The organism is Enterobacter soli ATCC BAA-2102 (assembly GCF_001654845.1).
GTDB lineage: Bacteria > Pseudomonadota > Gammaproteobacteria > Enterobacterales > Enterobacteriaceae > Enterobacter > Enterobacter soli.
Window position 1 is genome coordinate 1 of sequence record NZ_LXES01000007.1, and the last position, 57,671, is coordinate 57,671.

Sequence of the window (57,671 nt, forward strand, 5' to 3'; positions counted from 1 at the left end):
GTCTTTCACCCTCGCCCCTCTGGGGAGAGGGTCGGGGTGAGGGGGAAAATTTACGGTGCCGGATTCACCAGCATCTGCCCCACAGAGCCCCTGTCCATCATCTCCAGCGTCTGGCTGTGGAACAGGAACGGGAAGTGCGGCCAAGAGGGCTGACCGTAATAGACCAGCAGTTCAACCTGGCCATCCACCCAGACGGTATCCTTCCAGCCCCTGTCTTCCGGGAACGGCATCGCGCCATTCACGTTGCGGATCAGGAAATTCACCCCTTCAATATGGAACGACTGTGGCATGTCTGAACGCACGGTCCATCGTTCCCATGTTCCTTGCTGGGCAGTGATATCAATGCGGTTAACATCCCACAGCGCGCCGTTGATGCCCGGATCGCTACCCAGGCTGATATCACGGCTACGAACAGGCGAACCACTCATGATCTCCTGCGGCAGTAAACGCATTGGCAGGGTATCGGTCACCAGCGGCAGCAGGCCGGTAGGACGCAGGGTCAACACCAGGGTCGACACCAGAATGCTGGAAGGTTCAAAGAACCCACGGATACGATCCACAATGCTCGCCGCTTCACCACAGGTGAGCGACACTTCATCCCCGTTAGTCATATCAACGAGGATTTCACGACGTTCGCCAGGCGACAGCGCCAGCTGCTTGACCGCAACCGGCGCAGGTAAAAAGCCCTGATCGCCCGAAATCACATGCAACGCCCGGCCATCGCTCATTTGCAGCTGATAGCGGCGTGAGTTCGAGGCATTCAGCAAACGCAGGCGCACCCAACCGCGAGACACTTCAACAAACGGACTTTGCGCGCCATTCACCAGCAAGGTATCGCCGACAAAGCCACCGCTGCCCGGCTCGCTGTATTCAGGCGTGCCGAAGTTATCCAGGCGTTTATCCTGGATAATGACCGGGAAATCATCCACACCGTAATGATTCGGGATCGGCAGCGATTTGCTGATGTCATCTTCCACCAGCCACATCCCGGCCAGGCCGTTGTAGACCTGTTGCGCGGTGCGGTTAGGGGTGTTGGCGTGATACCACAGCGTTGCCGCGCTTTGACGGATCGGCAGCACCGGTGCCCAGTCAGCGTTTGGCGACATCATGCGCGCCGCGCCGCCAATCAGCGGCCCCGGCACCTGCAACCCGCTGATGGTCATCGCCACCTTTTCAGTCGTGCGGTTGCTGTAGATCAGCTTAACGTCATCACCATTCCACACGCGAATGGTTGGCCCAAGATAGCGCCCGTTGATCCCCCAGACCGGCGCGCGCGTGCCCTGGGTGAAAGACCAGTGGCTACGCTGTAGCGTCAGGAATAGCGGTTGCCCGCGACGGGATTCCAGTAACGGGGGAATGGGCAGCGGTGGTTGCTGCCCGGCGGCGTTGGCTGTCAGCGGAATCGCACCCGCACAAAGGGCGATCCCCGAAGCCTGAATAAACTGACGCCGACTGAGTGACATATAAGCTCCATCTGAAACGACTAACAACGCGGGAATTCGTTTTCCCTTTCACGCCGGATTAAATTTTACCGGCGGCTTCTCTCTCTGCGACTTCTTTGTCGAGCTGCGCAATATGCTGAGCCATCAGTTCACGGCAGTGTGCCGCCAGCTCGCGTACCTGATCTTTACCGTATTTGCTGGTATCGACCGGCGGCAGCATTTCGACAATCACCAGCCCATTATTCAGGCGGTTAAGATTAATCTTATTCGATGTATTGGAAACGCACACAGGAATAATTGGAACGCCTGCCGCAATTGCAGCATGAAACGCACCCGTTTTAAACGGCAGCAGGCCGCGACCACGGCTACGCGTCCCTTCCGGGAACATCCAGATAGAGATTTTGCGTTTTTTAAAGTGGTTTACCACTTCCGCAATAGTGCTGTGCGCTTTCGCACGGTTGTTGCGGTCGATGAGCAGGTTACCGGTCAGCCAGTACAGCTGGCCGAAAAACGGGATCCACAGCAGGCTCTTTTTACCCACTGTCACCGTCGGTGGCAGAACGATGTTAGCAGCCGTCACCATATCGTAGTTGTTCTGATGGTTAGCGATATATATGACGTTACCGAAGTTTTCTGCGCCTTCCGGCAGGCGTTTTTCCACTTTCAGGCCAAACAGCGGCGCAAGGCGACCGAACATGTGACCAAAGGTCGCAACATGCTTCGGGTTACGCGGGCTGAACAGGCAGTAAATAGAGCCGAAGATACAGACCAGGATGCAGTAAATAACGGTAAGAATTAAACGAACAATGAATAGCATAGCGACCTCTGAAGCCCCAACAGCTGACAATTATACTTCACCTGTGGCCAGGTAAGGACTTTATTACGAGCGCGTATTGTTAATCGCAACGCACGAATTAACAACGTTTTTACGGGAAATTTTAATGAAATACCCCCTCCGGAACGGAGGGGGATGAGTACGGGTTACTCTTCGCTGTCGCCCGCGTGGCTTCGCGTCGGAGAGTCAATCTCCACGCGATCGATACGCTGGAGTCCGCGCATCAGTGAGCCGCGGCGACCGCGCTCACCCACCACTTTCTGCAACTCTTCCGGACGGAGCTTAATTTTACGTTTGCCCACATGGATGGTGAGCGTGCTCTGCGGCGGCAGAATGAACAGGTGCGCCAGGCCATCTTCGCCTTTTGCCGCTTCCGCCGACGGAATGTTAATGATCTTATTGCCCTTCCCTTTCGACAACTCCGGCAGGTCGCTGACCGGGAACATCAGCATTCGGCCCGCGGTAGTAATTGCCAGCAGCATGTCGCTTTCGTTTTCAATCACCAGCGGCGGCATAACGTGGGCGTTATCCGGCAAACTGATGAGCGCTTTACCGGCACGGTTGCGCGCCACAAGGTCGTTAAAGGTACAGATAAAACCGTAGCCCGCGTCAGAGGCCATCAGCAATTTCTGCTCGTCGGCTTCCATCAGCATATGGTCAACCGTGGCACCCGGCGGCAGCGTCAGCTTGCCGGTTAACGGTTCGCCCTGCCCGCGCGCAGACGGCAGCGTAATCGGGTCGATAGCGTAGCTGCGGCCCGTGGAGTCGATAAAGGCGACCGGCTGGTTGCTCTTACCTTTCACGGCCGCTTTAAAGCTGTCGCCTGCTTTGTAGCTCAGCCCCGGCGCATCGATATCGTGACCTTTGGCGCTACGCACCCAGCCACTCTGAGAGAGAACAATGGTGACAGGCTCGGACGGCTGCATGTCGTGCTCGTTCATGGCCTTCGCTTCTTCACGCTCGTGCAGCGGAGAACGTCGATCATCGCCAAAAGCCTCGGCATCGGCCTGAAGCTCTTTCTTCAGCAGGTTGTTCATCTTGCGTTCGGACGCCAGGATCGCCTGCAACTGATCGCGCTCTTTTTCCAGCTCGTTCTGCTCGCCGCGAATTTTCATCTCTTCCAGTTTGGCGAGATGACGCAGTTTCAGTTCGAGGATGGCTTCGGCCTGGGTTTCGCTGATCCCAAAGCGCGACATCAGCGCAGGTTTCGGCTCGTCCTCAGTACGAATGATCTCAATCACTTCGTCGATGTTGAGGAACGCCACCAGCAAACCTTCGAGGATGTGCAGGCGCTTGAGCACTTTCTCCAGACGATGATTCAGACGGCGGCGTACCGTATCGCGGCGGAATGTCAGCCATTCGGTGAGGATCTCCAGCAGGTTTTTCACCGCCGGACGCCCGTCCAGGCCAATCATGTTCAGGTTGATGCGATAACTTTTTTCCAGATCGGTGGTAGCGAACAGGTGGTGCATAACCTGCTCCATGTCCACGCGGTTAGAACGCGGTACGATCACCAGACGGGTCGGGTTTTCGTGGTCGGATTCATCACGCAGGTCGTCCACCATCGGCAGCTTTTTATTGCGCATCTGAGCCGCAATCTGCTCCAGCACTTTCGCCCCGGAGACCTGGTGAGGCAGCGCGGTAATCACCACCGCGCCATCTTCTTTCGTCCACACCGCACGCATACGCACGGAGCCGCGGCCGTTCTGATAGATTTTGCGGATTTCCGCACGTGAGGTGATGATTTCGGCTTCGGTCGGGTAGTCCGGCCCCTGCACGATATCCAGCACCTCATCCAGCGTGGTTTTCGGCTGTTCAATCAGGGTGATGGCGGCTTTTGCCACTTCGCGCAGGTTATGCGGCGGGATGTCCGTCGCCATACCCACGGCGATACCGGTGGTGCCGTTCAGCAGGATGTTAGGCAGGCGCGCAGGCAGCATTTTCGGCTCCTGCATCGTACCGTCAAAGTTTGGCACCCAGTCAACGGTTCCCTGACCCAGCTCACCCAACAGCACTTCAGCGTATTTAGACAGGCGGGATTCGGTATAACGCATCGCAGCGAATGACTTCGGATCGTCCGGTGCACCCCAGTTCCCCTGGCCGTCTACCAGCGGGTAGCGGTAAGAGAACGGCTGTGCCATCAGCACCATCGCTTCGTAACAGGCGCTGTCGCCGTGCGGATGGTATTTACCGAGTACGTCACCCACGGTACGGGCGGATTTTTTGAACTTAGCGCTGGCACTCAGGCCCAGTTCAGACATTGCATAGACGATGCGGCGCTGAACGGGTTTCAGGCCATCACCGATAAACGGCAACGCCCTGTCCATGATGACGTACATGGAGTAGTTCAGGTAGGCGTTTTCCGTGAATTCATGTAGCGCGAGGCGCTCTGCCATATCGCTCATTAAATGTGATTCCTCAACTCAGAAACCTGCCGGTTTCAGGCAATATTGCCGCAGATACTACCCTATCTGGCGTGTTGAGTCACAAAGAAAAAGGGCCAGGTATGTGGCCCTTTTTGGGTTATTTATTCAGTCTGGTCACCTGCTTCACGTCGATTTCAAAATCGTTCCACTCTTTATCGACCTTACCCTGGATCTCCACTTTATCCTGCGGGCTGACCGTCACGCCGTTCCAGCGTTTGTGGTCTATTTCCACATTTACGGTGCCGGTTTCATCGCGGAAGGTATAGCGGTCATCCGACAGGCGTTGCGTGATATTGCCGCGCAGTTTCACCCAGCTATCGTCTTTCATCTCTTTGACTTTCAGCGCAGTGGTGAGGTTGGCGTCGTTATCAATAAAACCGCCCTGCTGAGTTTGCGTCTTCGCGGTGGTAGCCGTTGGGCCAGTAAAGCCCCCTTCTGCCGCAAAGAGCGGAGCTGTGGTCATCATCATGATGGCAGCAATAGCAGCGAATTTTTTCATTTTATCTCTCCCTTTAATGTCGGTTCGCAGTCCATTAAACAGGGTAATCCTTAACAACTTCTTAAGGGAAAAATTTATTTATTATTGCTGTACAGCAGGCTTGTCCAGAGGGTTTACTGGCGTTATCAAGGAGGGAATATGCGCATTTTACTGGTAGAAGACGACAGGCTGATTGGCGATGGACTTAAAGCCGGGCTGACGAAAATGGGCTTTAGCGTGGACTGGTTTACCGAGGGTAAAACGGGCAAAGCCGCGCTGTACGCAGCCCCGTACGATGCCGTGGTGCTCGACCTGACGCTGCCGGAAATCGACGGTCTTGATATCCTGCGTGAATGGCGTGAAAACGGCCGCAGCGATCCGGTGCTGATTTTAACGGCGCGGGATGCCCTCAACCAGCGGGTTGAAGGCCTGCGTCTTGGCGCAGATGACTATCTCTGCAAACCCTTCGCCCTGATTGAAGTGGCTGCGCGACTTGAAGCCCTGGTGCGCCGCAGCCACGGCCAGGCGCGCAGTGAACTGCGCCACGGTAGCGTGGTGCTTGACCCCACAAGCCTGATTGCCACACGCAACGGTGAAACCCTGGTGCTCAAACCCAAAGAGTTCGCGCTGCTGGAACTGCTGATGCGCAACGCCGGGCGCGTGCTGCCGCGCAAACTTATCGAAGAGAAGCTCTACAACTGGGACGATGATGTCTCCAGCAATGCCATCGAAGTTCACGTTCATCATCTGCGCCGCAAGCTCGGCACTGATTTTATCCGCACGGTGCACGGCATCGGTTACACCCTGGGTGACGCATGAAACTGACTCAACGCCTGAGCCTGAAACTGCGCCTGACGCTCCTCTTTTTAGTGCTGTCGCTGACGGCATGGTTTGCCGCCAGCGTGGTGGCCTGGCAGCAGACCTCACACAAGCTCGATAAGCTGTTCGATACGCAACAAATGCTGTTTGCCAAACGGCTACTGACCATGGATCTGGACGAGATCCATGCGCCACAACGGATGCGCGAGATCCCGAAAAAGGCCAAACATGGCCGCCTGGACGATGACGCTCTGGCTTTTGCTATCTACTCCCCCGACGGAAAAATGCTGCTGAATGACGGTGAAAACGGTCGTGATATCCCGTATCACTATCGCCGCGAGGGGTTCGACAACGGGCAACTGAAAGACGACAACGACGAGTGGCGTTTTTTATGGCTCACCGCGCCAGACGGTAAATACCGGGTGGTGGTCGGCCAGGAGCGGGAGTACCGTCAGGAGATGGCGCTGGATATTGTCAGCTCGCAACTTATGCCGTGGATGGTGGCGCTCCCCGTCATGCTGCTGTTACTTATTGTGTTGCTGAGCCGGGAACTGAAGCCGCTGAAAAATCTGGCGCAAACCCTGCGCTCGCGCTCACCGGATGCCACCGACAAACTGCCGACTGGCGGCGTGCCGACGGAAGTGCGTCCGCTGCTGGATGCGCTCAATCATCTGTTCACGCGTACCCAGGAGATGATGAGCCGTGAACGCCGTTTTACGTCGGATGCCGCTCACGAGCTGCGTAGCCCGCTCACCGCGCTGAAAGTCCACACCGATGTGGCCCAGCTTTCCCAGGATGACCCGCAGTTGCAGGCCAATGCCCTGGCACAACTGCACGCGGGAATCGACCGGGCATCGCGTCTGGTGGATCAGCTTCTGACGCTGTCGCGTCTGGATTCGCTGGATAACCTGGATGACGTAGAAACCCTGCCGATGGCCGATGTGCTGCAATCCGCCGTGATGGATTGTTATCACCCTGCGCAGCAGGCAGGTATCGATGTGCGGCTTCACATTAATGCCCCGCAAACCACGCACACCGGGCAGCAGCTTCTGCTCAGCCTGCTGGTGCGTAATCTGCTGGACAACGCCGTGCGTTACAGCCCGCGCGGTAGCGTGGTGAACGTTACGCTCGACGCCCGGAGTTTTACCGTCCGTGATAACGGGCCAGGGATTGCCCCCGATGCGCTGGCCCGGCTCGGCGAGCGTTTTTACCGCCCGCCAGGGCAGACTGAAACGGGCAGCGGTCTGGGGTTATCTATCGTGAAGCGCATTGCTGCGCTGCACGGGATGCACGTTACTCTGGGTAATGCACCGGAAGGTGGATGTGAGGTAAAAGTCAGCTGGTAACCTCATTATTGCTTCTCAGGCAAAAGACTTTGCACATTTTGCTCATTTTATCGTTTCGCCCTCGCGCGTAGAATTGTTGCCAAAATCGCATTAACGAGGATACATAATGAGCAACATCCTGATTATCAACGGCGCGAAAGAGTTCGCGCACTCTAAAGGCCAGCTGAATGACACCCTGACCGAGGTCGCGGACGGTTTCCTGCGCGACGCCGGGCATGATGTTAAAGTTGTGCGCGCGGATAGCGACTATGACATCAAAGCAGAAGTACAGAATTTCCTGTGGGCAGATGTGATCGTCTGGCAGATGCCAGGCTGGTGGATGGGCGCGCCGTGGACAGTGAAAAAGTACATGGACGATGTGTTCACCGAAGGACACGGTTCACTGTACGCCAGCGACGGTCGTACCCGTTCAGATGCGTCCAAAAAATACGGTTCCGGCGGCCTGATTCAGGGCAAAAAATACATGCTTTCGCTGACCTGGAATGCGCCAATGGAAGCCTTCACCGAACAAGACCAGTTCTTTGAAGGCGTAGGCGTAGACGGTGCATATCTGCCATTCCACAAAGCCAACCAGTTCCTGGGGATGGAGCCACTGCCGACCTTTATCGTCAATGACGTGATTAAAATGCCGGACGTCCCGCGCTATATCGCAGAATATCGCAAGCATCTCGGCGAGATTTTTGCTTAACTGGTAGCCTGGAATTAGAAGGAGTTAACCATGCTTACCGTTATTGCTGAAATCCGTACTCGTCCAGGTCAACATCACCGCCAGGCGGTGCTGGATCAGTTCGCGAAGATTATCCCGACCGTACTGAAAGAAGAAGGCTGCCACGGCTACGCGCCGATGGTTGATGCCGCGACAAACGCCAGCTTCCAGGCGACTGCGCCCGATTCAATCATTATGGTTGAACTGTGGGAAACCGTAGCGCACCTTGAAGCACACCTGCAAACCGCGCACATGAAAGCGTGGAGCGATGCGGTGAAAGGTGACGTACTGGAAACCCATATCCGTATTCTGGAGCAAGGGGTTTAAGTTCAACTGACCCTGAACCGTAAGCCCGGTAAGCGTTAGCGCCACCGGGCTTTGTTTTATCCGCTACCAGTACAGCTTCCAGCTCTGGGTAAACCGCACCAGCGCCTCAACGTAGAAGTAATCCCCCCAGCTTGCGCACTCATCCACCCCTTTGTTGCTCGCCAGATGATAGACCGAGTGCTTCAGCAGCCCGTTGCCCTTCTCGTCTTTGCCCATCAGGTAGTGCTTCGTCAGCGACGACATGATGCCTTTCGCCCACGCCAGATAATGTTCTCTGTCCGGATCGGTTACCGGCAGATGCTTCACCAGCTCCAGCAACCCGCACACCGCAATGGCCGCCGATGACGAATCGCGCAGCGCATCGGTTCCCACCAGCGCCAGATCCCAGTGGCAGACGTAATCTTCCGGCAGGCGGTTAAGGAAGTAGTTCGCCAGCCGTTTGGACAGGGCGATCATCGTCTCATCGCCGGTATAGATGTAGCTCAGCAGAAAACCGTAAATTCCCCACGCCTGCCCGCGCGACCAGCAAGAGTCATCGGCGTAGCCCTGCTGAGTGTTGCCATAACGCGGCGCGCCGGTGACCACATCCATATAGTAAGTGTGGAACGTCGAGGCATCTTCGCGGATAAGATAGGTTGCCGCCTGCATTACGTGGGCTTTCGCCGCATCGGCAAAACGGGGATCGCCCGTCTGTTCAGTTGCCCAGTAGAGCAGCGGCAGGTTCATGTTGCAGTCGATTATCATCCGCCCGGCCTGTTCCGGATCGGCCAGATCGCCCCACGCCTGGATAATTTTCGCCTTCTCGTGGAAGCGCTCCAGCAGTGCTTCTGCCGCCAGCAGAGAGAAACCACGCGCTTCACGGTTGCCGGTCAGTCGCCAGGCCGCCACGCAGGAAAGCGTATACAAAAAACCTAAATCGTGGGTGTTGGTGTCGTTACGCCCGGCGATACGCAGGCCAAAGGAACGCACATGCTTTTCCGCCATCGCGCGGAATTTCTCGTCCCCGCTCATCTCCCACGCCAGCCAAAGCTGCCCGGTCCAGAAGCTGGTCGTCCACTCCACGTTGTCCGTCAGCGGATAAAACCCCTTCTGGCAGGTTTCCGCCGGGAAGCGTTCACCGAACGCCGTTAAGTGACGGCCAATCAGGTCGAGGATATGGCTGCGCGCCGAACTCAGTTCATCACCAAACGCACGCAGATCAACGGGTGCAGGAATAGCGGGCAGGCGCTCTTCAGTGATACGACTTAACATATTTCGGTTCCTTCTTTGACGGCTTCATTAACGAGATGGATTGTGTTCTGCAATATTCAGCGCTTGTGCGCTGCGCCATTTGCTCTGGCAGGCAGATAACGTAAAAGCAGAAATAAGAGTAAAGGTCAGCGCCGTAGCGCCCATAATGATATAGGTCTGTTCAAAACCGATGCGGTCATACAGTAAGCCTGCCGGTGAAGAGACCACCACGTTGCCGACATACAACATCGCCTGATACCCCAGTAAATACATGGTGGCATTAACGCGTTTATCGAAATGCTCGGCGATATATTTAAATACTGAAACCAGCAACAGACAGATTTCCAGACCGTAGAGCGGCTTCAGGACGGAAATTAATAAATGGGAATCGCACAGGCCGGAAATAATCAGTCGCGCGCCAACAATCAGCCCGACAATTAATAACCCGCGCTTGGCACCGATGAAATTCACAAACAGCGGGATCACCATATACATGATGAACTCCATCCCTGACTGCACCGTCCCCAGATAGCCAAACACCGCGTTACCCTGATGAATATCATCAAAGAAGGTGACGAAATAGCGCGAGAATTGCTGCTCGGCAATAAACATCATCCACGCCACGCCTGCCACATACAGGCAGAAGGCCCAGAATTTACGGTTACGCAGCAAGGCGTAGACATCCGCCGGGGCGATTTTTTCTTTGGTTAACACCTCGCCAGCATGAACGGAGTTAGTGTTCACTTTCAGGCTAAGCAACACCACCAGCATAATGACCGAGGCCACGCTGCCCATGATAAAGTTATAGGCCGGAGAGAGGTTAAACAGCAGGCCAGAGAAGGAAGATGCGACTGCCCAGCCAAGCGACCCCCACATACGAATTTGCCCAAACTCCATACCGTTTAAGCGGCTGAAACGATCAGAATAAGATTCGCACGCCGCCACACCCGCATACCAGGCAAAGCTTAAATAGAGCGCACCGAGGATAATCCCCAGCAGGGTGTTGGACATTAACAGCGGCTGGTAAACATAAATAAAGAACGGCGCCATCAGGGCAGACATCGCCACCACAAAATAGAGCAGGTATTTGCTCATGCCGATCTTATCGAGAATATAACCGTAGATGGGCTTCAGAATAACGGAGAACACACCGTTAACCGCAAATACAGTACCGATAACCGTACCGCTGAGATTGGCTTTTTGTCCGAGCCAGATAGCCAGCAGGCCAATGCTGGCCGACCAGGTAAAGAAGTAAAGAAAAATAAAACTGCTTATTTTGTAATATTCGGTTCTGTTATTCGTAGATGTATTTTTCATATCATCCTCGCCGACATGTAGGGCCAGAGTTTTTATAATGTGAACGACAGCTGACGTTCGCCTCCAGGTTCGCGGATCACGACCTGGTGATGAGTGATATTCAGTTGCGGCACTGCCGCGTAGTGTTGTTGTTTTTCACTGGCGATAACGGCACAGCACAGCCAGCTCTCCCCTTGTGGGATATCGGTTTTCAACAGCGGAACAGACGCACACTCCGGGAACATAATGCTGCTGTTCGGCGGCGTCACGATGCTGTCCGGCTGGCGCATCAGCTCTGGCGACAGGCACACAATGGCGCTGCTGCCGTTTTGCGCGTCCAGGTAACAGCCGTGCTCGCGAAGATGGTGTTCGGCTTTCATCACGGCAAAACCCCCTTCCACTGTTTGCAGGACGCGGGCACTGTTAATACGGTGCAGGCGCAAATGCCATTCCCCGAACGGGACCTGCCAGGTTTCGATATGGACGTCCTGCCACGGCGACCAGCGTGAATAGAGGTAATTTTCATCCACCCGCACCACGTCACACTCGCGACGACCGCGGAAGTGGTTATCCCCATCAGCCAGTAGCAGCATGGAGTCACAGGCGGCGTGTTTCAGGCCATAACGCCCGCGTTCAATGGTGAAACCAAAACGGCTGGAGTAGGCAAATTTGGTGTATTTGGCTTCGGTATTGACGTAGTTATTCAGCTCAAGCTGCCCGGCGGTGAGCAACGTGACATGCTGCGACGCCTCCGCATGCATCAGGATCTGTTGGGCATGGGGGATCACCTGTTTTTCAGCAAGCGCGGGCAACGACTGCTCTTCGGCCTGCCAGAACGGGTGGGTCTCTGGCAGGGCCAGAATCAGGTACGTTTTCAGTGCCCAGTAGGGTGAGCCGGGGGAGTTGTAATCTTCGCACATCGCCAGGTTGGGGTAGGCAAAACCGAGCGTCAGAACGCCGTCACGATCGGTAATGGGCTGCTGTTGCCACCAGCGCAGATGGCGCAGAATAATTCCTTTGACGATACCGGGCGTGAACACCTCCAGCCCGGAAAAAGCTACCGCGCTCCAGAAGGCAACCATCGCAAAGCGGTAGGTCAGGCTGCGGCCAAACGGTACCGATGCGCCATCAGCGGCAGACATATAGATAAAGTCTGCGGCAAACAGACGCGAGCGTTCGCGCAGAATGGTCGCTCTCGGTTCATCACCACTCAGGGTGGCGTAAATCAGACCGTAGAAGTGGAACGCCATCGAAATGTAATAATCTTTCGGGCGGCCCGGGCCGTCGGAATACCAGCCATCGCCCAGGTAGTAGGCTTCCATCATCGCAAAGCGGTCGTCGATGGCGCGCTGGTTGTACGGCAGCCCGGCGCGTTTAAACCCAAGCTGAACCATAATGGCAAAGTAGTTCCAGTTGCTGTCCGGCATCTGCGCGTCTGTTATCTGGTTCAGCCAGGTGTGCAGGTTCATCAGCTCGCGCTCGGTGAACTGCGATGTGAGCGTGTCCTGCAACAGCGACAGCCCCAACCCGTACGCCGCCATCTCGACCAGACGTTGATCGTAAGGCGCAGTTTCCCCCCAGTAACCCTCGCTGTGCGGATCGGTGCCAGCCCTGATAGCCGCAATGTATTTGTCGCCAAACGCGGTGGTTTCACCGGATGCCATCAGCGGAAATAGCCCCCACAACGCACGGGAAAGCCCCTCCATCTGCGCAATATCCGTGGCGTAATGCGCACAGGTATCCCCCAGAGAAAAGCGCGAATGGCCTGCCGGAAACTGCGTATCCAGCGCACCCAGCAGGGTATTTAACGCCGCCACGACATCCTGGCGGGAAGACAATGGATTTGATTTTTCTTTATTTACCGCAGACATAGGCTTGTCCTCGTCATCAACTGCGGCAAAGCATAGTGAATCCTCAGGGGGCAGAAATGTTAGCCATGTCACAGGAGAGCGCGATGAATAAACCCGCAGTTGAGAAAATTTAAAAAGGTGGTTTATAAAGACAATCAGACGGGGAAAAGTTGAGTTTTATTGCACTATGCGCGACACACTAAAATCCGATCATCTGGAGTTAATCACCTTAAATGATGCCATTGCGTCGTTTAGTCGGCTCTTTGCCAATACCGTGCGTTATCACCACTGGCATCAGTGTCTGGAAATTCTGTATGTGGAGGAAGGATTCGGCGTGGCCATTGTTGATAACCGCCACTACACCATGCGGCCCGGGCGACTGTTTTTCTTCCCACCCTTTACTCTGCATAAAGTGATGGTGGATGAGCAGGCAGAGGCCATTTATCGGCGCACCATCATTCATCTCGATCCCCATGCGGTGCTGAAGGTGCTGCGTGATTTCCCGCAGACCCTGCAACGATTACAAAAGCTCTCACGCCGTGGCGGCGAAGCCTGGGTGGCGGATGTTTCTGCCAGTCACACGCATATTGATCACTTGCTGGGATGCTATGCAAAGCGCGCCAGCGTCCAGCCCCTTAACAGCGAAAATATCGCCAGCCTGCTGATTAGCCTGTTTGCCATGTTACCCGGTGACGATGACGGCGCGCCCGGCAGCAGCCACGGGATCGCAAGCCAGGTGATGTTCTGGCTCGATGAACATTATCGGGATAAATTCAGGCTGGATGCGCTGGCTGAAGAGCTGGGGAAATCACGCAGCTATGTGTCACGAAAATTCCATGCCGAAACGGGCGAGAAGATCCACGACTATCTGAACACCATCAGGCTGCGGAAGGCGTGCGAATGCCTGCTGCACACGGATGCCAGCGTGCGTGAAATAGCCGAACAGGTGGGGTTTTCCGACGTGACCTGGTTTATCAGCGCATTCAGAAAAGGGATTGGCGAGACACCGTTGCAGTACCGGAAGAACCATGCTGATCGCTGAGCGGGGTTATTGCCGGGTAGCGGCTTCACCTTACCCGGCCTACAAAACGACAAAACCGTAGGGCGCAGCGCCTATCAACTGCTCTTCTTCCCCGGCTTTAATCCGCGATGAAACTCGTTGATGCGCTTCATCGACTTAATGGTGCGTTGCGGCTCGGTGGATGCCACAGACAAGATAATCATCTCCAGACACAGCAGTACGGTGCCATGCAGCGGAATTTTGCCTTTCTCGCCGCCACGTGGCACATGGATGACCACACTTGCCTCTTTGCTGAAGCGCGACTCCAGCGCGTTTGTCAGCAAGATGGTAGGGATGCCCAGGCGTTTAGCTTCACGAAGCGTGGTTTGTCCTTCCCGATGGGCAGATTTCTGCGCCATCATCACCAGCACGTCACCGCGCTGGAGCGCAATCAGCTGTTCGGCCAGGCCAATGCCGGTGCGGTTAAGCGGCGTGGCAGGTAAACCAATACGACTGAACAGCCGGGCTGTATACTCGGCCAGAATGCCCGATGCACCAATGCCAAAAATAGCGACCTGCCGCGCCTGCGCCAGCAGCGATACTGCCTGCGCCATCGCATAACGGTTACCCGGTTCAGACAACACATCGCAGGTGTGCTGATGCCCTTCCAGTACAAAATCGATGCTCGCGTTAACATCGCTGGTGAGGGTATTCACCGTGGTGGACATCTTTTCGCTGGAGCTCACCACCGGGCCGAACCACTGCTCCAGCGTCTGTTTCAAATCACGCAGCCCGGCAAAGCCCAACGCCTGAATAGCACGAACCACGGTCGCATCGGAGGTTTTTAGCAGCGTGGCGATTTCCATTGCCGTCTGTTCCATTACCGCTTCACGGTTCTCATTGATATACCGCGCCACCAGCAGCAGGCGCGGCGTCAACTGATGCCCGCGCGATCGAAAGCGTTCACCATAAACATCGACCCGCGCTTTATCTTTTCTGATCACCTGGAGGCCTCCGGCAGCGGCCGCCCCGCTATCTGAGACTGCACCTGCGCGGCCATCAGCCCCAGTGAAGCAAATGAGTTTGAAATCGCCTCTTCACGGGAAATCAGGATGTAATGCCCGGTACGACAGGCATTCAGGAACTGACACCAGCCGGGCATTACTGCGTCCATCGCCGCCAGCTCATCCTGCGGTTTTCCACCCGTATCGCCACGCCAGGTGGCAAACACAAAATCGGCATCCAGCTCTGGCAGACGCTCGGCACTGACGTCAATACGCCCGCCATCCGGGATATTCTCGATAAGCGGCGGGAAGGTGAATCCGGCATCACGTAGCACGCGTCCCAGGGAGTGATAGCTGTGCATGGCGGTGATTTTGCCCTGATTAGCCTGAATTACCGACACGGTGACCTTGCGAGTATCGATGGTCGCTTTCAGCGCGTTGATTTGCTCCTGATAGCGACGCTCAAGGATCTTCAGCCGCGCCTGCGTTCCCGTCAGTTGCGCCAGCTTGCGGTAGATTTCCGGCGCACCGCCATCCAGGTGATCGATGCTCACCGTGGGAGCAATTTTCTCCAGTTGCTCCACTGGCGTGTTGCGGGTCGGTTCGGTGATGATCAGATCCGGTTTTGCGGCCGCAATGGCTTCGATATCAATATCCGCGGTGCCGATAAACCTGATGGAGGAGTTATCAAAATCAACGCCCGTTAACATCCCACTGGAGCGAATAAAATGGCTGCCGTCCGGTCGCGTGCGGCCGTGGCTGGCAACCGGAGGCACACCAAGCTCAATTAAGGGGATGGTGATATCCAGATCGTGCAGCGAAACAATCCGCTGCGGATGAACGGGCACAGTAACCTTGCGCCCCAGATCGTCCGTGAACACCTGAGTCGGCTCTGCCGCACTCACCGAAAACCCGACCAGCAACAATATCGAAAAAAGAAAACGCATCAGTATCCCCATTAAAATCTGTCCCGCCGCTGCCACAGCAGCAACAGGAAAAACGGCCCGCCAATCAAAGAAATCACAATGCCTGCGGGGAGTTGCAGCGGTAAAAACGCCAGACGGCCGACATTATCGGCCATCAGCACCAGCAGTGCGCCCAGCACCGCGCTCCCCAAAAGCAATGCGGTTTGCCCGCCGCGTAAGAAGGCACGTGCCATATGCGGAGCAATCAATCCGACAAACCCGATACTGCCCACGCAGGAAACGCAGGCTGCGGTCAGCACCACCGGGGCGAGAAGGCGCAGCAACGCCAGCCGTGACGCACGAACCCCCAGCCCCGTAGCGACCTGATTGCCGAGCAGGGCCACGTCGGCCGCACGAGCGGTGAAAAGCAGTAAGGCACATGCAGGCACAGCCCACCCTGCCGCCACGCCCACCAGCGCCCAGTTTGCCGTGTGCAGGCTCCCCGCCAGCCACAGCATCGCGGTCTGGACATCACGCACATCAGCCGTGGTCATAAAGACGCCCATTGCCGCCGCAAAAGCCCAGGAAACGCCAATCCCGGTCAGAATAAAACGTGGGCGCGAAATATCGCGAGCCAAAGCCACCACCAGTAATGCCGTCAGCAGTCCACCGACCATACCCACTGCCGGACGCCAGAACAGGCTCAGCGCCGGGAACTGAAAAATCAGCAGCAGCACCGTCGCACTACAGCCCTCTTTCACACCAATCAGCCCCGGGTCGGCCAGACCATTCCGGGTAATGGACTGCATTGCCGCCCCGGCCATCCCCAGCATGGCGCCACACAGTACGGCCATCAGCAGGCGCGGCAGACGAATATCCATCACGATGTAACGCGCATCCGCAGACAGGCTTTCAGGGTAAAACAGCGCCTGACCGATAGCGGAAGTGGGTATAGGCAGTGAACCGTGCGTCAGGCCAAAACTGAGCAGCAGCGCCGTCATCAGCAGGAACAGCGCCAGGCACGCCAGCGTGCGTGGACGCACGAGCGCAGAATATGCGCCGATGCGTAACGGCCGCAGTCCGGCTCGCAAAACCGCCCGCCTCATTTGAACATCCTCGAGGCCATAAGGATAAAGACCGGCGCGCCAACCAGCGCCGTCATCACGCCGGTGGCCAGCTCATAAGGCGTGAATAACGTGCGGGCGGCGAGATCGGCAATCAGTAACACCAGCGCACCGCACAGGGCAGAAAGCGGTACCATCACGCGTATATCTACCGACACCAGACGGCGAATAAGCTGTGGCACCACCAGGCCGATAAACCCAATGGGCCCGGCAATGGAAACGGCAGCACCGCACAACAGCGCAATTGCCAGTAGTGCAAACAGGCGGGTTTTTAGCAGAGAAACGCCTAAGCCCTGCGCCATACGGTCGCCCAGTGCCAGCATATTCAGCGATGGCGACAACCACAGCGCCAGCGCAAAACCTGCGCCAGCCACCCAGGAGGCGGTGCGAACTATCTCGCCGTTTAATCCGGCCAAATCCCCTGCCAGCCAGGTTCGCATGGCGAGCAACGTCTGTTCATCCAGGATCAGCACAGCGGCGGTAATAGACGATGCGAATGCCGACAACGCCACGCCACACAGGGTCACTTTCATCGGGGTTAACCCACTGCGCCCTGCGGATGAGAACATCAGCACCAGCAGAAACAGCGCCCCCGCACCGGCCGCAGCAATCACCGGGCGGCCAAACGGCAGGCTAAGCCCCAGGGCACTGGTTAACACCACCGCCAGCGCCGCCCCGGCATTCAGCCCCAGAATATGCGGTTCCCCCAGGGGGTTGCGGATAACGGATTGCAGCAACACGCCTGCCACGCCAAGCGCCGCACCAGTGGTCAGCGCGGCGAACAGGCGCAACAACCGCAGCTTAACGATGACGTTATGCTCGAAATTGCGCGGGTCGAAATGAAAGAAAGCCTGCACCACCGTTTGCGGGGCGATAAAGCGCGCGCCGATCCCCAGATGGGCAATGCCACCTGCCACCAGCAATAGCGCAAAAAGAATGAATGCCAGGGATGTGCGCATCATGGCTTTGTGGTTCCCTGACGAAAAGGCATAAAGAACGGTTTTCCGGTCAGTGGGTTCACCGACATATGCACGTCGACATCAAAAACCGCTTTGATCAGTTCAGGCGTACAGACATCACCCTCGTGAAGCACGCCCTGCACTTTTCCCTGCCGCAGGAAGACCAGCGAATCGCCATAGTTAACGGCGAAATTGAGATCATGGAGCACCACCACGACGGTACGCCCGTGATGGCGGGTCAGCGTGTGAAGCAGTTCGAGGATCTCGACCTGATAGCGAAGGTCGAGATACGTCGTTGGCTCATCCAGCAGGATATACGGCGTTTGCTGCGCCAGTGCCATGGCTATCCAGCAGCGCTGACGCTGGCCGCCGGAAAGGCTTTCGACTGGCAGGTGAGCAAATTCCGTGGTGCCGGTCAGACGCAGGGCTTCTTCAACCGCGAGCTCGTCTTCATCGCTCCACTGGCGCATAAAGTTTTGCCAGGGAAAACGCCCGCGCGACACCAGCTCGAATACAGTTAACCCTTCCGGCAGTAATGGCGATTGCGGAAGAATGCCCAGGCTGCGTGCGACCGCTTTGGTGGGCTGTTCATGGATGGCTTTCCCGTCCAGAAACGCGCTACCGCCAAGCGGCTGAAGCAGGCGCGCAATGGTACTGAGCAGGGTGGATTTACCGCAGCCGTTCGCCCCAACCAGGACGGTCATTTTCTGCTGAGGGATCGCCAGGGAAATATCATCAACGATGATTTTTTTCTGATAGCCAGCAGAGAGGTTTTCAAGCACCAACCCCTGCTTTTTCGTGTTATGAGCCACGTGAACGCCAACTTAATAAAATGACAAACAAATAAAAATAAAACTCATTCTCTTTTGGGAGTTTGCCGCTGCACCATGTAGTAGTCAAGTGAATAAAAACCCCGAAAAAGCCAGGGGTAATAACGGACTACTACGCTAACAGACCATTTATTAATTCTTTTATTTTCAAATTGTTAAACAAGAAAAAATCGAATGCGTACGGGTCTTTTTCTTTTGTAGTCGATTTTTCCTATTTTCCATTTACTACTACATTCCTGCGTGATTGAATGATTCTCAATTACATGTTCGAGGCCTGAACAGGCAAACGGACAGACCGTTAAGGGCAATGAATCACACATTCTTCCGCGAACATTCATGCGCGGGATATTTCGGGAAAACAGATGTAATGGCTAAGTTCACACCTTCACTCTCTGGGGTAAAAGGGCGCGCGCTCTTTTCACTGTTATTCATCACACCGCTGGTGCAGGCCGCTGATACCACAACGGCTAAAGATGGCGAAACGCTGACCGTGACCGCCGATCCAAATGCCACCACCGATGCCACAAACGGCTATCAGCCGCTGAACACCTCCACCGCTACGCTGACCAACATGCCAATGCTGGACATTCCGCAGGTGGTGAATACCGTCAGCGATAAGGTGCTGGAAGATCAGCACGCCACCACGCTCGACGAAGCGCTGTATAACGTCAGCAACGTTGTGCAGACCAACACTCTGGGCGGCACCCAGGACGCGTTTGTACGCCGGGGCTTTGGCGCCAACCGCGACGGCTCGATCATGACCAACGGCCTGCGTACCGTACTGCCGCGCAGCTTTAACGCATCAACCGAGCGCGTGGAAGTGCTGAAAGGCCCGGCCTCGACCCTGTACGGCATCCTCGATCCAGGCGGCCTGATTAACGTGGTCACCAAACGCCCGGAAACGACGTTCGGCGGCTCAATTTCTGCCACCTCTTCCAGCTTTGGCGGTGGCACCGGGCAATTTGATGTTACCGGCCCGATTGAAGGGACGCGTCTGGCCTATCGCCTCACGGGTGAATATCAGGACGAAGATTACTGGCGTAACTTTGGGACGGAACGCAGCACCTTTATCGCGCCCTCCCTGACCTGGTTTGGCGATGATGCCACCGTCACGGTGCTCTATTCCCATCGCGACTATAAGACACCATTCGACCGTGGAACAATCTTCGACCTCAATACCAAACAGGCCGTAAAGGTTGACCGAAAAACCCGCTTTGATGAACCGTTCAATATTACCGACGGGCAATCAGACCTGGCGCAGCTCAACGCGGAATACCGCCTGAACAGCCAGTGGACCGCGAAGTTCGACTATAGCTACAGCCAGGATAAATACAGCGATAACCAGGCGCGTGTGATGGCGTATGACTCCGCCACCGGCAACCTGACGCGCCGTGTGGATGCAACGCAAGGCTCCACCCAGCGAATGCACACCACCCGTGCCGATTTACAGGGGAACGTGGATATCGCAGGTTTCTACAACGAGATCCTGACCGGCATCTCCTATGAGAATTACGATCTGCTGCGCACGGATATGATCCGCTGTAAGAACGTGAAAGATTTCAATATCTATAACCCGACCTACGGCAATCTCGGCAAATGTACGACCGTTTCGGCATCCGATAGCGACCAGACGATCAAGCAGGAGAGTTACTCCGCCTATGCGCAGGACGCGTTGTATCTGACCGATAAATGGATCGCCGTCGCCGGGCTGCGCTACCAGTACTACACCCAGTATGCGGGTAAAGGCCGTCCGTTTAACGTTAACACCGACAGTAGCGACGATCAGTGGACGCCGAAGCTGGGTCTGGTTTACAAGCTGACGCCGAACGTGTCGCTGTTTGCCAACTATTCCCAGACGTTTATGCCGCAATCCTCTATTGCGAGCTATATCGGCGACCTGCCGCCAGAAACGTCAAATGCCTACGAAGTGGGTGCGAAGTTTGACCTGTTCAACGGTATCACCGCCAATATCGCGCTGTTTGATATTCATAAGCGCAACGTGCTGTATACCGAAAGCGTGGGGGATGAAACCATTGCCAAAACCGCGGGCCGCGTACGCTCGCAGGGTGTGGAAGTGGATCTCGCCGGTTCGCTTACCGAGAACACCAACATCATCGCCAGCTACGGTTATACCGATGCGAAAGTGCTGGAAGATCCTGATTACGCGGGCAAGCCGCTGCCAAACGTGCCGCGTCACACCGGCTCGCTGTTCCTGACTTACGACATTCATAACGTGATTGGCGGGAATACCCTGACGCTCGGCGGCGGCGGGCACGGTGTAAGCCGTCGTTCAGCCACCAACGGTGCGGATTACTATCTGCCGGGCTACGTCGTTGCAGATGCGTTTGCGGCATATAAAATGAAGCTGCAATACCCGGTGACGTTGCAGGTGAACGTGAAGAACCTGTTTGATAAGACCTATTACACTTCCTCTATCGCGACCAATAACCTGGGCAACCAGATCGGCGACCCGCGTGAAGTGCAGTTCACGGTGAAGATGGAGTTTTGATGTAAAAAAAGCCCTGCATCGCAGCAATGCCGTTGGCTTCAGCGGAGCAGCATGACGATAACTGTCCCCGACCTTTATGGTCGGGGTTTTTGAATAGAGCCCTGGTGACTTCTACACACAGTATTTTGGGTGAAAGAAGCGAAATCTCGTAAGGAATCTCACCATTCTCCGTACGGGTAGGTTTTGCCTTTGATGAACTCCACCGTATCTTCCGTATATCTGTAGCCATGTGAGAAATGTGTAATTCCCTTGCAGGCATCCAGCCTGTCGCCGGACAGCGTGGTGAGCCGCTGCGGCTCTACCGGCAGGTTATCGCCAATCCCGCTGTTCTGCAGCCAGATACGCACCCTGCCTTCCGGGGCCAGACCAATCAGCAACGTGTCATACCACGTGGTGCCGTATGAGTCCTGGCCGGTAGGCGTCAGCATTCTGGACTTCAGCGACGCCGGAAAAACTATCCGGGTCTCATAGGTCTTTTTGTCGATGACCGAATCCCAGCAGAACAGCATCATCACGGGGGGATGGCGCGCCTGGTTAAACTGCGCGTGTCGACGAACCTCGTTATTCCATGCTCCCACTGTAATGGCACTGTCCTGCACAGAATCCAGCGTCCGGAAGGTATACACCACACCCTTCTCATCAATAATCAGCGCCTGCGTGACTTCGGCATACAGCGCTTTCGGGGTGAAGAAAGCAAAGTCCCATTTCCCGTAAGGCATCCCGCCGGTTTCTTCGGGGGTTGCAGGCTCTCCTGCGTGGCAGCCGGACAGCAGAAAGAGGCCGGCCAGTACTGTGGCGAATCTCCTTTTCATTGTTTTTCCTTACCACTGTCCATACGGGTAGGCTTTACCTTTGATGAACTCCACCGTATCTTCCGTATATCTGTAGCCATGTGAAAAATGTGTAATTCCCTTGCAGGCATCCAGCCTGTCGCCGGACAGCGTGGTGAGCCGCTGCGGCTCTACCGGCAGGTTATCGCCAATCCCGCTGTTCTGCAGCCAGATACGCACCCTGCCTTCCGGGGCCAGACCAATCAGCAACGTGTCATACCACGTGGTGCCGTATGAGTCCTGGCCGGTAGGCGTCAGCATTCTGGACTTCAGCGACGCCGGAAAAACTATCCGGGTCTCATAGGTCTTTTTGTCGATGACCGAATCCCAGCAGAACAGCATCATCACGGGCGGGTGACGCGCCTGGTTAAACTGCGCGTTCCGTCGTACCCGGTTACTCCATGCTCCCACTGTAATGGCACTGTCCTGCACGGAATCCAGCGTCCGGAAGGTATACACCACACCCTTCTCATCAATAATCAGCGCCTGCGTGACTTCGGCATACAGCGCTTTCGGGGTGAAGAAAGCAAAGTCCCATTTCCCGTAAGGCATCCCACCCGTCTCTTCGGGTGTCGTGGGCGCGACTGCCTGACACCCCGTGAGGGTGATGAAAATTAAAAAAAGCAACAATCCGCGTTGTTTCAAAATTTTTCTCTATCCATGTTATAGCGTGTACGCCGCCAGTTTTCATCGGGGCGATTGACGAAGCTAATCAGCTCAGCCAGCGCTGCGCCGCCCTGAATATCTCCACGGGCATTTGTCACGACGGGGTTCCAGTTAGCGGAGTAGTGGATATATGAACGGGCCAGAAGATTCATTTCCTGCGGAGTAAAAGCGGGTGGCACTTTGCCATCACGTACTGCTTTTCCCATCTGCAAGGCCTTGTCACAGAATGTACTTAAATCTTCTGGAATAATGAGAGCATCATTATCCTGAACAGATTTGAAATTCACCCCAGACTCTTTAGCCGCCTCGATCATCACCCGCAGTATCACCTTTGCCCAGTCGTTACGAATCAACCGGTTTCGCAGCGTCAGCGCTGAATAACTTCGTTTCTGAAACTGCCCATAGCGATCCGGTGGAAGCCGGTCGTCATACCAGGTTTCAGCCAGAATGTTACTGGTCCGCAGAATCGGAGCGAGACTGGGCACCGTATCCAGCTGCGGAAGTTGCTGTACCAGCCGCTGATAGCTGCGTGTCTGGATCCCCGGCTGGCTGAGGGGTACCGTCTCCGTAACTGGACGAGTGAGGAAGAAGTTTTCCCGCACCAGCGGCAGATAGCCCCCGCCAATGTCAGAATGCGATCCTGGCAAAACCAGCTCTGGCCATACGGGCCGGACGCTGTTCAGGGCAAAGTTAAACCGGCACTCATTCTCTGCCGTGATATGGAAAACCTTCTCCGCTATGCCGGCAGGCAAGGTGATTTTCACCTCTCCGGTACTGGCTGAGTGGGGATTCATGCCGTTCACCGGACTGCCAATGGCCGCAACGGTGTCAAATATGCCAATAAAACGGGTCTTTCCGGCTGGCAGCCCCTGAAAGGCGATGCCGTTCAGTCCCTGACGAATGGCGGCGATAATCGCGCTGTCCTGAGCCAGGACACGGTTAGCGAAATGACGTGCCGCAGCGGCACCACGGCTGAATCCGAAAATATCGAACTGGATTGATTTAACAATTAATAGTGGTCTATTTAGAAGGTTTTTTAAATTTCGAAGAGTCTGCTCAACTTTCGATATCAGACCCGCTACCGTTTTATCCGTTTTGGCAATCACGCCCGTATCCGCAATCCCCAGTGACTGGCCAATCAGACTATCGGGTTTGCCCGCTTCCGTGCCGATACCGTCGATATACAGTGACGCCTGAACCTCAGTGCTGTCGGGTAACAGATCGGTCTGATACAACGTGTGCAGCCAGTGCACATTGGTGTAATACCCGATGTAGCTGCCTGCGCTGATGCCGGACACCCCAAATTCCTCGCGTGCACACCGGGTCATAATGACCTCAGCTTCCACGCTGGTGTAGTCGAAGTGCCTGGCCGTACAGGCTTTCATCATGTTCTCCGTGTTAACGGCATTATTCCCCGTACCGTCAAAAAAGAGGCCGATGGTCAGCGTCACCTCTTGCGGCGTGGAGGAATTTGACTCAGATGGCGGGGAAAGCGGTGAAGAAATGTGCGGAGAAGGGAATGGAGGGAATGAGGTTCGCAGTTCTTCTGTCTGCCTGCTGAATGACGAATGCCCCGTGGGTTGTACAATGTCCTGAGTTATCGCACTGACGTCAGACAAAGGGACGATAATGCGATTGCTGCCTGCCGGACAGCCACATTTGACTTCAGAGTCATGAATGGCAGCCCAGATTCCGTCAATAATGAAATCCGGCGTGCCGGTGACAATGGTGCCGGGAATTTTACAGAGGGGGCAACACGTTGTTTTATCGCCCACGCGAACCATGCCTCTGCCGGTGTCCTGATTAGCGGGAAGGGAGCTGATACAGCGGGCACCGGTGGTGGTTTTATCCCCGTCAAGGGCGAGCCCGAGTGCATCAATACTGACAAAGTGGGGCATTTCATATCCGTATGAAAAGTGTGATTAATGAGCAGAACTATACGCCCGGTCTGCAGGTGAAAAAATATGCTTAGCATGCTAATTGTCACATAGAGAGAGAATTAGGAGAAAAGCCCGGTTTTACTGAAGGTGGATGATTATTTTTTATTAGAGGGGAAACCGGCATCGGATGATGCCGGTCGGAAAGGTTACTGCAGCGTGGGGGGTTATATCAGGCCTCAATATCCGCCATATCGCCTTTCTCCTGTAGCCAGTTACGTCGGTCTTCCGAGCGCTTCTTGGCAAGGAGCATATCCATCATGGCGTTGGTTTGCTGTTCGTCTTCATCACTTATCGTCAGCTGCACCAGACGGCGCGTGTTCGGATCAAGCGTGGTTTCACGCAACTGCATCGGGTTCATTTCACCCAGCCCTTTAAAGCGCTGAACGTTTGGTTTGCCCTTTTTGCGCTTGAGCTGTTCCAGCACGCCTGCTTTCTCTTCTTCCGTCAGCGCGTAGTACACCTCTTTGCCGAGATCGATACGGTACAGCGGCGGCAGCGCCACGTGGACGTGACCGTTTTTCACCAGCGTTCTGAAATGCTTCACAAACAGCGCGCAGAGCAGCGTGGCAATGTGCAGGCCATCGGAGTCCGCATCCGCGAGGATACAGATCTTACCGTAGCGCAGCTGGCTCAGATCGTCGCTGTCAGGATCGATGCCGATCGCCACAGAGATATCGTGCACTTCCTGCGAGGCCAGCACTTCATCGGAAGAGACTTCCCAGGTATTCAGGATCTTACCCTTAAGCGGCATGATCGCCTGATATTCACGATCGCGCGCCTGTTTGGCGGATCCGCCCGCCGAGTCCCCTTCCACAAGGAACAGTTCGGTACGGTTGAGATCCTGTGCGGTGCAGTCGGCCAGTTTGCCCGGCAGCGCAGGGCCGCTGGTCAGCTTTTTGCGCACTACTTTCTTCGCCGCACGCAGACGACGCTGCGCGCTGGAAATGGCCATTTCGGCCAGCATCTCTGCCGCCTGGACGTTCTGGTTCAGCCACAGGGTAAAAGCATCTTTGACCACGCCAGAAACGAAGGCCGCGCACTGGCGCGATGACAGGCGTTCTTTGGTCTGACCGGCAAACTGCGGGTCTTGCATCTTCACGGACAGAACGTATGCGCAGCGATCCCAGATATCTTCCGCCGACAGCTTCACGCCACGCGGCAGAATGTTGCGGTATTCGCAGAACTCGCGCATCGCGTCCAGCAACCCCTGACGCAGGCCGTTGACGTGCGTACCGCCAAGCATGGTTGGGATCAGGTTGACGTAGCTTTCCGTCAGCAGTTCGCCGCCTTCCGGCAGCCACAGCAGCGCCCAGTCCACCGCTTCGGTGTCACCGTTAAAATTACCAACAAACGGTTTTTCCGGCAGCGTAGGCAGGCCGTTTACCGCTTCACAAAGATAATCGTTCAGACCATCGGCGTAGCACCAGGTTTGCTCGGTATTGTTAACGTGGTCTTTAAAGGTGATTTCCACGCCCGGGCACAGCACAGCTTTGGCTTTCAGCAGGTGCGTCAGGCGAGAAACAGAAAAACGTGGGCTGTCAAAGAAGCTTTCGTCTGGCCAGAAGTGGACGCTGGTGCCGGTATTGCGTTTACCGCATGTGCCAACAACCTGGAGTTCCTGCACCTTCTCGCCGTTTTCGAACGCGATGTTGTATACCTGACCGTCGCGGCGAACGTTCACTTCCACGCGCTTAGACAGGGCGTTAACCACGGAGATCCCCACGCCGTGCAAGCCGCCTGAGAACTGGTAGTTCTTGTTAGAGAACTTACCGCCCGCGTGCAGACGACAGAGGATCAGCTCAACAGCAGGGACACCCTCTTCCGGGTGGATATCGACCGGCATCCCGCGGCCGTCATCAATCACTTCCAGCGACTGATCGGCGTGCAGGATCACGTCTACGCGTTTGGCATGGCCTGCCAGCGCTTCGTCCACACTGTTATCAATAACTTCCTGGCCCAGGTGGTTTGGGCGCGTCGTATCGGTGTACATCCCCGGGCGGCGGCGAACCGGCTCAAGACCGGTGAGTACCTCAATGGCATCAGCGTTATAGGTTTGCGTCATGATTTAAACTAGCAATTCGCATTGATTGTCAGAGGCTGTGCAGTCCAAGAAAATCGACAATCTGGGTGAAATGATCTTCAAAGTCCGTGAAAGCATGGTTTCCGCCCTCTTCTATAGTCTGGCGGCAGGATGCGTAATACGCCACTGCCTGGCGGTAATCCAGCACTTCATCTCCCGTTTGTTGCAGCAGCCAGATAAGATCGGGCGCTTCAAGCGGGTCTACCTGCATAACTTTGAGATCGTAAATATGGCGAGACTCTAGCACATATTGCTGTCCGGTGTAGGGGTTCTCGTTTTGACCAAGAAAGTCCCGTAACAGCTCAAATGGCCGTACCGCCGGGTTGACCACTACCGCAGGCAGCATGAAGCATTGCGATAGCCAGGTGGCGTAATAACCGCCCAGTGAGGAGCCGACGACACCCAGGGATTCCCCGCCGTGCTCCAGCACGATAGATTCCAGCATTTCTGCGGCGTCAGCCGGGTATGGCGGCAGCTGCGGGATAATCATCTCAACATGCGGATGATGTTCGCTCAGCCACGCGCGAAACTGTGTCGCTTTCGCGGAACGCGGCGAACTGTTAAACCCATGCAGGTAAAGGAGCGTAGACATCAATAGCCTTCTGAAGCGGTATCTGGACGGAATTTTAACCCTGACAGACGGCACACTTCAGTGGTCAGCACGCCATCGGCGTGGAGTTCCAGCCAGCGCCAGCCTGGTGCAATGGTATCCAGGGTAAAGTTGGCGCAATGCGGTTTAAACTGCACGCAGGTAGAAGGTGTAGCCAGCATCCGGCGGCCGTTCCAGTCGAGATCCTGTTCCTGATGAATGTGTCCGCAAAGCAGATTTTTCACCCGTGGGAATTTGACCAGAACACGGTCCAGCGCCGCAGAGTTGCGTAAGCTGTGCTGATCAAGCCAGCTACAGCCAGCCGGTAACGGATGATGATGGAGCAACAGCAGCGTATGGCGTTCTGGCTCGGCGGCAAGTTTTTTCTCCAGCCATTCGAGCTGAAACTCGCTTAGCTCGCCGTGCGGCACGCCAAATACCTGGCTGTCGAGCAGCAGGATTTGCCACTGGTCGCCCACGATGACGGTTTTGGCCGGAGAGATACCTGCCTCCTGAAGCGCGCTGTACATGGCGGGCTGGAAGTCATGGTTGCCCGGCAACCAGACGCAAGGCACGTTAAAACTCGCGATACCCTCAGCAAAATGCTGATAGGCCGCGGAGGATTGATCCTGCGCGAGGTCTCCCGTCGCGACAATTAAATCGCAAGGACGGTTTTCCGCGTGAATCGCGCCAAGTACTGCCTGATAACTCTCCCAGGTGTTCACTCCCAGCAGAGTCTCATGCTTTTCGGCAAACAGGTGAGTATCGGTAATTTGTAATATCCTGACTGGCGCCCCACCAGCAACAGTCAGGTTCAACAGGCTTTCCAAATGGTGTCCTTAGGTAGGTTTATGACGCTAACAAACCGGAATCGCCATTGCTCCATGTGCTAAACAATATCTTAGCCAGTCAGCTAAAAACTGGTTAATTTGATGCTTTTCGTCGCGTTGATGCAACTTTTTATTCGGATAATCATACCGCGCCTTGAAGCGAAAGATCTGCTGGCTTGAACACACTTCAGCGACCATCGCGTCGTGATACAGGCGCACCGTCATTGACGGCAGGCTCCAGTAACTAATGCTGGGGGCCGTTTGCTCGATTTCCACAAGCGTAGTGTAGCGCGTTGATTCTGTAATCGTTAACCGATACTGCGCGTTGCTCACCTGATAGCTCACCGTTTCGCCGGGTGCGTCGTTTCGCGGCAGCAGGCGGCGCAATTGTGCAAAATTGGTTTCGCACAAGCGCATCATTTCTGGGAAGTCAGGTGTATAACGCTTCATTTTTTCCACTCGTTTCGTAATGTCTGATAATGCAGTTGCAGCCATTGCAGGGCGATGACAGACGCTGCGTTGTCGATTTTCCCCTCTTCAACCCACTGGTAAGCCTGCTCCCGACTCACCACATGAACCCGAATATCTTCGTTTTCATCTGCCAGACCGTGAATCCCTTCCGCCGTCGTGGCGTCCACTTCGCCAACCATAATAGACAAGCGCTCGCTGGTGCCACCAGGGCTTGCCAGGTAGCTGAGCACCGGTTTGGTGCGGCCAACCACCAGCCCTGCTTCTTCCTGCGCTTCGCGACGGGCAACATCTTCAACCGTCTCACCCTCTTCAATCATCCCGGCGACCATCTCCAGCAACCACGGGCTTGGGCTAACGTCATACGCCGCAATTCGGATCTGCTCAATCAGTACCACTTCATCACGCACTGGGTCAAAGGGTAGCAACACTGCCGCATGACCGCGCTCAAAAATTTCACGCCTGATCTCGCCGCTCATCTGCCCGTTAAACAGGCGATGCCTGAAACGGTAAAGATCCATCGAAAAAAAACCGCTATATAGCGTTTCTCGTGCAATAATTTCTACATCGTTTTTGGCGAATGTCACTGGCAACTTATCTGGTTTTTGCATGAGTCATACCCTTGTAGCAATAGTGTTGAAATCATTAATTTCAAGGCTGTTTATAAGGCTATATGATAGATTGGTGCAAATTACAGCCGGATGGCACGTAACGCCAACCTTTAGGTGTGGAAGATTCTGTTAGAATCGACAATTATTTTTTAATTAGATCAGCGCTAATACTGCTTCACAACAAGGAATGCAAATGAAGAAATTGCTCCCCATCCTTATCGGCCTGAGCCTGACGGGCTTCAGCGCAATGAGCCAGGCAGAGAATCTGTTACAGGTTTATCAGCAGGCACGTCTGGGCAACCCTGATCTGCGTAAGTCAGCGGCCGACCGTGATGCTGCGTTTGAGAAAATTAACGAAGCGCGTAGCCCGCTGCTGCCACAACTGGGCTTAGGTGCAGATTACACCTACAGCAACGGTTTCCGCGATTCTAACGGCGTTAACTCCAATGCGACCAGCGCATCACTGCAATTAACGCAAACTCTGTTTGATATGTCCAAATGGCGTGCGCTGACCTTGCAGGAAAAGAGCGCAGGCATCCAGGATGTCACCTATCAGACCGACCAGCAGACGCTGATCCTGAATACCGCAACGGCGTACTTCAACGTGCTGAGCGCGATTGACTCGCTCTCCTACACCGAAGCGCAAAAACAGGCAATTTATCGCCAGTTAGACCAAACGACCCAGCGTTTCAACGTGGGCCTGGTTGCCATCACTGACGTACAAAACGCCCGTTCACAATACGATAGCGTACTGGCAAACGAAGTGACCGCGCGTAATAACCTTGATAATGCGCTGGAATCACTGCGTCAGGTCACCGGTAACTACTACCCTGAACTGGCCTCGCTGAACGTGGACCATTTCAAAACGGACAAACCACAGACGGTAAATGCGCTGCTGAAAGAAGCAGAAAACCGCAACCTGACCTTGCTTCAGGCACGTCTGAGCCAGGATCTGGCGCGTGAACAGATTCGTCAGGCACAGGATGGCCATCTGCCAACCCTGAGTCTGAGCGCGTCGACTGGCGTGTCTGACACCACCTACAGTGGTTCTAAAACTAACTCCACCCAGTATGACGACAGCAACATCGGCCAGAACAAAGTCGGCCTGAGCTTCTCTCTGCCGCTGTATCAGGGTGGGATGGTGAACTCGCAGGTGAAACAAGCGCAGTACAACTTCGTGGGTGCCAGCGAGCAGCTGGAAAGCGCACACCGCAACGTTGTTCAGACCGTACGTTCATCCTTCAACAACGTCAACGCCTCTATCAGCAGCATCAACGCCTATAAACAAGCCGTTGTTTCTGCACAAAGCTCCCTGGATGCGATGGAAGCAGGCTACTCGGTGGGTACTCGTACCATCGTTGACGTGCTGGACGCGACCACCACGCTGTATAACGCAAAACAACAGCTCTCCAGTGCACGTTACACTTACCTGATTAACCAGCTGAACATCAAATCAGCGCTGGGTACGTTGAATGAGCAGGATCTGCAAGGGTTGAACGCTGCACTCGGCAAACCGGTTTCTACATCGCCAGATAGCGTTGCGCCTGAAAACCCACAGCAGGTTGCCGCGGTGGATAACTTCAACGCTGAAGGCAGCGCGCCTGCTGCACAACCAGCGGCAGCACGTACCAACACCGGCAGCAATCCGTTCCGTAACTAAGCATTGCCCGATGGCGCTTCGCTTATCGGGCCTACATAATCGTAGGCCGGGTAAGCGCAGCGCCACCCGGCGCAAAATCACATCCGAACGTAAGTCAACGTAAAGATCTCCCTGTTTCCGCCCCTCTTAGCTTCATTTTCGACCACTCATCCTCTATCCTGAGCCTTATTTACTTCGTTCTACCACTGGGTCCTGGAAGACAAAAATGAAACGGACAAAATCGATTAATCACGCATCGTTCCGCAAAAGCTGGAACGCGCGCCATCTCACTCCTGTCGCGCTGGCGATCACCGCCGTCTTTATGCTGGCGGGCTGTGAGAAAACCGACGAAACGGTATCGCTGTATCAGAACGCGGACGACTGTTCAGCCGCCACCGGCAAAGCCGCAGAATGTACCACTGCGTACAACACCGCGCTGAAAGAAGCAGAGCGTACCGCACCGAAATATGCCTCACGTGAAGACTGCATCGCTGAATTTGGCGAAGGCCAGTGCCAGCAGGCCCCTGCTCAGGCAGGCACGGCACCTGAAAACCAGGCACAGGCACAATCCAGCGGCAGCTTCTGGATGCCGCTGATGGCCGGTTACATGATGGGTCGTCTGATGGGCGGCGGTGCTGGCTACCAGCAACAGCCGCTGTTTAGCTCGAAAAACCCGGCAAGCCCGGCGTACGGCCAGTACACCGATGCCAGCGGTAAAGGTTACGGTGCAGCGCAACCCGGCCGCACAATGACCGTGCCGAAAACCGCAATGGCGCCAAAACCTGCGACCACCAGTACCATTACCCGCGGCGGTTTTGGTGAGTCAGTTGCAAAACAAACCTCCATGCAGCGTAGCGCAACCGGTTCTTCTACCCGTTCAATGGGCGGCTGATCATGGAACGAGTCAGTATCACCGAGCGCCCGGACTGGCGCGAAAAAGCGACCGAATACGGCTTTAACTTTCACACCATGTACGGTGAGCCGTACTGGTGTGAAGACGCCTATTACAAGCTTACCCTCGCCCAGGTAGAGAAACTGGAAGAGGTGACCGCCGAGCTGCACCAGATGTGCCTGAAAGTGGTTGATAAAGTCATCGACAGCGACGAGCTGATGGCTAAATTCCGCATTCCAAAACACACCTGGAGCTTCGTTCGCCAGTCATGGAAAACCAGCCAGCCATCGCTTTACTCGCGCCTCGACCTGGCCTGGGATGGTGTGGGCGAACCTAAGCTTTTAGAAAACAACGCCGACACGCCAACCTCTTTGTATGAGGCTGCGTTCTTCCAGTGGATTTGGCTCGAAGACCAGGTGAACGCCGGAAACCTGCCGGAAGGCAGTGACCAGTTCAACAGCCTTCAGGAAAAGCTGATTGAACGCTTTGGCGAACTGCGTGAGCAGCATGGCTTTAACCTGCTGCATCTCGCCTGCTGTCGCGATACGGAAGAAGATCGCGGCACAGTGCAGTATTTACAGGACTGTGCGGCCGAAGCCGAAGTGGCTACCGAGTTCCTTTATATTGAAGACATCGGCCTGGGAGAAAAAGGTCAGTTCACGGATTTGCAGGATCAGGTGATCAGTAACCTGTTCAAGCTCTACCCGTGGGAATATATGCTGCGCGAGATGTTCTCTACCAAGCTGGAAGATGCCGGTGTCCGCTGGCTGGAGCCTGCCTGGAAGAGCATTATCTCCAACAAGGCACTGCTGCCGATGCTATGGGAGATGTTCCCGAACCACCCGAACCTGCTGCCCGCTTACTTCGCTGAAGATGATTTCCCGCCGATGGACAAATACGTCGTGAAGCCCATTTTCTCTCGCGAAGGGGCGAACGTGTCCATCATCGAAAACGGCAAAACGCTGGAAGCGGTTGAAGGGCCTTACGGCGAAGAAGGGATGATCGTCCAGGCATTTTATCAACTGCCGAAGTTTGGCGACAGCTATACGCTGATTGGGAGCTGGCTCATCAACGATCAGCCAGCCGGGATCGGTATCCGCGAAGATCGCGCGCTGATCACTCAGGATCTGTCACGGTTCTATCCGCATGTTTTCGTAGAGTAAATTGCGGCCTGATGCCCTCACCCCATCCCTCTCCCACGGGGAGAGGGTGCAAACACTAAAAACGGCAACCAGGGTTGCCGTTTTGCGTTTATTACCCCACCTGCACCGACAACATACTCAGGCTACCCATCTCAATACCATCTACCGGGATTGTAATCGGCTCCTGGCCATCCCACGCGCCTAATACATACAGCAGCGGCAGGAAGTGATCCGGCGTTGGGTTAGAGAGCGAACCGCCTTCGTGTTCCAGATAGTTCACCAGAGGGTGCTGCTCAACCGGGCCTTGCCAGGTCAGATTCGCTTTTACAAAATCGTTGAATGATGTTGCCCATGGGTACGGCGTATTCTCCCCGTGCCAGCGTGCAGTACGCAGGTTATGCACCACGTTACCGCTCGCCACCAGCATGATGCCCTCATCACGCAGTGAGGCCAGCTTACGGCCAATCTCCAGATGCCAGGCCGCTGGTTTGGTGCTGTCGATACTCAACTGCACCATTGGGATATCCGCATCAGGATACATTTTAATGAGCACGCCCCATGAGCCGTGGTCAAAACCCCAGGCTTCTTTATCCAGGGCGACCGGGACAGGTGCCAGCAGATCCACCAGCTGTTGTGCCAGCGCAGGCGAGCCAGGCGCCGGATAATGCGTGTCATAAAGTGCCTGAGGGAAGCCACCAAAATCATGGATGGTTTTCGGTGCTTCCATCGCAGTCACGCCTGTGCCACGGGTAAACCAGTGCGCGGAAACCACCACAATTGCTTTCGGGCGTGGCAACGTCTCTCCCAGATGGCGCCAGGCGCGGGTATAGACGTTATCTTCCAGAACGTTCATTGGGCTGCCGTGGCCTAAAAACAGTGCTGGCATACGAGAAGAAGTCATGGTGATATCCTTACAGAAGGTGTCAATTTGATGGTTCTACATTACGCGTAATCTGGCAAAGATGAACGCAGATAAGCGTGAAGATCATCATCAGGAAATTTGAATGTAAGGAATGTGTAAAGCAGAGGCCGTCCTCTCGCTTTGCCAACAATGAATCTTTAATATTAATGAGAATCATTATCACAAGGAGCAATGCATGTCAGTACCTTTGATCCTGACCATACTTGCGGGCGCAGCCACCTTTATTGGTGCAATTCTCGGCGTTCTCGGCCAAAAGCCGTCTAACCGTGTGCTGGCCTTTTCATTAGGTTTTGCCGCAGGGATCATGCTGCTTATCTCCCTGATGGAGATGCTACCCGCTGCGCTTGGCACGGAAGGTATGTCGCCATTGCTGGGCTATGGCATGTTTGTGCTGGGATTGCTGGGTTACTTTGCCCTCGACCGCATGTTGCCTCATGCGCATCCGCAGGACTTAATGCAGAAAAACGTAACGCCCATCCCGCGCAATATCAAGCGTACCGCTATTTTACTGACGCTCGGGATCAGCCTGCATAACTTCCCGGAAGGTGTTGCCACCTATGTGACGGCCAGCAGCAACCTGGAGATGGGGTTGGGCATTGCACTGGCCGTTGCATTGCACAATATTCCTGAAGGACTGGCGGTTGCCGGGCCGGTGTATGCGGCTACCGGATCAAAACGAACCGCCATTTTTTGGGCCGGGATTTCAGGGATGGCCGAAATTTTGGGTGGTGTGTTGGCGTGGCTGATTCTCGGTAGCCTGGTTTCACCGGTGGTAATGGCGGCCATAATGGCAGCCGTTGCGGGCATTATGGTTGCCTTGTCTGTTGACGAACTGATGCCGCTTGCAAAAGAGATCGACCCGAACAACAACCCAAGTTATGGCGTATTGTGCGGGATGTCAGTGATGGGGCTGAGCCTGGTATTATTGCAGGCAGCAGGCATTGGTTAATATGTTATACGCCTTCGAAAAACGGAGGCGTATATTAATATAATAAATACCGTTTAACATATAATGTCACATGCTCTTGATTATTTGAATAATCAAGTCCTTTACAAGACATTTTTGGTCGCTATTTTAGTATGAATAAATAATCGCCCTTCATCTTACCCCGCTTGAATATCATCTACTTAAATCACCCTCCTTTATATTTTAATTTCAGCTAAAAGCATTTGTAAGCCACGTTAATCGCATTAGCCTTTCTCAGAACGTTATACTTCGAAGGTAACCTCCTGAAATAATATTCAGGATGTGAATTCATTTGAAAAAGGATATTTTCATGCACACAGGAACAAAAACACTGTTAGCCGTTGTGATGGCGACACTCATCTCTGGCTCTGCTTTTGCTGACGATCAAGGTACTGGCAAGATCAAATTCAAAGGCGTCGTGATTGATGCACCATGCAGTGTTGCACCAGACAGCGTGGATAAAGAGGTCGATCTCGGTCAGGTAACAACAGCCGTTATCAATGCCAACAAAAAATCCTCGCCAGTCGCGGTAGATATTAATCTGGAAAACTGCCAGTTGGACGATCCTGCCGATGAAACCGACACCCCAATCACCAAAGTTGACGTTACGTTCACCAGCGCATCAACCGATGCAACTGATACCAGCCTGATGAGCAACACCTATGCCAGTGGTGCGCAGAATGTTGGCGTCCGTCTGCTGGATAACGCCGACGCCAATATTACGCTGGGCACCGCAAGCGAAGTTGCACTGCTGGCTGGCTCAACCACCCAAACGCTGCACTTCAAAGCACAAATGGAACTGCTGACTGGTAAAACGGCAACAGCGGGCCAGGTTGAATCCACCGCTAACTACGTGTTGGCATACAAATAAGTTATATCAATACGCCTATCTACCGGCTGGTATTTTATGCCAGTCGGAATTCTTTATTTATCTTGAGCAACAGAATGATGAAATATAAATTAAAAATCATAATCATCATTACAAGCCTGTTAATGACAAAAATCGCCTCGGGTACCGAATTCAATATTAATGCCATTGATAAAGATCTGCGTGTAAGTGTCGACTTAACCCAATTCAAAGATCAAACCTCCGTTGTACCCGGTCGTTATTTCGTTACCGTATCCATTAATGACATCCCACTGGCAAATGGCTGGCAACTCACCTGGAAAAAAGTCGACAACGTTGTACAAGTTTGCGTTCCTGCGGAGCTGGCCGATACCTTCGGCTTACAGGATAAAATACGCCACTCTCTGGTTGAAAAAGAGGGCTGCCTTGATTTTGCGTCGCTGCCAGATATGAAGTTTGTCTTTGAACAGGCAAGCCAGACGTTAAAGGTGACAATTCCGCAAGCCTGGTTACAGTACCGCTCGACGGACTGGATGCCCCCTTCCACTTGGGACAACGGTGTGGCTGGCGTATTGCTGGATTACAACCTGTTTGCCAGCCATTATCAACCGAACAGCGGAAGCCGTTCTGATAATGCCAACACATACGGAACGGCTGGGGCAAACCTGGGCGCATGGCGACTGCGCAGCGACTATCAATACAGCCAGACGCATACTGACAGCGGCTCGGAACATGACGGGCGCTTCTCCCGCACCTATATGTTCCGCCCGCTTCCTCAGCTTGGAGCAAAACTGACGCTCGGTGAGACAGATTTCCAGTCCGCCATTTTCGACGGGTTTACCTATACCGGGGCCTCGCTGGTGAGCGACGAGCGTATGCTGCCATGGTCTTTACGCGGCTACGCACCGCAAATTTCGGGCATAGCACAGACGAATGCCACCGTAACCGTTAGCCTTGCTGACCGCGTGATTTATCAGACCAAAGTTCCTCCGGGTCCCTTTGTGATTCAGGATCTCAATCAGTCGGTGCAAGGAACGCTGGATGTCCAAGTGACAGAAGACGATGGTCGCGTAACCACGTTCCAGGTATCCGCAGAATCCGTCCCTTTTTTAACCCGTAAAGGACAGGTTCGCTATAAATTCGCGACAGGTAAAGCACGTAAAGATGCCTCGCATGATGTAGAAGACAATGCGTTTATGAGCGGCGAGTTCTCCTGGGGCATGCTGTCACAAACATCCCTTTATGGGGGAGCGCTTGCTGATGGTGACTATTACCACTCCATCGCCGCCGGGCTTGGACAAAATATGGAACACCTGGGGGCACTCTCATTTGACATAACCCAGGCCACTAGCGAGCTACCGGGCCAAGATCCACAGACAGGCTACAGCTATCGCTTCAACTACAGCAAACGTTTCGACACCACGGGAAGTCAGCTTACGCTTGCCAGCTACCGCTATTCCGATCGTCAGTTCCTGAGCTATGCCCGTTTTCTGGATTACGATGACAAAGACAGCCAGACGGAAAAACAGACCCTGAGCGTCACGGCGAGCCAGTATATTTCGGCCCTGTCACTCAACCTTTATCTGAGCATGTTGCGTCAAACCTGGTGGGATGATTCTCCATCAACCACGGGGAGCATCACTGCGGGCTATAACTTTGATGTTGGCCGCTGGAAAAATCTCGGCGTGACCCTGTCGTTTAGCAAAACCCATTACGAAGATGAAGATGAAGATGACAACCAGTTCTATCTCTCTCTGAGCGTACCGCTCGATCCTGACCATCGTCTGAACTATGACCTGCGCAACAGCGACAGTCTGAGTCAGAACGTCTCCTGGTACGATACTTCAGACCGGGATAATACCTGGGGTGTCTCCGCAGGAACTGAGAGCGAAAAAGCCGATGCTGGCGCGCAGTTTAGCGGCAATTATCAGCACTACTCTTCAATGGGCGATCTCAACGTCTCAGGTAGCTATAAAGCGAATGAGTATAATTCGATGAGCGCGAGCTGGAACGGCTCAGTGACCGGAACGGCGAAAGGTTTTGCCTTCCATCGCCGCAGCTACAGCAATGAACCTCGCGTAATGGTAAGTACAGACGGCATCGGTCACATTCCGCTAAATGTCTCCCGGGATGTGACCAATGCGGCAGGTATCGGCGTGCTTTCGGCCTTTTCCAGCTATTCCCCGGCCAGCGTGCAGGTCAACATGAACAACCTGCCTGAAGGTGTCGATGTCGATAGTCGAGTGCAGACCTCTACCTGGACGGAAGGAGCCATTGGTTACCGCCAAATCGCTACCCGGGCAGGTCATGATGTTGCCGGTATTCTGCGAACCTCTACCAGTACGCCTCCTCTCGGCGCTCTGGTTCGCCTTCAGGAAAATGGCCTGCAGGTCGGGATGGTGGCCGATGAAGGCCATGTCTGGCTGGGAGCCGTCGAGCCGGATCAACAATTCCTGGTCACGTGGGGCGACAATAATCAGTGTCGCTTCTCGTTGCCTTCACACCTTGAAAACAGTATGCAGCTGATGCTGCCATGTCAGTAAGAGCGCCATGATGAAATTTCCCCCACAGAAAACCCTGTGCCTGATGTTGCTCGGCACGGTACTGAACACCCACGCGGCTATCAACCTTGATCGTACGCGGATCGTTTTTCCCGAGAGCGACAAGGCGAGCAGTCTGAAGTTCGATAATCAGAGCAAAACCCTGCCGTATCTTGCCCTTTCCTGGATTGAAGACGAAAACGGGCGAAAAGAGGACAGCCATTTTATGGCTCTACCGCCAATCCAGCGTATTGAAGCAGGCGCCTCGTCGCAGGTGAGAATTGTCAAACAAGCGGCGGTAAGCCAGTTACCGAAAGATCGGGAGTCTCTGTTTTACTTCAACCTGCGTGAAGTGCCACCTAAAAGCAGCAGCGTCAGCGACGAACGCAGCGTCATGCAGGTTGCCATGCAGAGCCGCATTAAGCTGTTCTGGCGTCCTAAAACCATCACCAAAAAACCGGGCGATCAAGCCGAAATGCGCATGGAAATTTCAGCTACCGCAAAAGGTCTGACCGTGCGAAATCCAACCCCTTACTACATCACTATCGCCTGGCTCAGTAAAAATGCGAAGACGCTGTTGCCGGGTTTTGACAGCCTGATGATTGCCCCCTTTGCATCAGCAACAACCTCCACTGGCGATTACCACGGTGACTACTACAGCATTGGTTACATTGATGATTATGGCGCACTTAAAAAAGTGGATGTGAAGTGTTCAGGAACAGCCTCGTGCCAGCTCACTGAGAGGAGGATAGTGAAAGATGCGAAATATCACTAATTTACTGTTTCTGATAGTGTTTTCACTCCTACCACTCAAAGAGGCACTGGCGCTTAACTGCTATCTGGGCGTCTCAGGTGGTCCAGTAGAAGAAACAAAAACAATCACCCCTTTTTCAATCCCAAGCAACGCGATAGTTGGTCAAAAGATCTGGGAATCTAACGACATTAAGATCCCGGTAACCTGTGACCAAAACGCCACAGGCAACTTTGAAAAAGAGGATATCTACGCCTGGGTTAACCCCTACCCCGCCCCCTCGGATCCTTACTACGAGCTCGGCGTAACATACGAAGGCATGGACTACGACGCAACTGGGCAGCCAAACGGCGTGGATACAACCCAATGCCTTGATAATAAACAGATAGAAATTTATACCCCAGATCAAATCAAACAAATGGGCTGGGAGGATCGTATCTGTTCTGGCAACGCTAACGATATCCATATCTCACGCACGTTCATGGTGCGGTTTCGCCTCTACGTCAAAATAAAGGCCATACCGCCGCACGGTTACGTTAGCTCACTTGGGGATTACATTGTGGTGCAGTTCGATGGTAAAGGCGGCGTAAACCAGATGTCTGATGCTAAAAACCTTAAGTACCACATCAACGGTCTAAACAACATTATCGTCCTGGATTGCGGCGCGACCTTCAGCATCTATCCTGAAAACCAGGAGATCGATTTTGGCACGTTTAGCGCCAGGGACATTGTGAACCAAAAAACACGTACTCGCACCTTCACCGTTAAAACCACCAAAGTGCAGGATGCAGAATGCTCCGACGGGTTTAAAATGGATTCATCCTTTTACACTACCGAAACCCTTAGCAATGAAGATACCGCTCTGCTCATTGGTAACGGTCTAAAATTGCGAATACTTAACGGCACCCAGCCATATACTTACAACCAATACAACGAGTATGCCGATTTCACAGGCAGTACGTTGCAGTATGAACAAACCTATACCGCCGAGTTGTCGCCGGTACCAGGAAAGGCCATTCAGTCCGGCCCGTTCGAAACCGTGGTGCTGTTCAAAATCAACTATCACTAAAAACAAAAAAGCCGGGATTCTCCCGGCTTTTTCCACTTCAGCATTTATCAGCTGGCTTTACGCTCATGCGCCTGGCGATATTCCACCAGATCTTCGATGGTCACAACCGGCATATTGTGCAGACGCGCAAAGGTGATGCATTCTGGCGCACGCGCCATGGTGCCGTCATCGTTGGTCAGTTCACACAGAACACCCGCTGGTTTGAAGCCAGCCAGAGTTACCAGGTCGATAGTCGCTTCGGTATGACCGCCACGGGTCAGCACGCCACCAGCCTGAGCACGCAGCGGGAATACATGGCCCGGACGGTTCAGGTCAGACGGTTTTGCACCATCAGCAATGGCCGCACGTACCGTAGTCAGACGGTCGGCCGCAGAAACACCGGTGGTCACGCCATGCGCCGCTTCGATGGTCACGGTAAAACCGGTACCAAACGCGCTGGTGTTGTTTTCGACCATCATCGGCAGCTCAAGCTGCTTACGACGATCTTCGGTAATACACAGGCAAACGATGCCACTACCGTGACGGATGGTCAGCGCCATCTGTTCAACGGACATGTTTTCGGCGGCGAAAATCATATCGCCTTCGTTTTCACGGTTTTCATCGTCAAGCACCATCACACCGCGGCCTTCGCGCAGTGCATCCAGTGCATGTTCAACACGCTGAGTTGAAGTGCCAAAAGAGGAAAGTAGCGTCTGATTCATGGTAAAAAAACCTCATTAAAATTATGGTTACCAGAATCAGGGCAGTCTTAGGAGCGCCACATAAGTAGCAAAAAAATAACGTGAGCGGGCCCATGCCCGACTTGATCGTTACTCTCTCCCATCCGGACTCTAACCGTCGGCCCCGGAATTACACCGGATCTGCTGACCTTTGAGTTTTCACCCAAAGCGCTCGCGGGCTTTCAGCGTCACGCTGATTTACCGCCGGTGGGGAATTTCGCCCCGCCCTGAGAATAAGCGAAGTAACTATAACGCTATTGATTAACCTGGGCAATGCATAAGCTTCAAACAATATTGGTTTATCCTGGGGCGCGACGCGCTACAATGGTCATCAACACCGTTTCATCAAGGGAAGCCACAATGATTGACCCGAAAAAAATTGAGCAAATTGCGCGCCAGGTCCATGAGTCCATGCCGAAAGGCATTCGTGAATTTGGTGATGACGTTGAGAAGAAAATCCGCCAGACGTTGCAGGCGCAGCTGGTTCGCCTTGATTTGGTCAGCCGTGAAGAGTTTGACGTGCAGACACAGGTACTGTTGCGCACCCGCGAAAAACTGGCGTTGCTGGAACAGCGTTTAACCGAGCTGGAAAACCGTAATGCACCGGAAGAAGTGAAGCCAGCCCCGGCTATTCCGCCGGTGGACGATCAGGAGTAAGGTAAATGCAAAACGGCAACCTCGGTTGCCGTTTTTAGTGTTTGCGCCCTCTCCCCGTGGGAGAGGGTTGGGGTGAGGGCACCAGCCCGCACAGATTACTGACTGTCTTTCTGGATCTTCTTAATGATGTTGGTGGTTGAACACCCGTCCTCAAAATTGAGCACCATCACTTCACCGCCGTTCGCCCAGACCTCTTCGCTACCCGCGATTTGCTCTGGCTTGTAATCACCGCCTTTTACCAGCAGATCCGGCAAAATGCCTGCGATCAGGCGCTGCGGGGTATCTTCTTCAAAGGAGACAACCCAGTCCACCGCTTCCAGCGCGCCAAGTACAATCATTCGTTGTTCCAGTGGATTCACCGGACGTGTTTCACCTTTCAGACGTTTCGTTGACGCATCGCTGTTCACCGCCACAATCAGGCGATCGCCCAGCTTGCGCGCATTCGCCAGATACGAGACATGCCCGGCGTGCAGAATATCGAACACCCCATTGGTCATAACCACTTTCTCACCGCGTTTACGTGCGGCGGCAACAGCGGCTTTCAGTTCGTCTTCGCTCATCACACCGAAACCGGTATCTGCACGGCCGCGCACGGCGTTTTCCAGCTCGATAGGCGAAACGGTTGATGTCCCCAGCTTGCCGACAACCACTCCCGCCGCGGCGTTGGCAAAATAGCAGGCTTCTTCAAGCGAGTTACCCGCCGCAAGCGTTGCCGCCAGTACGCCAATCACCGTATCGCCAGCACCGGTCACGTCATACACTTCCTGCGCCTGGGTTGGCATATGCAGAGGTGCTTTGCCCGGCTGAATCAGGGTCATGCCTTGTTCTGAACGGGTCACCAGCAGTGCAGACAGCTCGAAATCAGCAATGATCTTCATGCCGCGTTCGACAATTTCAGCTTCCGTTTTGCACTTGCCCGCCACCGCTTCAAACTCAGAGAGGTTTGGCGTCAGAAGCGTTGCACCGCGATAGCGTTCAAAATCGGTCCCTTTCGGGTCGATAAGCACAGGAACATTCGCTTTACGCGCCAGCTGGATCATCTTCTGGACGCTTGCCAGCGCGCCTTTGGCGTAGTCGGAAAGTACCAGCGCACCGATATTCCCCAGCGCCTGATTGATGCGCTCGTGCAGCGGCTCCGGATCAACACCTTCAAAACCTTCTTCAAAGTCGAGGCGGATCAGCTGCTGGTTACGGGAAAGCACACGCAGTTTGGTAATCGTCGGGTGTGTCGGAACAGAAACGAAGTCACACTTCACGTTCACGTCCGCCAGCGACTTGCTCAGCGCACGCGCCGCATCGTCGATACCGGTCAGCCCAACCAGACGCGAATGCGCGCCCAGAGAAGCAATGTTCATCGCCACGTTTGCCGCGCCGCCAGGACGCTCTTCAATGGTGTCGACCTTGACCACCGGAACAGGTGCTTCCGGGGAGATGCGGCTGGTTGGCCCATACCAGTAGCGATCCAGCATCACATCACCGACAACCATAACCCCAGCACGTTCAAACTCTGGCAGTGTTACTTTCATTCCTGACTCCAGAAAGATTCACAATTTGCGCGCGATAATATCACACTTGTTTTGTTACGCACGGTTCCACCAGCCACTTCTGCCAGCTGGCGGTGACCTGCGCGCGTTCCTGCGTAAAACAGTCCAGCGCCACATTGCCGGGCTGTTCCTGTAATGCCAGATGATGCAGCTCATCCCGCAGCGTAGTGTAGGCGCGCGTTAACGCCTGCGCTTCCTGCTCATCCATAATGTCGTTTTGCGCCAGCAGTTCCAGAATGCGCACATTGTCCGACCAGCGGATAAGCTTCGGCTTCTCGTGGGCGTGGCGCAGCACAAGATACTGCGTAATAAACTCGATATCCGTAATACCGCCTTCATCGGCTTTAATATCAAAGCGATCGCGATGTTTATTGCCTAAGTGGGCGCGCATTTTTTCACGCATTTCACGCACTTCGGTTTGCAGCGTGCTGCCGTCACGCGTTTTGGTCATCACGTCACGGCGGATGCTATCAAATTGGGTTTTAAGCTGCGGATCGCCATAGACGACGCGCGCGCGCACCAGCGCCTGATGCTCCCACGTCCAGGCTTCGTTTTGCTGATAATCGGCGAACGACTCCGTGGAAGTTACCAGCATCCCCGCAGCACCCGATGGGCGCAGACGCGCGTCCACTTCATACAAAATGCCTGACGAGGTGCGGGTACTGAACAGGTGCATAATGCGCTGCGCCAGACGCAGATAGAACTGACGCCCGTCGATTTCGCGTTCGCCGTCGGTCATCACATCCACCGGACAGTCATGCAGGAAGATCAAATCAAGGTCAGAGCTATAGCCCAACTCCCAGCCGCCAAGCTTCCCGTAACCCACCACGGCAAAACCGCGGCCCTCACGGTCGGCCAGATGTTTCGGTTGCCCGTAACGCGCCACCATTTGCATCCACGCCTGTTGTACCACCGCATCGATGATGGCTTCGGCAAGCCAGGTTAAGTGATCGCTCACTTTCATTACCGGCAGCGTTCCGGCGATATCAGCCGCGGCCACACGCAGCATCTGCGCCTGTTTAAACTGACGCAGTGCCTCCAGCTGTTGCTCTTCATCCTCTTCCGGCACGCGCAGCAAATACTGACGCAGTTCATCCCGGTAAGCATCGGTTGCCGTCGGCTGATAAAGCGTGTTCGGGTCGAGCAACTCGTCAAGCAGCAACGGGTAGCGTGCAAGCTTATTGGCGACCATCGGCGATGCGGCACACAGCGTAATCAGGTGTTTCAGCGCGCCAGGGAACTCGCTCAGCAGCTCAAGGTAGGTTGTTCGCGTGATGATCCCGCTCAGCAGCGGCATCATACGCGACAATGGTACAGGGGCATCCGCACGAGAGCAGACCTCGCTCAGCAGATGCGGCATCAGATGATCCAGCACCTGGCGGCCACGCGGGCCGATTGCGCGCTTGTTCAGCTCGCCACGGAAATCGGCAATCAGCACTACCACGCGGTGACGGTCATCGTCACTTAAGTGCGCCAGTACAGGCGTAGTGTCGTCTTCCTGCAACGCATCCTGCCACAGTTCGCGCCAGTGCTCTGAGAGCGTATCGTCCTGCGATTCGCTTTCATCATCGCCGATAAGGTCGTTAAAGATCCGGCGTACGCCCGCCATGTGCGATTCCAGCTTTTCGGTCAGTGCCGTCCAGTCGTCCACACGCATTCCCCAGGCCAGACGCGCGCGATTAAGGTCATCGCCCGGCAGGGTTTGCGTTTGCTCATCGTTGATGCTTTGCAGCAGGTTTTCCAGACGGCGCAGGAACAAATAGGCGTTGTGAAGCGTGCTGGCATCCCCTTCCGGCAGAAGGTGAAGCTGCTCAATGGCGGTCAGGGTCGGTAACAGCGAACGGGATTGCAGTGAAGGCTCACGCCCGCCGCGAATAAGCTGGAAGACCTGCACGATAAACTCGATTTCACGAATACCGCCCGCGCCAAGTTTGATGTTGTCTTTCAGGCCACGACGGCGCACTTCGCGCGCAATCATCCCTTTCATGTTACGCAGAGACTGGATCACGCTGAAATCGATATAGCGGCGGAACACAAACGGGCGCAGCATGGCGCGCAGCTCGTTGGCGTAGACATCGCCGTTATCGCCCATGATCCGCGCTTTGACCATCGCATAACGTTCCCAGTCGCGCCCTTGCTCCTGGTAATAATCTTCCAGCGCTGCAAAGCTCAACACCAGCGGGCCGCTGTCGCCAAACGGACGCAAACGCATATCCACGCGATAGACGAAGCCATCCTGAGTGGGTTGATCCAGCGCTTTAATCAGACGCTGCCCCAGGCGGGTAAAGAATTGCGCGTTGTCCAGCTCACGCCGACCGCCGCGCGTCGTTCCTTTCTCCGGCCAGGCAAAGATCAGGTCGATATCGGAAGAGAAATTCAGCTCTCCACCGCCGAGCTTGCCCATCCCCAGGATCAGCAACGGCTGAGGAACCCCCTCCTCGCTGCACGGCGTGCCCCACTCTTTACAGCAGGCGTCGTACAGCCAGTCTCTTGCCGCCACAATCAGCGTCTGCGCCAGCTCGCTCAGCTGTTGCAACGTGCTCTCTTCGCTGACCAGCTCCAGCGCCTGCGCCCAGGCAATACGCACCATCACCCGACGGCGGAACAGACGCAGCTCGCGCATCAGCGTTGCTTCATCTGCCACGCCACTGAGCGCGGTTTGTAGCCAGCCGGCATACTGCTGCCACTCGTCAGCCTGCGGCGGCGAGCTCTCAAGCTCCGCCAGCCAGTCAGGGTTAGCGGTTACGCTTTCCTGCACAAAATCACTGAACGTGAGTACGCTTTTAGCCTGCTCACTTAATGATGACGCCGGTAATGACTCAGGCAGACGTTCGCAAACGGTCTGCCACTGCTGCTGTAACTGCGAAGAGAGCGGCATTATTGGGGGTTCCTTGCCAAAGTTAACGTTTTCCGCTGTGCAGCCAGAACGGATCCTGAGAAATGGCCTCGTTGCGGAAATGCTCTATTTCTATGTGTTGCCGGGTTTCGATAGCGTGCTTCAGCCCCTGCCAGTTATCCAGCCAGGCCTGCGCTTTGGCGTCATCGTACGCACCCGCCAGCAGCAAAATGCTGTCGATGTTGCGCGCCAGACGAGGAAGCTGATCGCCATACTGATCGCCCAGCGGGTACGCAAAGGTGGTTTTCAGTTCAGCGGCATGGCGGGAAAGATGGGTATCGGCAAAACGTTTGAACGATTCGGCGATTTTCGCCTGCGCTTTCGCGTCCAGGAACGAGCGCCAGCCGTGCGACACCAGGAACTCTGTCAGCGCCAGTTTGGCTGTTGCGGTTTGCGGGCTGTAGATGGCCGTCTGAGCCGACACATCCGAGAGCATCACCGCTTCGGTTTGCGTCAGTAAATCACGTAAGTGAGCGCTCGCTTTGCGAGGAACAATACCGCCAAAAAGCGCTAAGGTATGGCGCACAAGGCCAATCGCCGCCAGCACATGACCTTTTGCCCCTTTAACACCGCGTGACCACAGCTCTTCATGGTATTGCCATTGCGAAAGCGCCAGCTCCAGAGACGCTTCCAGCCCTTGCTCTACAGAGGCTTTCGGCGCTACGCGCAAAATAGTAGTCGGCTTCAGTGCGCGTGGCGCATTGCCGGCCGCCAGATGGTATCCGCGCGCAGCTTTGCTCAGGCTGCCCTGACGTAAACCGGACTGATTCACCAGTTTGCGCGCCAGCTTCAGCACGTCGTCGGCATCGCCTTCGAGTAGCTCAAGCTCCAGTTCGCAGATTGGCTCCTGGAATTCACCCGCTTTGACCTCACCCAAATCCAGAGCGATTTCGATACGACTTTTACCTTCGTTCACCAGCCATTTTTCGCGCCAGAAATCGGTGCTGAACAACGGTTGCACCTGCTGCGCGAGTGTTGACGGCAGTTCTCCTTCTGGCCAGACTTCGGCCGGGAAACGATCCAGTTCAAGTTCGGGCTTGCTGATGTCGATATTATATTCAGGACGCTGATGTAAACCGCCCACCACACGGCCGGCGATTTTCATCGTCATTTCGTAGCGCCCGCTGGCACCACGAATACGCAGCCCCATGTCATGACGGCGCAGCCAGTTGTCCGGCGTTTCGTAATAGATGTTGAGCAGTTGAACCGGTTCATGATGCTCGCCGGTCAGCTGATGCAGGTGCTGACGGAGTGCGTCAACGCTATCTTTTTCTACTATAAATTTTAATTCGATCTCTTGAGCCATAGCCTTGTACTTACGGTTGTGTCACAGCTGAATCAATTAAGGCGAACTTACTCGCCAGTTTCTTGTCAGTACATAGTATTTTGCGCCAAATTGCCACGCAATGAGCAATTTGACGGGCGTAAAAGTTTGAAGCAGTGGTTAACAGGACACAGATGATTCTGATTGATGATGAATCCTTTGCGTAGAGACACTGATGCCACTACTATCGTTCCACTTTTTATGAAAATAACGACTGATATGCTTAAATTACGCCTGATTGGACTCACTTTACTTGCTTTTAGCGCCGCGACAGCGGTACACGCTGAAGAGAAACGTTACGTTTCTGACGAACTGAACACCTGGGTACGCAGCGGCCCTGGGGATAATTATCGCCTCGTGGGCACAGTTAATGCCGGCGAGGAAGTGTCGCTTTTACAGACCAACACTGACACCAACTATGGTCAGGTTCGCGACAGCACCGGTCGTACTTCCTGGATCCCACTGAAAGAGCTGAGCAATGTGCCAAGCCTGCGCACCCGAGTGCCCGATCTGGAAAATCAGGTAAAAACCCTGACCGACAAGCTGAACAATATTGACGGCACCTGGAACCAGCGCACCGCAGAAATGCAGCAGAAAGTGGCGCAGAGCGACAGCGTGATAAGCGGTCTGAAGGACGAAAACCAGAAGCTGAAAAACGAGCTGATTGTCGCGCAGAAGAAAGTCAATGCCGCCAATCTCCAGCTCGATGACAAACAACGCACCATTATCATGCAGTGGTTTATGTATGGCGGCGGCGTACTGGGCGTCGGTCTGGTGCTGGGTCTGGTTCTGCCACTCCTTATCCCTAGCCGTAAGCGTAAAGACCGCTGGATGAATTAATTCGTCTTCGATGCCAGACTTACGTACTATCTTGCGAAAAGAGAAAACGGGAGTGTTGGGCGTGAAGAGTTATCTGGTCGGTGGTGCGGTTCGTGATGCGTTGTTAGGTCTGCCGGTCAAAGATAAAGACTGGGTGGTGGTCGGCGCCACGCCAGAAGAGATGCTCAGCGCGGGCTACCAGCAGGTAGGCCGCGATTTTCCTGTTTTTCTGCATCCACAAAGCCGCGAAGAGTACGCCCTGGCGCGCACGGAACGAAAATCGGGTTCTGGTTATACCGGCTTTACCTGCTATGCCGCGCCGGATGTGACCCTGGAGCAAGATTTACTGCGCCGCGATCTCACGATTAATGCCCTGGCGCAGGACGACCAGGGCAACATCATTGACGCCTACGGCGGCCAGGACGATCTGCGTAACCGCATTCTGCGCCACGTCTCCCCTGCCTTTTCCGAAGATCCGCTGCGCGTGCTGCGCGTGGCGCGTTTTGCTGCCCGTTACGCTCATCTCAGCTTCCGTATCGCAGATGAGACGATGGCGCTGATGACCGCCATGACGGATGCGGGTGAACTTGAACACCTCACGCCAGAGCGCGTCTGGAAAGAGACGGAAAACGCCCTGACGACCCGCAACCCGCAGGTCTTTTTCCAGGTGCTGCGTGATTGCGGCGCGCTGAAAGTGCTCTTCCCGGAAGTGGATAATCTGTTTGGCGTCCCGGCTCCGGCAAAATGGCATCCGGAAATTGACACCGGCGTTCACACGCTGATGACGCTGAGTATGGCTGCGATGCTGAGCCCGGAAGTGGACGTGCGTTTTTCCACACTGTGCCACGATCTGGGTAAGGGGTTAACGCCAAAAGAGTTCTGGCCGCGCCACCACGGGCACGGTCCGGCAGGCGTGAAGCTGGTTGAAGGAATTTGCCAGCGCCTGCGCGTGCCTAACGATATCCGTGACCTGGCAAAACTGGTGGCAGAGTTCCATGACCTGATCCACACCTTCCCGATCCTGAAACCGGCCACCATCGTGAAGCTGTTCGATAACATCGACGCCTGGCGCAAACCGCAGCGCGTGGAGCAAATCGCCTTAACCAGCGAAGCCGACGTGCGCGGGCGCACCGGGTTTGAAGCCTGTGATTACCCGCAGGGGCGTTTGCTGCGTGAAGCGTGGGATGTCGCCAGAGCCGTGCCGACAAAAGATGTCGTCGACGCCGGATTCAAAGGCCCGGACATTCGTGAAGAGCTGACAAAGCGCCGGATTGACGCGGTAACCGCGTGGAAGGAACAACGTTGCCCTCAGCCCAAAGACTGAGGACAACGGGTCAGAAGAAGACCACGTAGACGGCAGCCGCCACGATAAAGCGGTAGATAGCGAACGGAATAAACGAAATACGCTTAATCAGTTGCAGGAAGGTTTTGATCGCAATCAGCGCCACGATAAAGGCCGTGATAAAGCCCACCGCGAACATCGGAATATCACCTGCGGTCAGGAAGTGGTAGCTCTTATAGACGTCTAGCACGGTCGCGCCCATCATCATCGGTACCGCCAGCAGGAACGAAAACTCCGATGCCGCATAGCGGCTAACGCCCATCAGCATCCCACCGGAAATGGTCGCTCCAGAACGGGAAAAGCCCGGCCACAGCGCCAGACACTGGAAGCAACCGATCATAAACGCCTGGCGATAGGTCATATCGTCCAGACCTTCTGCGCGTGGCGTTTTCGGCTTCAGCACTTCTGCTGCAATTAACAGGAAGCCGCCGACCACCAGCGCGTACATCACATTAATAGGGTTGAAGAGCGATTTGATCGTGTCGTGGAATACCAGTCCCAGAATCACCGCCGGGACCATACCCAAGAGGATATGGATAAGCGTCAGACGGCCTTTGCCCACACCTTCATGCTCCGGCGGGCGGCCGAAGTGAATACCAATCAAACCAAACAGACGACGCCAGAACATCACGACCACGGCCAGAATGGAGCCGAGCTGAATCACCACTTCGAACGTCTTGGCGGTATCGCCTTCAAAGCCCAGCAGATGGCCAACGATAATCATGTGACCGGTACTGGAAACCGGCAAAAACTCCGTCAATCCTTCGACCACACCCAGTATTGCCGCCACCAGCAGCGAGTGTATATCGCTCATCTATAAACCCCTAAAAAGATATAAAAAAACGGTTCACCCATCAGGCAACCGTGAAAGTTACAGCGTTAAGACCGATATAACAGAAAAAGGTTTAGCAATTATGACGTTAATGACGTCCTTTCAGATTATGGCCACGCTCAATAATAACGCCAACATTTGTCGCGCGAGCGACCGCACCAGGCTTACTCAGTTTGATGCGCACCCAGGGAGAGTTGAATTTGTTCAGCAGCAGCTCCGCCACCTCTTCCGCCACGCGTTCTACCAGCGCAAAACGTTGCCCTTCAACGTGGCTAATGACCGTTTCACTGATATCGGCATAGCTGAGGCAGTCATTGACGTCATCACTTTTTGCCGACTTGCGGTTATCCCAGCCCATTTCGATATCGAACACCAGTTTCTGCTCAATGGTCTGTTCCCAGTCGTAAACACCAATAGTGGTGATTACCGAAAGTTGCTCTATAAATACAATATCCATCACGACCTGCCTGCTTTTTGGCTAAACCGGATACCACTTCCGGCGAATTATGCGTATTATCCACAGATGTTGAGAATACAGATACATTTTCAAAACGGAACAGCGTTATGAGTGCAATCGCGCCTGGAATGATCCTCCTCGCCTACCTTTGCGGCTCAATCTCCAGCGCCATTCTGGTCTGCCGAATCGCCGGGTTACCTGACCCTCGCGTAAGTGGTTCCGGGAACCCCGGGGCGACCAATGTACTACGAATTGGCGGCAAGGGAGCAGCCGTAGCGGTTTTGGTTTTTGATGTACTGAAAGGAATGCTACCCGTCTGGGGCGCGTATGCTCTGGGCATCACCCCGTTTTGGCTTGGCCTTATCGCCATCGCCGCCTGTGTTGGTCATATCTGGCCCGTATTCTTCGGCTTTAAAGGTGGCAAAGGCGTCGCAACCGCCTTTGGTGCTATTGCGCCCATCGGCTGGGATTTAACCGGCGTCATGGCCGGTACCTGGCTGCTGACGATTTTACTGAGCGGCTATTCATCGCTGGGTGCCATTGTCAGCGCACTGATCGCGCCATTCTATGTCTGGTGGTTCAAGCCGCAATTTACCTTCCCGGTATCGATGCTCTCGTGCCTGATCCTGTTGCGTCATCACGATAATATTCAGCGTCTGTGGCGACGTCAGGAAACAAAAATCTGGACAAAACTGAAGCGGAAAAAGAAAGAACCTGAGTAATCGTCCTGCCCGGCATCACTTCACTTGCACGGGCCTACAGCGACATTGTCCCCTTCAGGTTATGTCTTATAACCAAATGTGATTTAGGTCACCTTCTGCCTGTGGTAACTGTTAGAGACACAACACAACCACACAAAAAGAAAATGGCAGAAATCACAGAAACAACTCCCCTTTCCACGGCAGGAAACGCCCCTGATGGCGACATCAAGTGGGTGCGTAACGCATCAGACGTTTCACGCCTGGTCAACGACGGCTCTCAGGGCCGGGCCAATGCCCGTATCGTCATCGGTATCGCGCTGGGCGGTATTTTCCTCGATGCCTACGATCTCGGCGCGCTGGCGTTCGGTATCAAAGACATTACCCGCGAATTCAATCTCACCCCTGCGGGCACCGGAATGGTGGCGTCGGCCATTACCTTCGGTGCCATTGTCGGGGCACTTCTCGGCGGTTATCTCACCGACAAAATCGGGCGCTATCGCGTCTTTATGGCCGACATGGTGTTCTTTGTGGTCGCGGCCATCGCCTGTGCGCTGGCGCCAAACGAATATGTACTGGCAGGCGCACGCTTTGTGATGGGTCTAGGCGTGGGGATTGACCTCCCTGTGGCGATGGCGTTCCTGAGCGAGTTCGCCAGACTGAAAGGGCCTGGGAATAAGGCCTCCAGCGTCGCCATGTGGTGTCCGACCTGGTATGCCGCCATCAGTATCTCTTACCTGCTGGTGCTCTTTTTCTACGCCGTACTGCCGGAAAGCCACAGCGACTGGTTGTGGCGTTTGATTCTCGGCTTTGGCGCAGTACCGGCGCTGGTCATTATCGCAATCCGCAGCCGCTATATGAGCGAGTCTCCGGTCTGGGCGGCGAACCAGGGGAACCTGAAAGAGGCGGCGTCTATTTTACGCCAGTCGTATAACATTAACGCCCACGTTCCGCAGGATGCGCTCGACCAGCCCGCTCCGGTGGTCAACAAGGCGAAATGGTCAAACTATCTGAACCTGTTCCGCGGTATCTATTTACGACGCACCACGCTCGCCACGCTGCTGTCGGTGGTTTCCTCGTTCGCCTATAACGCGGTCGCCTTTGGTCTGCCGGTGATTATTTCCAGCTTCTTTGTGCAGTCTATGCTGACCACTATTTTGATTTCGCTGGCGCTTAATCTGCTGTTTGCATTCGTTGGCGGGCTGCTGGCCGTGCGCTATGTCCCACGCTTCGGCGCATGGCGGATGTCGCTTGCGGGTTATGCCTGCCAGCTTGTCGCCCTGCTCGGCCTGGCGCTGATTGGCCGCCCTGAGGGCGCAGCAGAAGGTATTGCCGCCGTTGCGATGCTGGCGCTGTTCCTGTTTGGTCAGGGCTTTGGACCGGGTGCACATACCATGACGTTTGCTTCCCTGAGCTACCCGACCTCGCTGCGCGGCGTAGGCGTAGGCCTTAACCAGACGCTGATGCGCAGCAGTTCAACGCTGTCTCTTTTCCTGTTCCCGCTGCTGGTCGCCTCTCTGGATACCGCGGTGTTCTGGGTGATTGCCCTGGCGCCGTTTATCGGGCTGGCCTCACTGCTGGCAATCCGCTGGGAACCGTCCGGGTATGATGTGGATGCGGAGGATTATCGGTAGTTTCTGGAATGAAGCTCTGAGGTTTATTCCGTTCACCTTAAGTGCAGCAGAAAATTGATTTTTTGCAGCCTGTGAACGGGAAAAGGGGGCCACCGCGGCCCCCTTTTCAATCCCCGCGGCCCCGCAACAAAATCGGTGCTTCGCACTTCGCTCACCTTCCGACCCTCTGCCTGCGGTCGTCTCAACTCGACATCCTGTCTCGATTCGCCTCTGGCCGCCATCCATGGCGTCCAGACCTTGTCATCCGGTCTCCGGTTCGCCGATTTTAGCGGGGACTCAACACCCGTGCCCCTTTCCGGCCGCAGTGCAGGTTGAGGTGATGCCAGTCCGGCAGAAAATCGCCGAGGCGTTTCACCGTAGCCGGGGCGACGCGCAGGGATGCGCGGAGAGGGCGTGACCTGCATGGATGCAGGATCTCGCCCGACCCGAAAGCGAAGGGGAAAAAGCCGAGGGAACCGCGAAGCGGCGATTTTCATGGCCGGGAGCCGGGATTGTTAAGGGGGCGGCGATAGCCCCCTTAACACGTTCACCGCAGCGGGCTAAGCAGGTAGTGAAGAAGCTATGGTGAACGGAACAATTCCACCCATCTTCCAGAGCAAAAAATAATCCATAAGCGACTCATATGACAGCCTTCATTTCCGCCAGGGCATACTGAAACGTAACCCGATGGTGAGCAGATGGATGCAGCATGTTAGCAACTCAGGTCACTGATAACTCTTACAAAGGCTGGCAGGCATCGCTTGCGCTGCAATTTTGTCACACCCCTGAGAAAACCCTCCTGCACTCCGCTCATCATGTCGGGCCGCTCACCGTTCAGCGGCCATTTTATCCCGAAGGTGAAACCTGCCATCTCTATCTGCTGCACCCGCCTGGCGGGATTGTCGGCGGCGATTCGCTCAATATCGTCGTGCGGCTGGACGCCAAAAGCCACACGCTTATCACCATGCCCGGCGCCAGTAAGTTCTATCGCAGTAGCGGCCCACAGGCTTACCTGAACCAGCACTTTTACCTTGATGATAATGCAACGCTGGAGTGGCTACCGCAGGACACCATTATCTTCCCCGGCGCGAATGCCACATTGCGATCCGTCTTTCACCTGCGGGCATCCAGCACCCTGCTGGCCTGGGAGCTGTACTGTCTGGGCCGCCCGGTCATCAACGAAACTTTTAGCCACGGCACGCTTGAGAGCCGCCTTGAGGTGTGGGTCGACGACGAGCCACGCCTGATTGAGCGCCAGCATCTCAGCAATGGCGACCTGACGCCCGTCGCCGGGCATCCGTGGATCGGCACGTTACTGTTTTATCCCGCCAGCGAAAATAATCTTGAAACGGTACGCAAACGGCTCGCGCCGCTGGACAATTTTGCCGGCGCCACCCTCACCGACGGCCTGCTGTCGGTGCGTTTTCTTTCACATGACAACCTGATTTGCCAGCGGGTAATGCGCGATATCTGGCAGTCGCTTCGCCCGCTTTTAACCCCCAAAACCGCCTGTTCGCCGCGTATCTGGCAGACATAAGAGAAACGTTATGGAACTGACCCCCAGAGAAAAAGACAAGCTGTTGTTGTTCACCGCCGCGCTGGTTGCCGAACGCCGCCTTGCACGCGGGGTGAAGCTCAATTACCCGGAATCCGTCGCGCTGATCAGCGCCTTTATTATGGAAGGCGCACGCGATGGCGAAACCGTGGCCTCACTGATGGAAGCAGGCCGCCATGTCCTGACGCGCGCGCAGGTGATGGAAGGTGTACCGGAGATGATCCCCGATATTCAGGTGGAGGCCACCTTCCCGGACGGATCCAAGCTCGTCACCGTTCATAACCCGATCGTGTAAGGAGCTACTGATGATCCCAGGCGAATATCAGGTTAAACCCGGCAGCATCACCCTTAATGTCGGGCGTAAAACAGTGAGTGTGATCGTTGAAAACCACGGCGACAGGCCGATCCAGGTGGGATCGCATTACCATTTTTATGAGGTAAACCCGGCGCTGAAATTCGATCGTGAAACCGCGAAAGGCTATCGGCTCAATATCCCGGCTGGCACTGCGGTGCGCTTTGAACCCGGCCAGAAGCGCGAGGTCACGCTGGTACGGGTGGCGGGCGCACAGCGCATTTTCGGTTTTCGCGGCGACGTGATGGGAGAGGTGAAACATGGCTGAGATTTCACGCCAGGCTTACGCCGATATGTTCGGCCCCACCACGGGCGACAAGGTGCGGCTGGCAGATACCGAACTGTGGATCGAAGTAGAAGACGATCTCACGACCTACGGTGAAGAGGTCAAATTCGGCGGAGGGAAAGTGATCCGCGATGGCATGGGTCAGGGGCAAATGACCTCGCAGGATTGCGTGGATCTGGTGCTCACCAACGCGTTGATTGTCGATCACTGGGGGATCGTGAAAGCTGATATCGGCGTCAAAAACGGCAGGATCTTTGCCGTGGGGAAAGCCGGAAATCCGGATATCCAGCCCGACGTGACGATCCCGATTGGCGCCGCAACGGAAGTGATCGCCGCCGAAGGGAAGATCGTCACTGCCGGTGGAATCGACACCCATATTCACTGGATCTGCCCGCAGCAGGCAGAAGAGGCGTTGGTCTCCGGTGTGACGACCATGATCGGCGGCGGAACAGGACCCGCGGCAGGCACCAACGCCACCACCTGTACGCCAGGGCCGTGGTATATCGCCCGTATGTTGCAGGCCGCCGATACACTTCCCGTCAATATCGGTTTACTGGGTAAGGGAAATGGTTCGAACCCTGACGCCCTGCGCGAGCAAATCGTCGCCGGAGCCATCGGCCTGAAAATTCATGAAGACTGGGGCGCAACGCCTGCTGCCATTAACTGCTCGCTGACGGTAGCCGACGAGATGGATATTCAGGTGGCGCTGCACAGCGATACGCTGAACGAATCCGGGTTTGTTGAAGACACGCTGGCGGCGATTGCCGGACGCACCATCCACACCTTCCATACAGAGGGCGCGGGCGGTGGACACGCGCCGGATATCATCACCGCCTGCGCGCACCCGAATATTTTACCCTCTTCCACCAACCCGACGCTGCCCTACACGGTCAACACCATCGATGAGCATCTCGACATGCTGATGGTCTGCCACCATCTCGATCCGGATATCGCCGAGGATGTGGCGTTTGCTGAGTCCCGCATTCGCCGGGAAACCATTGCCGCTGAAGACGTGCTGCACGATATCGGTGCCTTCTCACTGACTTCATCCGATTCTCAGGCCATGGGCCGCGTGGGTGAAGTGATTGTCCGTACCTGGCAGGTGGCTCACCGCATGAAGGTGCAACGCGGTGCCCTGCCGGAAGAAAGTGGCGATAACGATAACTTTCGCGTCAAACGCTTTATCGCCAAATACACCATTAACCCGGCATTGACTCACGGTATTGCGCATGAAGTGGGTTCCATTGAGGCGGGCAAACTGGCTGACCTGGTGGTCTGGTCACCGGCCTTCTTTGGCGTAAAACCGGCCACCATCGTCAAAGGCGGGATGATCGCCTGCGCGCCGATGGGCGACATCAATGCCTCGATCCCCACGCCACAGCCCGTGCACTATCGCCCGATGTTTGGCTCTCTGGGTGCCGCAAGACATGCAACCCGGCTGACATTTATCTCCCAGGCCGCCGCATCCGGCAACCTTGCCGGGCAACTCAACCTGCAAAGCGCCACCGCCGTGGTGAAAGGCTGCCGCAGCGTGAAAAAGGCCGACATGATCCACAACGGCCTGCAACCGAATATCACTGTTGACGCGCAGACGTATGAAGTGCGTGTTGACGGCGAACTGATCACCAGCGAACCGGCTGACGTTTTGCCAATGGCACAACGCTATTTCCTGTTTTGAGGAGCGACAATGATCTACTTAACCCAACGCCTCGACCACGCGCACCGCGTCACCGCCAGCGTCACGCTGCCGATTGATGTGCGGGTGAAAAGCCGCGCCCGAGTGGCGCTAAACGACGGTCGCGAAGCCGGACTGATGCTACCCCGCGGCTTACTGCTGCGCGGCGGCGACCTGCTGGCCAGTGAAGACGGCAGCGAAGTGATTGAAGTGATCGCCGCGCCAGAATCCGTGTCAGTGGTGCGCTGCGCCGATCCGTTCCTGCTGGCCCGCGCCTGTTATCACCTGGGCAACCGCCATGTTCCGCTGCAAATCATGCCTGGCGAATTGCGCTATCACCACGATCACGTCCTCGACGATATGTTGCGTCAGTTCGGGCTGGAAGTGGCCTATGCCAGCCTCCCCTTTGAACCGGAAGCAGGCGCTTACACCAGCGATGCCCACGGGCATAGCCACTCGCACGCTCACTCACATTAAGGATTAATCATGCGTAAGTATTTACCTCTGTTACTGCTGGCGTTTTCCCTTCCGGCGCTGGCTCATCCAGGCCACGGCGCCGACAGTTTTCAGGCGGGATTTCTCCATCCGCTGACCGGGCTTGATCATCTGCTGATGCTGACAGGCGCAGGTGTGCTGTCGGCACTGAGCGGGCGCAAGCTACTGCTGCCTTTTGCCACCCTCGGGATGATGCTGACCGGCGCAATTGCAGGCAGCCTGCTCGGCGGCTTTAGCGGGATGGAGATGCTGATTATCGCCTCGCTGGCGGTATGCGGCGTGATGATGTTTAAAACGGAAAATCGCCTGCTGCTGGCAGTACCAGCACTGGCAATGTTCCACGGCTGGGCGCACGGCGTGGAAATGGCTGGCCATAACTTCTGGCTCTTCACCAGCGGGTTTATGTTCGCCAGCGCCACAGTGCTGTGCGCGAGCTTTGCGGCGGGATTACTGCTGCGCCGCCACGACGGCCTGCGTAAAACCTTCGGCGGTGGGCTGATTGTTTCGGCCCTGCTGGCGCTGATGAGCTAATGGAGCA

Annotated in this window: 53 protein-coding genes and 1 riboswitch (1 of these 54 running past the window's edge); of the genes, 26 read left to right on the forward strand and 27 right to left on the reverse strand. The window is 55.1% G+C overall.

Annotation, left to right across the window (positions count from 1 at the left end):
• Window positions 1-50 precede the first annotated feature (50 nt).
• The 4 genes from ftsP to M987_RS01960 form a co-directional block, all read right to left on the reverse strand.
• A complete protein-coding gene (ftsP, locus tag M987_RS01945; protein WP_014071762.1) occupies window positions 51-1,463 on the reverse strand; it encodes a cell division protein FtsP in 1,413 nt (470 codons plus the stop codon).
• 58 nt (window positions 1,464-1,521) lie between these two features.
• Window positions 1,522-2,259, reverse strand: a complete 738-nt coding sequence (plsC, locus tag M987_RS01950; protein WP_014071763.1) for a 1-acylglycerol-3-phosphate O-acyltransferase — start codon at window positions 2,257-2,259, stop codon at window positions 1,522-1,524.
• Between the two features lie 164 nt (window positions 2,260-2,423).
• Window positions 2,424-4,682, reverse strand: coding sequence for a DNA topoisomerase IV subunit A (gene parC, locus M987_RS01955; RefSeq protein ID WP_014071764.1), 2,259 nt, complete (start codon window positions 4,680-4,682; stop codon window positions 2,424-2,426).
• A 118-nt stretch (window positions 4,683-4,800) separates the two neighbouring features.
• Window positions 4,801-5,202 carry a YgiW/YdeI family stress tolerance OB fold protein gene (locus M987_RS01960; protein ID WP_014071765.1) on the reverse strand — a complete coding sequence of 134 codons (402 nt, stop codon included), beginning with the start codon at window positions 5,200-5,202 and terminating at the stop codon, window positions 4,801-4,803.
• Between the two features lie 138 nt (window positions 5,203-5,340).
• On the opposite strand from M987_RS01960, the gene qseB reads away from it, so the two are divergent.
• The 4 genes from qseB (at window position 5,341) to M987_RS01980 (ending at window position 8,379) form a co-directional block, all read left to right on the forward strand.
• Entirely contained in the window at window positions 5,341-6,000 is a 660-nt protein-coding gene (gene qseB, locus M987_RS01965) for a quorum sensing response regulator transcription factor QseB (protein ID WP_014071766.1), read from the forward strand.
• A complete protein-coding gene (qseC, locus tag M987_RS01970; RefSeq protein WP_014071767.1) occupies window positions 5,997-7,346 on the forward strand; it encodes a quorum sensing histidine kinase QseC in 1,350 nt (449 codons plus the stop codon). The genes qseB and qseC overlap by 4 nt, the downstream gene beginning before the upstream one ends.
• A gap of 106 nt (window positions 7,347-7,452) precedes the next feature.
• A complete protein-coding gene (locus M987_RS01975; RefSeq protein ID WP_014071768.1) occupies window positions 7,453-8,034 on the forward strand; it encodes an NAD(P)H-dependent oxidoreductase in 582 nt (193 codons plus the stop codon).
• Between the two features lie 30 nt (window positions 8,035-8,064).
• Window positions 8,065-8,379, forward strand: coding sequence for a putative quinol monooxygenase (locus M987_RS01980; protein ID WP_014071769.1), 315 nt, complete (start codon window positions 8,065-8,067; stop codon window positions 8,377-8,379).
• A gap of 63 nt (window positions 8,380-8,442) precedes the next feature.
• On the opposite strand, the gene M987_RS01985 is transcribed toward M987_RS01980, so the two are convergent.
• The 3 genes from M987_RS01985 to M987_RS01995 are packed head-to-tail and all read right to left on the reverse strand — an operon-like array spanning window position 8,443 to window position 12,776.
• Window positions 8,443-9,630 carry a glycoside hydrolase family 88 protein gene (locus M987_RS01985; protein WP_064555827.1) on the reverse strand — a complete coding sequence of 396 codons (1,188 nt, stop codon included), beginning with the start codon at window positions 9,628-9,630 and terminating at the stop codon, window positions 8,443-8,445.
• 27 nt (window positions 9,631-9,657) lie between these two features.
• Window positions 9,658-10,926, reverse strand: a complete 1,269-nt coding sequence (locus M987_RS01990; protein ID WP_014071770.1) for an oligosaccharide MFS transporter — start codon at window positions 10,924-10,926, stop codon at window positions 9,658-9,660.
• Window positions 10,927-10,958: 32 nt separating this feature from the next.
• Window positions 10,959-12,776, reverse strand: a complete 1,818-nt coding sequence (locus M987_RS01995; protein ID WP_014071771.1) for a DUF2264 domain-containing protein — start codon at window positions 12,774-12,776, stop codon at window positions 10,959-10,961.
• Between the two features lie 166 nt (window positions 12,777-12,942).
• Here M987_RS01995 and M987_RS02000 point away from each other — a divergent pair, with 166 nt between their 5' ends.
• Complete coding sequence (locus tag M987_RS02000; RefSeq protein WP_014071772.1) at window positions 12,943-13,797, forward strand: helix-turn-helix transcriptional regulator; 855 nt, start codon at window positions 12,943-12,945, stop codon at window positions 13,795-13,797.
• Between the two features lie 74 nt (window positions 13,798-13,871).
• Here the strand turns inward: M987_RS02000 and M987_RS02005 are convergent, their stop codons facing one another.
• Genes M987_RS02005 through M987_RS02025 form a run of 5 tightly spaced genes read right to left on the reverse strand, consistent with a single transcriptional unit; the run spans window position 13,872 to window position 18,559 of the window.
• Complete coding sequence (locus M987_RS02005) at window positions 13,872-14,759, reverse strand: MurR/RpiR family transcriptional regulator (protein WP_014071773.1); 888 nt, start codon at window positions 14,757-14,759, stop codon at window positions 13,872-13,874.
• Window positions 14,756-15,706 carry an iron-siderophore ABC transporter substrate-binding protein gene (locus tag M987_RS02010; protein WP_041162128.1) on the reverse strand — a complete coding sequence of 317 codons (951 nt, stop codon included), beginning with the start codon at window positions 15,704-15,706 and terminating at the stop codon, window positions 14,756-14,758. Before M987_RS02010 ends, M987_RS02005 begins: the two co-directional genes overlap by 4 nt.
• An 11-nt stretch (window positions 15,707-15,717) precedes the next feature.
• Complete coding sequence (locus M987_RS02015; protein WP_014071775.1) at window positions 15,718-16,770, reverse strand: FecCD family ABC transporter permease; 1,053 nt, start codon at window positions 16,768-16,770, stop codon at window positions 15,718-15,720.
• The gene (locus M987_RS02020; protein WP_014071776.1) at window positions 16,767-17,750 is read right to left on the reverse strand and encodes a FecCD family ABC transporter permease; all 984 of its coding nucleotides are present in this window, start codon (window positions 17,748-17,750) and stop codon (window positions 16,767-16,769) included. Before M987_RS02020 ends, M987_RS02015 begins: the two co-directional genes overlap by 4 nt.
• Entirely contained in the window at window positions 17,747-18,559 is an 813-nt protein-coding gene (locus M987_RS02025; protein ID WP_014071777.1) for an ABC transporter ATP-binding protein, read from the reverse strand. Before M987_RS02025 ends, M987_RS02020 begins: the two co-directional genes overlap by 4 nt.
• Window positions 18,560-18,944: 385 nt before the next feature.
• On the opposite strand from M987_RS02025, the gene M987_RS02030 reads away from it, so the two are divergent.
• On the forward strand, window positions 18,945-21,086 hold the full coding sequence (locus M987_RS02030) for a TonB-dependent siderophore receptor (protein WP_014071778.1): 2,142 nt from the start codon (window positions 18,945-18,947) through the stop codon (window positions 21,084-21,086).
• Between the two features lie 158 nt (window positions 21,087-21,244).
• Here M987_RS02030 and M987_RS02035 read toward each other — a convergent pair whose 3' ends face one another.
• From M987_RS02035 to nudF, 8 genes are all read right to left on the reverse strand, one after another.
• Complete coding sequence (locus tag M987_RS02035) at window positions 21,245-21,898, reverse strand: DUF2931 family protein (RefSeq protein ID WP_014071779.1); 654 nt, start codon at window positions 21,896-21,898, stop codon at window positions 21,245-21,247.
• A 9-nt stretch (window positions 21,899-21,907) separates the two neighbouring features.
• Window positions 21,908-22,564, reverse strand: a complete 657-nt coding sequence (locus tag M987_RS02040) for a DUF2931 family protein (RefSeq protein WP_041162129.1) — start codon at window positions 22,562-22,564, stop codon at window positions 21,908-21,910.
• Window positions 22,558-24,480 carry a PAAR domain-containing protein gene (locus tag M987_RS02045; RefSeq protein ID WP_014071781.1) on the reverse strand — a complete coding sequence of 641 codons (1,923 nt, stop codon included), beginning with the start codon at window positions 24,478-24,480 and terminating at the stop codon, window positions 22,558-22,560. Before M987_RS02045 ends, M987_RS02040 begins: the two co-directional genes overlap by 7 nt.
• Window positions 24,481-24,691: 211 nt before the next feature.
• Window positions 24,692-26,584 carry a DNA topoisomerase IV subunit B gene (gene parE / locus M987_RS02050; RefSeq protein WP_014071782.1) on the reverse strand — a complete coding sequence of 631 codons (1,893 nt, stop codon included), beginning with the start codon at window positions 26,582-26,584 and terminating at the stop codon, window positions 24,692-24,694.
• A 28-nt stretch (window positions 26,585-26,612) separates the two neighbouring features.
• On the reverse strand, window positions 26,613-27,194 hold the full coding sequence (gene yqiA, locus M987_RS02055; RefSeq protein WP_014071783.1) for an esterase YqiA: 582 nt from the start codon (window positions 27,192-27,194) through the stop codon (window positions 26,613-26,615).
• A complete protein-coding gene (gene cpdA, locus M987_RS02060; RefSeq protein ID WP_014071784.1) occupies window positions 27,194-28,021 on the reverse strand; it encodes a 3',5'-cyclic-AMP phosphodiesterase in 828 nt (275 codons plus the stop codon). The genes yqiA and cpdA overlap by 1 nt, the downstream gene beginning before the upstream one ends.
• Window positions 28,022-28,048: 27 nt before the next feature.
• Entirely contained in the window at window positions 28,049-28,471 is a 423-nt protein-coding gene (locus M987_RS02065; RefSeq protein ID WP_003862516.1) for a DUF1249 family protein, read from the reverse strand.
• A complete protein-coding gene (nudF, locus tag M987_RS02070; protein WP_014071785.1) occupies window positions 28,468-29,100 on the reverse strand; it encodes an ADP-ribose diphosphatase in 633 nt (210 codons plus the stop codon). Before nudF ends, M987_RS02065 begins: the two co-directional genes overlap by 4 nt.
• Before the next feature lie 193 nt (window positions 29,101-29,293).
• Here nudF and tolC point away from each other — a divergent pair, with 193 nt between their 5' ends.
• The 3 genes from tolC (at window position 29,294) to M987_RS02085 (ending at window position 32,794) form a co-directional block, all read left to right on the forward strand.
• A complete protein-coding gene (gene tolC, locus M987_RS02075; protein WP_014071786.1) occupies window positions 29,294-30,760 on the forward strand; it encodes an outer membrane channel protein TolC in 1,467 nt (488 codons plus the stop codon).
• A gap of 205 nt (window positions 30,761-30,965) precedes the next feature.
• A complete protein-coding gene (locus M987_RS02080) occupies window positions 30,966-31,631 on the forward strand; it encodes a DUF1190 family protein (protein ID WP_014071787.1) in 666 nt (221 codons plus the stop codon).
• A 2-nt stretch (window positions 31,632-31,633) separates the two neighbouring features.
• Window positions 31,634-32,794 (forward strand): glutathionylspermidine synthase family protein, encoded by a 1,161-nt coding sequence (locus tag M987_RS02085; RefSeq protein ID WP_014071788.1) that lies wholly within the window; start codon window positions 31,634-31,636, stop codon window positions 32,792-32,794.
• A 91-nt stretch (window positions 32,795-32,885) separates the two neighbouring features.
• On the opposite strand, the gene ygiD is transcribed toward M987_RS02085, so the two are convergent.
• Window positions 32,886-33,674, reverse strand: a complete 789-nt coding sequence (gene ygiD / locus M987_RS02090) for a 4,5-DOPA-extradiol-dioxygenase (RefSeq protein ID WP_014071789.1) — start codon at window positions 33,672-33,674, stop codon at window positions 32,886-32,888.
• Between the two features lie 196 nt (window positions 33,675-33,870).
• Here ygiD and zupT point away from each other — a divergent pair, with 196 nt between their 5' ends.
• The 5 genes from zupT (at window position 33,871) to M987_RS02115 (ending at window position 39,869) form a co-directional block, all read left to right on the forward strand.
• Window positions 33,871-34,644, forward strand: coding sequence for a zinc transporter ZupT (gene zupT, locus M987_RS02095; RefSeq protein ID WP_014071790.1), 774 nt, complete (start codon window positions 33,871-33,873; stop codon window positions 34,642-34,644).
• 328 nt (window positions 34,645-34,972) lie between these two features.
• A complete protein-coding gene (locus M987_RS02100; RefSeq protein ID WP_014071791.1) occupies window positions 34,973-35,533 on the forward strand; it encodes a fimbrial protein in 561 nt (186 codons plus the stop codon).
• A 74-nt stretch (window positions 35,534-35,607) separates the two neighbouring features.
• Window positions 35,608-38,052 (forward strand): fimbria/pilus outer membrane usher protein, encoded by a 2,445-nt coding sequence (locus tag M987_RS02105; protein WP_014071792.1) that lies wholly within the window; start codon window positions 35,608-35,610, stop codon window positions 38,050-38,052.
• A gap of 10 nt (window positions 38,053-38,062) precedes the next feature.
• Entirely contained in the window at window positions 38,063-38,824 is a 762-nt protein-coding gene (locus M987_RS02110) for a fimbrial biogenesis chaperone (protein WP_014071793.1), read from the forward strand.
• Window positions 38,808-39,869, forward strand: coding sequence for a fimbrial protein (locus tag M987_RS02115; RefSeq protein ID WP_014071794.1), 1,062 nt, complete (start codon window positions 38,808-38,810; stop codon window positions 39,867-39,869). The genes M987_RS02110 and M987_RS02115 overlap by 17 nt, the downstream gene beginning before the upstream one ends.
• Window positions 39,870-39,916: 47 nt before the next feature.
• Here M987_RS02115 and ribB read toward each other — a convergent pair whose 3' ends face one another.
• On the reverse strand, window positions 39,917-40,570 hold the full coding sequence (ribB, locus tag M987_RS02120; protein ID WP_014071795.1) for a 3,4-dihydroxy-2-butanone-4-phosphate synthase: 654 nt from the start codon (window positions 40,568-40,570) through the stop codon (window positions 39,917-39,919).
• Window positions 40,571-40,676: 106 nt separating this feature from the next.
• A riboswitch (FMN riboswitch) is annotated at window positions 40,677-40,827 on the reverse strand.
• A gap of 121 nt (window positions 40,828-40,948) precedes the next feature.
• On the opposite strand from ribB, the gene ubiK reads away from it, so the two are divergent.
• Window positions 40,949-41,245, forward strand: a complete 297-nt coding sequence (gene ubiK, locus M987_RS02125) for a ubiquinone biosynthesis accessory factor UbiK (RefSeq protein ID WP_014071796.1) — start codon at window positions 40,949-40,951, stop codon at window positions 41,243-41,245.
• Window positions 41,246-41,340: 95 nt separating this feature from the next.
• Here ubiK and hldE read toward each other — a convergent pair whose 3' ends face one another.
• From hldE to M987_RS02140, 3 genes are read right to left on the reverse strand one after another with little or no spacing between them, the layout of a single operon-like run.
• Window positions 41,341-42,771 carry a bifunctional D-glycero-beta-D-manno-heptose-7-phosphate kinase/D-glycero-beta-D-manno-heptose 1-phosphate adenylyltransferase HldE gene (gene hldE, locus M987_RS02130; RefSeq protein ID WP_014071797.1) on the reverse strand — a complete coding sequence of 477 codons (1,431 nt, stop codon included), beginning with the start codon at window positions 42,769-42,771 and terminating at the stop codon, window positions 41,341-41,343.
• A 40-nt stretch (window positions 42,772-42,811) separates the two neighbouring features.
• Window positions 42,812-45,670 carry a bifunctional [glutamate--ammonia ligase]-adenylyl-L-tyrosine phosphorylase/[glutamate--ammonia-ligase] adenylyltransferase gene (gene glnE, locus M987_RS02135; RefSeq protein WP_483459050.1) on the reverse strand — a complete coding sequence of 953 codons (2,859 nt, stop codon included), beginning with the start codon at window positions 45,668-45,670 and terminating at the stop codon, window positions 42,812-42,814.
• 19 nt (window positions 45,671-45,689) lie between these two features.
• The gene (locus M987_RS02140) at window positions 45,690-46,991 is read right to left on the reverse strand and encodes a CYTH domain-containing protein (RefSeq protein ID WP_014071799.1); all 1,302 of its coding nucleotides are present in this window, start codon (window positions 46,989-46,991) and stop codon (window positions 45,690-45,692) included.
• A gap of 237 nt (window positions 46,992-47,228) precedes the next feature.
• On the opposite strand from M987_RS02140, the gene M987_RS02145 reads away from it, so the two are divergent.
• Together M987_RS02145 and M987_RS02150 are read left to right on the forward strand one after the other, a co-directional pair.
• Window positions 47,229-47,849 (forward strand): TIGR04211 family SH3 domain-containing protein, encoded by a 621-nt coding sequence (locus tag M987_RS02145; RefSeq protein WP_014071800.1) that lies wholly within the window; start codon window positions 47,229-47,231, stop codon window positions 47,847-47,849.
• A gap of 61 nt (window positions 47,850-47,910) precedes the next feature.
• Window positions 47,911-49,152 (forward strand): multifunctional CCA addition/repair protein, encoded by a 1,242-nt coding sequence (locus tag M987_RS02150; RefSeq protein ID WP_014071801.1) that lies wholly within the window; start codon window positions 47,911-47,913, stop codon window positions 49,150-49,152.
• 10 nt (window positions 49,153-49,162) lie between these two features.
• On the opposite strand, the gene bacA is transcribed toward M987_RS02150, so the two are convergent.
• Window positions 49,163-49,984, reverse strand: coding sequence for an undecaprenyl-diphosphate phosphatase (gene bacA, locus M987_RS02155; RefSeq protein WP_014071802.1), 822 nt, complete (start codon window positions 49,982-49,984; stop codon window positions 49,163-49,165).
• Window positions 49,985-50,090: 106 nt separating this feature from the next.
• Complete coding sequence (gene folB, locus M987_RS02160) at window positions 50,091-50,459, reverse strand: bifunctional dihydroneopterin aldolase/7,8-dihydroneopterin epimerase (RefSeq protein ID WP_014071803.1); 369 nt, start codon at window positions 50,457-50,459, stop codon at window positions 50,091-50,093.
• Window positions 50,460-50,566: 107 nt separating this feature from the next.
• On the opposite strand from folB, the gene plsY reads away from it, so the two are divergent.
• From plsY to M987_RS02205, 9 genes are all read left to right on the forward strand, one after another.
• Window positions 50,567-51,181 (forward strand): glycerol-3-phosphate 1-O-acyltransferase PlsY, encoded by a 615-nt coding sequence (gene plsY / locus M987_RS02165; RefSeq protein ID WP_014071804.1) that lies wholly within the window; start codon window positions 50,567-50,569, stop codon window positions 51,179-51,181.
• Window positions 51,182-51,324: 143 nt separating this feature from the next.
• Window positions 51,325-52,791 (forward strand): MFS transporter, encoded by a 1,467-nt coding sequence (locus tag M987_RS02170; RefSeq protein WP_014071805.1) that lies wholly within the window; start codon window positions 51,325-51,327, stop codon window positions 52,789-52,791.
• A gap of 688 nt (window positions 52,792-53,479) precedes the next feature.
• On the forward strand, window positions 53,480-54,307 hold the full coding sequence (locus tag M987_RS02175) for an urease accessory protein UreD (RefSeq protein ID WP_014071806.1): 828 nt from the start codon (window positions 53,480-53,482) through the stop codon (window positions 54,305-54,307).
• Window positions 54,308-54,317: 10 nt separating this feature from the next.
• Window positions 54,318-54,620 (forward strand): urease subunit gamma, encoded by a 303-nt coding sequence (locus M987_RS02180; protein ID WP_014071807.1) that lies wholly within the window; start codon window positions 54,318-54,320, stop codon window positions 54,618-54,620.
• Window positions 54,621-54,630: 10 nt separating this feature from the next.
• Window positions 54,631-54,945, forward strand: a complete 315-nt coding sequence (locus tag M987_RS02185) for an urease subunit beta (protein WP_014071808.1) — start codon at window positions 54,631-54,633, stop codon at window positions 54,943-54,945.
• Window positions 54,938-56,641 carry an urease subunit alpha gene (gene ureC / locus M987_RS02190; RefSeq protein WP_014071809.1) on the forward strand — a complete coding sequence of 568 codons (1,704 nt, stop codon included), beginning with the start codon at window positions 54,938-54,940 and terminating at the stop codon, window positions 56,639-56,641. The genes M987_RS02185 and ureC overlap by 8 nt, the downstream gene beginning before the upstream one ends.
• 9 nt (window positions 56,642-56,650) lie before the next feature.
• Complete coding sequence (gene ureE / locus M987_RS02195) at window positions 56,651-57,115, forward strand: urease accessory protein UreE (protein WP_014071810.1); 465 nt, start codon at window positions 56,651-56,653, stop codon at window positions 57,113-57,115.
• Between the two features lie 9 nt (window positions 57,116-57,124).
• Window positions 57,125-57,664 carry a HupE/UreJ family protein gene (locus M987_RS02200; protein WP_014071811.1) on the forward strand — a complete coding sequence of 180 codons (540 nt, stop codon included), beginning with the start codon at window positions 57,125-57,127 and terminating at the stop codon, window positions 57,662-57,664.
• Window positions 57,664-57,671, forward strand: partial view of an urease accessory protein UreF gene (locus M987_RS02205; RefSeq protein ID WP_014071812.1) — the beginning only. 667 nt of this gene lie beyond the right edge of the window; 8 of the gene's 675 nt are visible here — the first part of the coding sequence; its start codon is at window positions 57,664-57,666; its stop codon lies beyond the right edge, outside the window. The genes M987_RS02200 and M987_RS02205 overlap by 1 nt, the downstream gene beginning before the upstream one ends.

Bases quoted from the DNA above. Each gene is read 5' to 3' on its own strand.
- ftsP (WP_014071762.1), bottom strand. From the start codon at position 1,463: ATGTCACTCAGTCGGCGTCAGTTTATTCAGGCTTCGGGGATCGCCCTT.
- plsC (WP_014071763.1), bottom strand. From the start codon at position 2,259: ATGCTATTCATTGTTCGTTTAATTCTTACCGTTATTTACTGCATCCTG.
- parC (WP_014071764.1), bottom strand. From the start codon at position 4,682: ATGAGCGATATGGCAGAGCGCCTCGCGCTACATGAATTCACGGAAAAC.
- M987_RS01960 (WP_014071765.1), bottom strand. From the start codon at position 5,202: ATGAAAAAATTCGCTGCTATTGCTGCCATCATGATGATGACCACAGCT.
- qseB (WP_014071766.1), top strand. From the start codon at position 5,341: ATGCGCATTTTACTGGTAGAAGACGACAGGCTGATTGGCGATGGACTT.
- qseC (WP_014071767.1), top strand. From the start codon at position 5,997: ATGAAACTGACTCAACGCCTGAGCCTGAAACTGCGCCTGACGCTCCTC.
- M987_RS01975 (WP_014071768.1), top strand. From the start codon at position 7,453: ATGAGCAACATCCTGATTATCAACGGCGCGAAAGAGTTCGCGCACTCT.
- M987_RS01980 (WP_014071769.1), top strand. From the start codon at position 8,065: ATGCTTACCGTTATTGCTGAAATCCGTACTCGTCCAGGTCAACATCAC.
- M987_RS01985 (WP_064555827.1), bottom strand. From the start codon at position 9,630: ATGTTAAGTCGTATCACTGAAGAGCGCCTGCCCGCTATTCCTGCACCC.
- M987_RS01990 (WP_014071770.1), bottom strand. From the start codon at position 10,926: ATGAAAAATACATCTACGAATAACAGAACCGAATATTACAAAATAAGC.
- M987_RS01995 (WP_014071771.1), bottom strand. From the start codon at position 12,776: ATGTCTGCGGTAAATAAAGAAAAATCAAATCCATTGTCTTCCCGCCAG.
- M987_RS02000 (WP_014071772.1), top strand. From the start codon at position 12,943: ATGCGCGACACACTAAAATCCGATCATCTGGAGTTAATCACCTTAAAT.
- M987_RS02010 (WP_041162128.1), bottom strand. From the start codon at position 15,706: ATGCGTTTTCTTTTTTCGATATTGTTGCTGGTCGGGTTTTCGGTGAGT.
- M987_RS02015 (WP_014071775.1), bottom strand. From the start codon at position 16,770: ATGAGGCGGGCGGTTTTGCGAGCCGGACTGCGGCCGTTACGCATCGGC.
- M987_RS02020 (WP_014071776.1), bottom strand. From the start codon at position 17,750: ATGATGCGCACATCCCTGGCATTCATTCTTTTTGCGCTATTGCTGGTG.
- M987_RS02030 (WP_014071778.1), top strand. From the start codon at position 18,945: ATGGCTAAGTTCACACCTTCACTCTCTGGGGTAAAAGGGCGCGCGCTC.
- M987_RS02035 (WP_014071779.1), bottom strand. From the start codon at position 21,898: ATGAAAAGGAGATTCGCCACAGTACTGGCCGGCCTCTTTCTGCTGTCC.
- M987_RS02045 (WP_014071781.1), bottom strand. From the start codon at position 24,480: ATGCCCCACTTTGTCAGTATTGATGCACTCGGGCTCGCCCTTGACGGG.
- parE (WP_014071782.1), bottom strand. From the start codon at position 26,584: ATGACGCAAACCTATAACGCTGATGCCATTGAGGTACTCACCGGTCTT.
- yqiA (WP_014071783.1), bottom strand. From the start codon at position 27,194: ATGTCTACGCTCCTTTACCTGCATGGGTTTAACAGTTCGCCGCGTTCC.
- M987_RS02065 (WP_003862516.1), bottom strand. From the start codon at position 28,471: ATGAAGCGTTATACACCTGACTTCCCAGAAATGATGCGCTTGTGCGAA.
- nudF (WP_014071785.1), bottom strand. From the start codon at position 29,100: ATGCAAAAACCAGATAAGTTGCCAGTGACATTCGCCAAAAACGATGTA.
- tolC (WP_014071786.1), top strand. From the start codon at position 29,294: ATGAAGAAATTGCTCCCCATCCTTATCGGCCTGAGCCTGACGGGCTTC.
- M987_RS02080 (WP_014071787.1), top strand. From the start codon at position 30,966: ATGAAACGGACAAAATCGATTAATCACGCATCGTTCCGCAAAAGCTGG.
- M987_RS02085 (WP_014071788.1), top strand. From the start codon at position 31,634: ATGGAACGAGTCAGTATCACCGAGCGCCCGGACTGGCGCGAAAAAGCG.
- ygiD (WP_014071789.1), bottom strand. From the start codon at position 33,674: ATGACTTCTTCTCGTATGCCAGCACTGTTTTTAGGCCACGGCAGCCCA.
- zupT (WP_014071790.1), top strand. From the start codon at position 33,871: ATGTCAGTACCTTTGATCCTGACCATACTTGCGGGCGCAGCCACCTTT.
- M987_RS02100 (WP_014071791.1), top strand. From the start codon at position 34,973: ATGCACACAGGAACAAAAACACTGTTAGCCGTTGTGATGGCGACACTC.
- M987_RS02105 (WP_014071792.1), top strand. From the start codon at position 35,608: ATGATGAAATATAAATTAAAAATCATAATCATCATTACAAGCCTGTTA.
- M987_RS02110 (WP_014071793.1), top strand. From the start codon at position 38,063: ATGAAATTTCCCCCACAGAAAACCCTGTGCCTGATGTTGCTCGGCACG.
- M987_RS02115 (WP_014071794.1), top strand. From the start codon at position 38,808: ATGCGAAATATCACTAATTTACTGTTTCTGATAGTGTTTTCACTCCTA.
- ribB (WP_014071795.1), bottom strand. From the start codon at position 40,570: ATGAATCAGACGCTACTTTCCTCTTTTGGCACTTCAACTCAGCGTGTT.
- ubiK (WP_014071796.1), top strand. From the start codon at position 40,949: ATGATTGACCCGAAAAAAATTGAGCAAATTGCGCGCCAGGTCCATGAG.
- hldE (WP_014071797.1), bottom strand. From the start codon at position 42,771: ATGAAAGTAACACTGCCAGAGTTTGAACGTGCTGGGGTTATGGTTGTC.
- M987_RS02140 (WP_014071799.1), bottom strand. From the start codon at position 46,991: ATGGCTCAAGAGATCGAATTAAAATTTATAGTAGAAAAAGATAGCGTT.
- M987_RS02145 (WP_014071800.1), top strand. From the start codon at position 47,229: ATGCTTAAATTACGCCTGATTGGACTCACTTTACTTGCTTTTAGCGCC.
- bacA (WP_014071802.1), bottom strand. From the start codon at position 49,984: ATGAGCGATATACACTCGCTGCTGGTGGCGGCAATACTGGGTGTGGTC.
- folB (WP_014071803.1), bottom strand. From the start codon at position 50,459: ATGGATATTGTATTTATAGAGCAACTTTCGGTAATCACCACTATTGGT.
- plsY (WP_014071804.1), top strand. From the start codon at position 50,567: ATGAGTGCAATCGCGCCTGGAATGATCCTCCTCGCCTACCTTTGCGGC.
- M987_RS02170 (WP_014071805.1), top strand. From the start codon at position 51,325: ATGGCAGAAATCACAGAAACAACTCCCCTTTCCACGGCAGGAAACGCC.
- M987_RS02175 (WP_014071806.1), top strand. From the start codon at position 53,480: ATGTTAGCAACTCAGGTCACTGATAACTCTTACAAAGGCTGGCAGGCA.
- M987_RS02180 (WP_014071807.1), top strand. From the start codon at position 54,318: ATGGAACTGACCCCCAGAGAAAAAGACAAGCTGTTGTTGTTCACCGCC.
- M987_RS02185 (WP_014071808.1), top strand. From the start codon at position 54,631: ATGATCCCAGGCGAATATCAGGTTAAACCCGGCAGCATCACCCTTAAT.
- ureC (WP_014071809.1), top strand. From the start codon at position 54,938: ATGGCTGAGATTTCACGCCAGGCTTACGCCGATATGTTCGGCCCCACC.
- ureE (WP_014071810.1), top strand. From the start codon at position 56,651: ATGATCTACTTAACCCAACGCCTCGACCACGCGCACCGCGTCACCGCC.
- M987_RS02200 (WP_014071811.1), top strand. From the start codon at position 57,125: ATGCGTAAGTATTTACCTCTGTTACTGCTGGCGTTTTCCCTTCCGGCG.